Here is a 57,671-nt window from a genome sequence, read left to right on the forward strand (position 1 = left end):
AGCTATTGGTGCGTAAATTCGCCTTGCCTACAGGATGTAGGTACCTTAGCGAGAGCAGGACGCGGAAGCGGTGTTTTCCCTAAAACTCTCTGGCTAGACAAGGAGAAAACTAAGTTGTGCTTTAGCAACAATGAGTTGGAACATTCCTTATCCAAACCTCAGGTTAATTATGCTTTTTATTGGCTAAAAAGTGGTATAGATGACAACAAAAAACAATTAATAAAAACAGATACAACAAGTAGTTATAAGGCCTATTCCGGTTTTGTTCAGGTTAATGTGTTATAATTACAAAGTGTTAATTCAAGGAGGCACCATACCCGAGTGAGCAGAGCCAAACTAAGTCAAGACGAAAGCTTATCTTTTAAAATCAACTATCAACTCCTTCCCAAAGAGACAAACCAACTCGACCTGTATTTTTCAATCCCAACCGATATGGGGATTAATACCAACACGTTGAACGAAGTAGACTACTTTAATGCCAATATAAAAAGCCACAGTGCATATTACTCGGAGCAGCTTCATCTCCCCTTGGTACGTAGCCGCTTTATCAGCCAAAGCAAAGGTCAAAAAACGGATTATCGCGTTAATCTAAACCTATTTTGCTACCAGATCCGCATTGCACTAGATGCCGATGTAAAGCAGACATTGAAGCTAAAAGAGGCCGATGAGTTTTATCCAGCCGCACAATTATTGGTGGAAGAAACCGAACGCCTATTGAAGAAGCTCAGGCGTTACACGCCACCAGATAATAAGCTTAAGCCTTATTATCAAAACGCAGATAACTATCTCAGCTGGCATACTGAGCAAGCGTTTTTGAAACTCCTCTCCAGCGGGCCTAAGTCAAGCGACTTTAGTCATGAGCGAAGCTGTATTGTTAGTTTCTGTCAACGAGAAAGCCAATACCGCGAGGAGCAGAGCTACAACTCACAAGTCACGTTGGATGACCCAAATCGCATTACCAATAAAATGAAATTGCTTGAAAGGCTCATTGAATATGGCGTTGTTTTTAACAAACAAACCATTGACTTAAGTACCAATCTAAAGCGTTTAGTTCGCGGTGTGGTTACTGGTATTATCATGGCCTTCGTGATGTTTATTGTGCTCAACGCCCGCTCTAACTTTCAAGAAGTCACCGTCGCCCTTATCGCTTTGCTTGGGGTAATTTATGGCCTTAGAGAAACATTCAAAGAAGATTTAACCCAGTGGGCGTGGCGTCATATTCAACGCGGCCGACCAAAGTGGCGCAACAAGTTTAAAAACTCAGTGACGGACGCCATCGTTTGTACGCAAACGATATGGCTGGAACATATTCGCAAAAAAGACCTACCAGAAGACGTTGATAAGCTGCTAAAGAAGCGTCGACAGCAAAATAAACAAGCTGCGCATCTACTGCATTTTTGCTGTAAAAACCAAGTGCATATTGATGAGTTTTTACCCGGTTACGAAGAAGTACAACAACGTATCACCTTTAACATGAGTTCGTTTGTACGCTATCTAAAAAAAGGCGCAGGAAAGCTTTATAGCCTTGAAGGGAAAAAGGTCTCTAAAAAGTCAGTTGAACGTCGCTATCAAATCAACTTGGTAATGCGGTTTAAATCTTCTCAGGGAATCCAGTTAGAAAGATATAAGCTCACCATGAACCGCTCTGAAATCGTCGCCATAGAGCTTATGGCAAGCGATTCCGTGTATATTGAAAACAACGCTTAAGCACAGATGCAGTTTCATATAACCACCGACAAAACGGATTGGAAGCAGGTTTATCCTGCACTCCAATTCCAAATCCAGTGATGCGGCTACTCAAAAGATATTAATGTGCTTTCTTTGGTCCGTAACGAACCATGTCTTTGCCGTTTTCATACACGTCTTGAGATACCCAACGACCCAACAACAATTGGTGCTTATCATCCAAAATCGCAATAAATGGTCTGCCATCGCTGTTGTTCGTTGCCAGCGCCACACCAGCCACGTTTTGTAACCCTAAGCCACCGTTATCAATTAGCAACAAAAAAGCTTCCAGCTCGTCCAAGGTTTCAATGATATCTTTATCGTTGATCATCTCTTTACTCTCACTTACTCAGTATGCAGCGTAGAATACCAGTTATGTTGAAGTGATTGAACCTGACGCCACAATTACATCCTATTCAAACTATGGCTTAATGCTTCCCATACACACTGTACGGCTTTACTGCGGCCTTGTTTACCTAAACACACTAAATGAATTGGTTGGCGGTCAGGATGTGCGTATTGAGTTAAAATAGGTACCAACTGACCTTGGTTTAATTCCTGTTGAACGTAGTAAGGGTCTCCCATCACAACCCCCTGCCCCAGCACCGCAAGTTGCACCATTGCACGCGCATCATCACAATACGCTACGGCATGAGGCTTGATGTTGAACACCTGACCGTTTTGATGGACAAATGGCCATTTGTCCATGGTGGTGCCTTTATTTTTAAATACCAAGCAACGATGACTCAATAAAGCATCGGGAGAGTCAGGCGTGCCGGCTACAGCCAAATACTCCGGACTGGCAAACCAAGCAAAAGATTTTTCACCGATTTTCTTAGCAAGTAATGAAGAATCAGGTAAATGCCCTATTCGAATAGCAATATCTATCTGATTATCGATTAAATCGACAATATCGTCCGTCAGGTTCAGCTCGAAGCGTATATCAGGAAACTGTTTAGAAATATCATGTAGTTTAGCCAGCAAATAGCGCTCAGCCATTAAGGTCGAGCAGCTGATCTTTACTTTACCGCTTGGTGTTAAACGTTGCTGCTCGCTTAACTGCTCAGTCTGACTTAATACTTCCTGTAACTTTTCGGTACTTTTGAGTAATTGGCTGCCGCTTTGGGTCAGTGCTAATTTACGCGTACTGCGCTCTAATAAACGCACATTGAGCTGCTGCTCTAGCTGCGATATGCGCTTACTGACCGACGAGCGTGGTAACTGCACTTTATCGGCAGCGCCCTGAAAACTACCTATAGAGGCCACTAGCCTAAATAAATACAAATTTTCTAATTGCTTGTGTAATTCCATTTCATTGTTTCTCTAAGAGAACTTATCAATTCGTTTTTTATCATCTTATCAGCACGAATTGCAATCACTACAATGTCATTTACACCATCGTATAACGCATAAGGATTTACCATGTCACTACCAACCATATTGATCACTGGCGCAACTGCTGGAATTGGACTTGCAGCTGCCAAGCATTACCTCACCCAAGGCTGGAAAGTCATTTTTACGGGAAGAAACGAAGACAAAATTGCAACGGTCGAAAACCAACTGCTAGCATGCGCAAGCCATCCCTCGCAAGTGCTAGGGCTGCTCTGTGATAGCAGCGTTCCAGCCCACTTTGAAAGCTTACCTAAGGCGCTACAAGCACAAGATATTAAGCTTGACGCGGTGATTTTAAATGCGGGTGTATTCTATCCAAAACCTTTTGCTGACAATGAGCTAAGCGATTTAAATACGACCATGCTTATTAACTTCACAGGCCCTGCAATGCTATTACAACACTTGTTACCAGTAATGAATAATCCTTGTAGTGTTGTTTATGTATCAAGTATCGCGGTACAGCGTGCTTTTGCAGGAGCGGCAAGTTATGCCGCTAGCAAAGCCGCATTTGAGGCGCTTGCAGCGACGCTCAATTTAGAATGGAGTGATCGTGGAGTACGTATTAACCACCTGCGTCCTGGGGTGACTCATACTGAAATCCAAAATAAAGCAGGAATGAGCGAGCAACAAATAGCCGAGCTCAATGCAGGGTTGGCGTCGATTCCATTAGGACGCATGTTACAAGCCACAGAAATGCTAGCAAGCTTAGACTTTTTAACTGGCGAAGGGTCAACAGCAATGCACGGCGCGCACATCACTGTTGACGGTGGTTACTGCTTGTAAAAATGTGGGGTCAGTCCGCCGTTGGTGTTACCTCTCTGGGCTGATCCTGCATTTTTTGAAACAGCCAACCAATTCCCACCAGACATAAGCCTAAACCGATAAAAGACAAGGCGCGCAGCAAGCCTTCAAGGTTTGCCATATCGACCACAAAGGCTTTTAAAATAACAATGGCTAGCCCTGCAAAACCGGCGTTAATCAACACCTTATGCTCTATCCGCTTGGCAACAAAAATCAATACGGTTGAAATCAATAGCCAAACAATGGAATAGGTATATAACTCGGATTGCTCCATCGGCATCGACAGCACGAGGAAACCCTCATGAAATAACGCCCGAATTTCACCGTTGATAAACAAGCCCCCTAGTACGGCTATCAGTCCGTATACCAAACGCTTAAATTGCGGTGGTATTAACTTAAACTGGAGCATGACAGCGAATACGCATGCTGGTGCCAACCACTGCAAAAGTAGCCAATTAAACACACCGTCTCCAATATATTGCCTGTCAAAAAACGGATTATTGGCAAACGAAATATCGGCGTGGAGCAACGCGCTTCCAAGTAACAGCAAGCTCGCGGCAAGCGGATAAAGTCTGTTGCCCTTGTCGCTGAGCTGCCCTCGCCACAGATATACAGCGCCAAGCACCAGCCAATTCAAAGCAAGCAACACGGATTCTTGGAAACCGAGATTAGTAAAATCAGGGTAGTCACCAATCAAGAGATAGCTTGTTTCGGTCGTGACCAGAAGCGCCACAATATGCATTGCGACACCCATAAACCAAGTGTTCAGGGTCTTTGAAGGGTTGTATTTGGTAGCAAACCAAATAATGCCCAGCACCAGCGGATAGACAACAAGTGTCCAATGTATGGTTAAAATCGTTTCGTGCTTGTAATCTGCAAGCCAAGGCGCAAAAGTAAGACGGGTAACAACGGCAATAAGTGCAGCCTTATACAGCCAATCAGGTAAACGCACCTTGTACTTCCAGCTCAAATAACTCATAGACGCTACTTGTGCCGCAATCGCTAAAGTCAACGAGCTTGCCGAGAGTAACATCGTAAAACACAAACTCAGCATGGCATTCGCCAAAATAAGGTAAGTGACCTGCTGAATATTAGTATCCGTTTTCATCGCACAATACGAAGCGAAGAGCCCGATGGCCAGCATTTCAATCGCCCATACAGGATATAAAATTGCTTCTGTGACTCTCGGAGAAATAGCGTAGCTTACACCGTAAAGCGCAAGTGGTGCCACGTTCAACAGCATCAAATAAGCGAGTCTTGATGGATATCGCTTAATCATCATCATGCTAAATAACATCGTGATGACCACTGCTACTTGGATAAACAAGTACTTACCGGTGAAAGGAAAAAGGACGTCGTCGTAAGTGCCCACTTTGGGCATCAAGTAGAATGAGAGAAGTACAAACAATAGTAAATAAAATGGCCAACTATCCAATGCACTATGTCTACAAGCCACGCACAAAACCACGCTAGCAAATAAGACATTAGCCCAAATAAGCGTATCGATATGGGTTTTTATTATTAGCGCACATGCGATAAGTAACAGTGGGAGTAAAATTCCCAACTGTTCTTTTCTTGGCATTAATAGAGCTTTGACCGGCAACGGACTTATCATTGAATTCGTCAGGCGCCAGCCCAGTACGTCTACCAACACATATAAGTACATAGAGATAAGCGCAAAAATCAGCAGCACCCAAAAGTCACCGCTTCCACCAACCGCAACCGCGGTGCAAAACCATAAGAAATGCCCAACAAAGCTTTGCCACCACAACCATTTTTGCTTCACATAATCCGCAACCCATATCGCAGAGAGTGAAACAAAGCTGATATACAGCAGTAACGCACCGATATTATTAGAACCCGTCGATACCAAAGCAGGCACGACATACGCACCAACGATGCCAATACCTGCGAGCACAGGGCCAAATCTCAGTGCCAAAGAGGTCGCAACCAAGGAAATAATAGCGAGTAAAACAAAGGCCATATTAGCCGGTATAAAATGATAGAAATCAAAAGCAACCAATGTCATGGCAAAGCAAGTGATCACGCCACCACTGGCAAGCGCTGCAGAAATGTATGGAGTATTAATTTTTAGCTTTTCTTTGTAGCGATTTACGACTTCAGCGGCAGTAACCAAACTGATTCCAAAAAGGGCCCCCAGTATCACTCGCACACTTGGGGGAAGAAGTCCGGCTTCAATAGAGTACTTAGCTAGAAAAACGCCGCCAAGAGCTAGTACTACGGCACCTATCCAAAAAAGTCCATTTCCTTTTAATAAGGAATCTAAAGTAAAGTCAAATTCAAAGGCAGGTTTACTCTTACTAGGCTTAGCTCTTGCGATAGTGACCGTGCTTTCAGGCTGCTGAGGTTGTGTATGATTGGCTGTTGCCGTGGATTCGCCCAATGCAGTCCGTGCTGTTAATGATGTGGTGTCAGCTGTTTCGCCATTCTTTTGTTCACACTCAGAAAGCTTATTCTCTGAATGTGTTTGCTCTGAACGTGCTTGATCTGAGAATTCACGACCTTCAAGCGTCGAGATCCGGCGACTTTGCTGCTCTATCGTATTTTGTAACTGATGTACTTTTTTAACGAGTTGCTTAAGCCTTTGTCTATCTTGTAGGGCAAAAACAGCGCCAATAAATACAAAAAGATAAAATATAAAAGAGATAAACTCCGTTTCCATACGACTCCTTATTTGTTTGCTAGGCCCTAGCTCACCTGTATTAGAAACAGTATGAGATCAACCACACCAATAAATCAATCTCTCATCATGGGAGCCATAACTTTAGCAAGCCGCATAGAAGTATGATGACTTGAAATGTTCTAACATTGGCCAAAAATGCACATGAGCCCCGTTGCCATATTACCTCCTTGTAAATACACTAAAAAATTATATTTTAGGGACGTTGTTCTAAGGCTTTTTCTATGCGTTTTTTATCACTTTTACTCGTTGTTGCGGTTTCTGGCTGTAGCTATACTCAGCCAAACTTAAAGCCAAAACAATGGCGTTTTGCGACCGATCCGCATGGCAGCCAAGCAATTCTGAACGGCCCGCTTGTTAATGAAGAGCAAGTTGCAATTCAGTTTAAACGCGTACCTCGAGTCGACAAACAAAACAACTCTTGGGTAGAACTTATTTACGACTTGCCCACAAAACAGCTCCCCTCTCAATTCAACATCGCACTGACGTATAAAAGTGATAACGCTTTAATCGTTAAGTTATCGCAACAGGAGTATGGCGGTTCAGGTGATAAAAGCTATGCTCACTACCAAACTAAATTACCAGCATCAAACACTTGGCAAACAATCAACGTAGCTCTGAATGATTTTGCCAGACCCAATTGGACACCAGCTTGGTCAAAAGACAAAGGGGTCATACTCAAGCATATTTCAGCACTTTACTTCGTACCAGATTTAACGGATGTGGAAGGTGGTGAAGCAAGCCTTGCAATAAAAAGTCTTCGAATTGAGTAATCCATTGGTTAGAAATGATGTACACGAGATGTGAGATATTGCGGCTTTTCGCTAGGGGATAATTTGGCCAGCGCATATAACGGTTAAATTATTAGCGCTGGCGAATCCGGGGCAATTAAGCTTTTGATAGCTAAATTACGCACCTAATGCCGTTAGCTTTTCTTTTAATTCTTCTTTATTGATTAGACCCATTTCGTGCTGCTTTTTGGTTTTACGAATTTCATCGAAATTGTCTAGTTTCAAACGCGCTTTAGCCAGCTTAGTATCAAACTCGTCTTGTGAGATGACATCAAGCTTTAGCGCTTTTTCTAGCTTCTCTTTTTCACCATCAAACTCTTTTTGGAAAACCGCTTTTTCCTGAATAACAATCTGATCTTTTAGTTGCTTCTCAATAGCGATAACTTCCGCTTCCAGATCGTCTTTACGCTTAATTAACGGGTCGATACGCTCGATAGTGTCTTGCAATACAGCCTCAAGGTTTGCACCATCGTTTTTGATTAGGTTTTCAATGTATTTACGGCCAATATCTTGGTATGCAATATTAAGTTGACCATCGATTGACGCGATATCTGATTTCAAACCAGCAAGCTTTGCATTGTCTTTTGTTGAAGACACAATATCACCGCTTAGTTTACTGGTAGATTCGCCAATACTACTACCAATAGATTGCGCTTGAGTTTTGAATTTATTTAATAGACTCATGGTTATTTTTCCTTAAATAGATTGAGATTTTCAATTTATGTAATATCTAATACGGCAGACAAACCGACAAAATATATTTCAGATTAATTACGTAATAATTATCAAGCCCAGAGTATCTTGACTTAACTTAATACACTCGTTTCTTGCGCTTCGACATTATGCGTTTAGTGCCACTCCACGCCATCCAACAGCCGAATAACACAGCTCCAACGACCAAAGAGTAAATAGCAAAAGAAGCGACTTTAATAATAAAAATGACGAGCAAGGTGATAAATAGAACAACAAACAACAAAAGCTTTGGTGATTTAGCCAGTTGCTTGGCAATAAAAGAAGGTAAAAACGCACTTAATATGCGCTCCAATCTTTGAGCATTCATAACACTATAATCCTTGTGTTTAAGTGAGATTATTTTAAGACGGGCGATAGGTTATCAGCTTTATTTCTACCTGCCAAATTAATTATTGGTTAATTATCAAACTGAACAATCCCTTTTTTTGAACTAGTTACCAAATGAAACCAACCAAGAAAATAAAAACTAGAACATGAAATTTACAACAACTTAAAGCGAACCATCTATAAATTTCGGAGTTTTATTCCTTTCGATTTAATCAACAGTCAATAGAATTAAACCACCTTACCCATAATTCAGGCTCTGATAAAATAAATTGGAACGTTTGATTACTCTTTAATGTAATTTGGATCGCTTGAGCTGTGATAGGAAGCAGTCCTGCACCTTTGCCAAGACACGGTTCAACCTTAATCACATCGGCGATATCGATTTGATATGGACCTAGCCCCAGCAAGGTATTGAAAGGAGTAAAATGCAGTGTACCTGCCGTTGCCCATAATCTCCCATCAGCACGAGCGACGCCACAATGAACAGTGGCCATTGAAGAAATCGTTGCCATATCTGTCATAAATAAGCCTCATATGAATTACCGATACCCATCTCTATCTTAGTAAAATGGTGTCGAGCCACCAGTGATAAATCTCCTATTTTGACTATGACAATTATCACTGTTCTCACTATAGCGATTCTGTAATAATCGAAAATAAAAATTTTGCACAGATAATGATGGACTCACCTATTCGCCATACGACAGACTGGCGTTTTTCAACACTTGCCTCTTGGTTAGGTGTCACACTTGCGTGTATGTACTACCGAGATTCTCAGCTCGCATTAGTCGGCCAGCTAATCATTAGCGGTGCCATTTTGACATTGCTGTTTTTTATCATTAACAACCCAAATAAGCGAGTCCATGCGGCGGCCTGTACCTACCTAGTATTGATCGCTCTACTTATGCAACTTTCAACGACTTCATTAGTTTTTATCCACTTGGTCATGTTTTCCGCAATTTTTAGTCCGCACTTTTCATTCCCTAAAGTTCTGTCTGCCGTGCTACTTGCGATGCTGATATACGGATTTACACACTATGCAAGGTGGGAAGGAGTCGTACCTTGGATCACCTTTGCTGTTTGGTTATTTTTTTGTGCAATGAACTGGTTTGTCAGCAGACGCATAGTTGAGAGCCTTAATATGCACTACCAATCTCGGCAAAATTACAAAGAGCTTAAAGCCACGCAACACATGATGGGAGCCATGTCAGCAGCGCAAGAAAGACTCAATATTTCCCGAGAATTGCATGATTCACTAGGCCATAAACTCACAGCACTGAGTATTAATCTAGATTTCGCAAAAAGAACAGCAAGCGAAGAAATGGAGCCAACCCTAGCAAGTTGCCATCAACTAAGCCAAACTTTGCTTGAGGAAGTAAGAAGTATTGTATCCACTCAGCGCCACAATAAAACACTCTTGAAACAAGCACTCGAAGCTATTTTCACGGCTACCCCCAATTTGCGTTATACCTTAAAGCTAGACCGTGGTTCAGAACAAATTTCACAAGAACATTCACTCTGCGTGATCCGTTTTTGTCAAGAAATGGTAAGCAATACGCTCAAACATACCAAAGCAAATCATATCAATTTTGAGGTCGCAATTGACACGGCAACCCATAATCTAAAAGCTAGCGCCTTTCACAACCAAAGCGAGTCTAGTTTGCCAAAACAAGGCAATGGCTTATCCGGGTTACATGAGCGACTAGCACTGCTTAACGGTTCATTCGCACAAAAAATTGAAAATCAAAAGCTCATCAGCTCGATAACCATACCAGTACCCGAACTTAACCTTTTATCCGAGAATATTACATGATCAATTGCCTACTCGTGGAAGACCAAACCTTGGTGAGATTAGGCCTAGCCAACTTGCTTAATCTTGACGAAAACATTTGTGTAAAAGGGCAAGCTGAAGACGGTATACAGGCACTTGAGTTACTCGCTTCACAACAATTTGACATCATCTTACTGGATATGCGCATGCCTAATTTAGATGGACTAGGTGTACTTAACGCATTGCGCACCAACGCAATACCCACTCCAGTTTTGATTATCACTACCTTTGAAGATTGTGATGTATTGGTAAAGGCTATTAATCTTGGTGCACGGGGCTATGTACTTAAGAATATTGAACTAGAAGCATTAATTGACGCCATACAACAAGTGATTGCAGGGAAAAAAGTGCTACAAAGCGCTTTGACGACTTACCTTTTAGATCAGCAATTAGCGCCACAAGAAAAATTGACTGAAAAAGAACAAGCAGTGTTGCGTTGTTTATCTCTCGGCATGTCAAACAAAATCATCGCCAACACCCTACACAATTCCGAAGGCACCATTCGCAATCACGTCTCTCAAATACTCGCAAAACTTGAAGTTAAAGACAGAACCCAGGCAGTCATAAAGGCGATTAATCAGAGTTTAATTTGAATGAAATTTAACCATTGCGAGGTCCTGAATAAATAATGTTGAAATATGATACAAGCTCAAATTCGTATCACATCGCACCATTGCTGCTCGTCCAACTTTTTTGATAAAGACATCGCCTCCATACATCCTCGGGTATGACTATTCGGTCGTTAATTTTATGTAAGGCGTAAGTGCACCGACTTGATCCAAACAGCGGATTTGGGCAACAGGTTGCTTTGCTCTATCTGCAAAATTAACAACGCCACCGCGCTGACATTTTGCTTTGAAAGCTTGATAAGCCGATCCCCCATTTTTAAGCAGATCCACTCCATCTACAAACTGTATCTCCATGTCATGGTCAAATACTTTGCAGTTCTCTATCGGGTAGGTCTTGATATAGTCATCGTAATAGCTTAGGCTAATCCTGCTGCAATGAGTACGCATTAGTTCTATGATAATCTCTTTACCCCAATGTTGATGGTAAAAACTAGGGTAATCCGTTGACACAGCCCCCTTTAGCACTGTGCCTTCAAACCAAGTCTCTATTTCGCTAAGGTTATCTTCCACTCTTTGATCGCTAAAACGCCCCAGCGCCTTAGCAAGCCTATCATTACCGATTAAGCCATTTAGTACATTAAAGTAATCGCTTTGATTGTATGAGTAGGCCTTACTTTGTGCGAATAGATGTCGCCAGATATCAAAAAGTGACAGCGAGGGGTTTGTAGCTTGAACCTGATAATGACTAGCAAGCGCCATTACCGCGCCACAAGAATAATAGTTTTTGTATCGTTGCAACTTCGCTGATTCGTTAAGCGCCGTTTGCTCTTTGTTCAATAAACATTGATTGGCTGACTCTTCAAATTTTTGTAACCACTGTTTAGCGTCAATAAAACCAAACTCAAGCATCGCAAAGTTAGCAAAAGCATCGGCTCCCCCTTCGTGAAGCCAAGCATGTCCATGGTCTTCAACAGCATACATTTGACCATTCCAAAAATGAGCGGATTCATGGGCAAGAAAGTGGAAGAGCTGATTAAAACGCTCACTGTCTTTGTTTTGCCAACGTTTACCATTCACACTTAACTGCACCAGTCCAGCTAACGTTCCCCCTTCATAATTGGCAAAATCGTCAGCTAAGTGTGCATAATTAAAAAATACCACTGGCTTGAAGTTAAGTGGTTGATCAAGTTTTTTGGCGTAATAGTCAAATAGTTTGGGGAAATACGTTTGTGTGTTTTGCCACACCCACTTAGGTAGCGCAGGATCTACCACCGCTATCATGTTGTCATTCTCAATAGGTGTGATCGTGCCAAAGTAAATATAAGTTCCATCTCCGGCTAAATCCCAGCTTGCCTTATGCTTATATCGCTTGCCCGAGAAAACAATATCGGTCTTAGGGCTATAAAAATAAAACCGGGTCCCATCAAATATAGGCTCAGATTGCGCAGTTAACTTTTCACTAAGGCTAAGATGATTGGTATAAAACAAAACGCTGCCATCACTGTATTGCACATTTTGGCTGTAGTCTTTTAGGATAAAACCATAAAATGAATCAAATGCAAGCGAGAAAGATGTAAACTTTTTACCATTCGCTGCGGTGATTGATAGTACTCCATCTTCTTGCTGCCACTTTAAGTCCGGTTGAGTTATTTGGTAGTGCTGCGTGCGGTCGAAGTTGCTTTGTCTTGCAAAGCTTACCCGCTCAACTGCTTTAGGCAATTTGTACTGTATCAGCCATGAATCCGACGCTTGCTGATAATGGACATGGATCTGCAGCTTATTTTCACTCTCAGATGCCAAAGTCGGCGTTGATAGCATTAGTAGCAACGAGAATAGCAAAGTAATTGTTAATGTTATTGTATTTTTCATGCAACTCGGATTGTATCTTTTTTAGGTGCAATAAAATTAACCTATTTATTGACTAAATACTAGTCGAGTACGGCTTTGCTCTACCCTGAGCTAATTTGCTCATCAAGTTGACTGTTTTTGTCCTAGCTATTGAATTTTCTTCATTCCTATACTGAAGAACATAATAATAACGACGAAAGGGTACTCAGCATGATTGCAGCAACTCAATCACATAGAGTTAGTTCAACCAAAGGTATACCACGGCATACACTATCACTTCTGATAGCGGCAGTATTATCAGGCCATAGTTATGCCGAAGCGGAACCCACGCTTAGCTCTGAGCAAAGCAAAAAAATTGAGCGGATCAGCGTTACCGCAACGCGGCAAACCGAAAATCTACAAGATGTCGCGCTTGCGGTGACCGCCCTCTCCGCCTCAGAGCTTGAGAAGATGAACGTGCAAGATCTCGGTGACTTGGCATCTCACGTTCCGAACCTCAACCTGCACTCAGGTGATGCTTCCAACGCGGTCATTTATATTCGCGGAATTGGCCAAATTGACTCTATCTCGTTTAACGATCCCGGCGTTGGTGTGTATCTCGATGACGTATATCTTGGGCGCGTTCAAGGTGCCTTTTTAGATGTTGTCGACCCTGAGCAAATCGAGGTATTACGCGGTCCACAAGGCACCCTTTACGGTCGCAATACCATAGGTGGCGCGGTGCGTTTCAGTAGTGCCAAACCTTCGCAAGACAACGAAGGGTATGTCAGCGTGGCGCTTGGAAATTATAATGCTCGAACGGTAAAAGCTAGCGTCAACGGTGCATTGATTGAAGACACGCTCTCTGGACGTTTTGCGATTGCCAAAAGTAGCCGAGATGGTTTTAGTGAGAATCACTATAACAATAGTGACGACCACGACAAAGATACCTTAGCATGGCGCGGCAGCTTACTTTATCAACCAAGTGAGAATTTTTCGGCCTATTTAGTCGTCGATGGCTCGAACGCATCCCCCTCAAGCTCACGCACTCCACATCGAGAAACGCCTATCTATTCGGTGATAAAAGAAGGCTACTATGCGCCTGAGGAAGACCCATTTCTCGTCGACGTTAACTACAACGATTTAGAAGAGCTCGATACCTCGGGAGCGAGCTTAACACTTGAATATCTCACGGGGCACTCGGTATTTAAATCCATCACTGCTCGACGCGAAATGGAATACCGCACGCACTTAGACTTAGATGCCACTCCCGATGCATCATTTGGTATTTTTAACTTCGAAGATCAACAGCAGATAAGCCAAGAATTTCAATGGTTATACAAAGACGACAAATTCTCCTTGGTATCTGGGCTCTATTACTTTAATGAGGACGATCTGAGTTTTGGCGGCTCCGTAGCACCGGACTTTTTCGTTATGGTGGCGCCAGAGGTTTACCTACCTTGGCCTGTGATTAACGCAGGAGAACGCGATCAAGAAAATACCAGCTCAGCCCTCTACGCTAACCTCTCTTGGTCTTTGACTGAAAAGCTCGACGTCACGCTTGGCGCACGCTACACCATAGAGAAAAAAGAAGTCACGTCCAAAGGCGAGGAGTTTTTTGGCACCGGTGTAACAACAGCTGAGGAAATGGAGGCGGTATTCGACACGGGGATTGGCTATAGCCCTACAGGCTACAGCGCATCCAAGGAGTGGAAAGAATTTACCCCAAAAGTGGTGTTCGATTACACCATCTCTGACGACAGTATGGTTTACCTAAGCGCTGGAAAAGGGTTTAAAAGTGGCGGTTTTAACGGCCGGATCACCTCATTTGCACAACCTTTTGAGCCTGAAACCTTGTGGAGCTATGAAATTGGCTCTAAGTCTTTATTGAATAATCAGAATATTCGCTTAAATACCGCGGCTTTTTTCAATGACTACAAAAACTTTCAGCTCAGCCGCTTTTCTATCGACCCCGACACCGGTGCGTTTTTATCACTGTTTGAAAATGCAGGTAAAGCCACTATTTACGGCGCAGAAATGGAGCTCGAAGCCGTGGCTTCCGATAACCTCACTCTGAACCTCAATCTGGGCTATTTAGGGGGCGGTTATGATGAGCTCATCGGCGACTTTGGTAAAGAAGTCAGCGATGAAAGGGAGCTGGTTAATTCACCCAAATGGAATGGCCGTGCAGGCTTTGAATACTTCTTTAGCGCCTTTACACAAGGCGAATTTTCACTACGTGCTAGTGCCGCCTATCGCAGTAAAACCTATCTCACCGTGAGCAGTTCAGAGGTACTCGCACAGTCAGGCTACACCCTCTTTGATATGTCACTACACTACCGCTCCGCGGACGACAGTTGGGAAGCAAGTTTATACGGCAAAAACTTAGGCGATAAACGCTATCGCCAACACGGCTTCGATCTTAGCGCAGCACCTGGGGTTCAACTTGGTTATTACGGCGCGCCTAGAACGTACGGTATCAACCTTAAATATAAGTTTTAATTATGAAATTAGACAAACAAACACAAGCATTGTTAGACGACCTCGCGGCTCAAGCTGGCGACATTCATGACATCGAAATCTCCATTGAGACCTCACGAGAAGGCGCAAGAGCGATGTTTTTGGGGCTCGCGGGAGAGATTGAAGCACAAGTAAGTAGCCAAGACCTACACATTGAACACAATGGTATTCACGTGGGCGTTCGCTGTTACCGCCCAGCGCAGTCTTTGGCAAGCCCCAGTCCCGCGGTGATGTTTGTCCACGGCGGCGGCTGGTCTTTAGGAGATGTCGACTGCTATGACGGACTGGTAAAAGACTTATGCCAGCAATCCGGTGTCGTTTTTTTCAGTGTCGAATACAGCCTTGCGCCCGAGCATAAGTTTCCATGCGCCCTGCAACAAGTAATAGCTGTAGTTGATTGGCTGCAAGAAAACCACCAGCGCTTGGAGCTAGACCCCACTAAGATTTCCCTGATGGGCGACAGTGCAGGTGGTAACTTAGCGCTTGTTGCAGCGCATAACTTACATCAACAACAACCAAACACCCTAAGTAACTTGTACCTAGTTTACCCGGTGGTTGATTCCTTTTCTCCCCATGAAACCTATCCGTCACGCATGCAGTATGGCGATGGAAACTTGTTGCTAACCAGAGAGGCAATTAAAGACACCTGCGACTGGTATCTAGCACCCGAGCAAAGCGCGGCGGACGTCAATGTCTCGCCATTATTTATTGAAGACATGACGCACCTTCCTGCCACCAGTGTGTTGCTTGCCGGCTGCGACCCACTTTACGATGAGGGAATACTGCTCGCCAAAAAACTAAAGCAAGCGGGTGTGCTTAATACCCTAACTTGCTTTGAAAATACCATACATGCGTTTTTCTCCTTTGCCGTGCTCGACGTCTGCAAGCTCGCGCGCAGTAATATCGCCAATCAGTTAAAACATGACTTGACCTAGGATAAAAATATGAAAAACACAAACACAGCGTTGCGCACTCACACTTATGGATTGCTCGTTTTTATCTCACTCGCAGCAAGTGGTTTAGCGCACGCTTCAGCGACACTTGAAGCCACCTATACCTCTGGTATTAATAATGGCTGGCAAAAGATTGAAAGATGGCGAGATAACTCAGGGCATATTGGCAATGAAAGCTTTCCCGCCGACGGCCGTGGCGATCAATCTGGTCAGCGCGCTACTTTCTTTGCATCTAGCCAACCAAGCTCTGCGCAGTTTCTGCTTTATCATGCGCCGGGTTGGGATAGTAACAGCCGCCAAACACCAGTGTTGCTGATCCACGGTGCCAATCAAGATGCCGATTTGGCTTGGGCAAATCCAAACGATGCCGGTAGTTACGGCTGTGGCCGACAAAACTGCCCTTCGCAAGGCTTAATGCAAGCGCTTGCCAATGATGATTACAAAGTCTTTGCTTTAAATCTGGCGCATAAAAATGGCGATGGCTTTATCTGGGCGGAGCAGATCGCCAATGCCATCGCTCAGGTTAAAAATAAGACGGGGGCAACGCAAGTCGATTTAGTCACTTGGTCAAAAAGCGCGTTTAATGCCCGCATGTATATTTCTTCTTTGACCAATGCTTGGAGCACTAAATTCAACAGTGATGTACGCAAACTAGTGATGCTCGGTGCCCCCAACAACGGCATTGATTGGTCATTTCGTCACGGCGTTAATCATACCTATGGTGCTTATTCGCAATGTGGCGGCAGCATAAATGGGCCTACTGCGCATGATCAGATATTATGTTTTGGCTTATGGTATTCAAGTTCCGAGTGGGTTTACGACTCGCCTTATTTTCCCGGCTCCGCGCAGATGCTAAAAGCACTAGATGATAAATATGCACTCCCCACCACAGAGCAAGATTGGTACACCACTTACTACGGTGGCTTAGGGTTTGTGAGCAAAGGCCGAGGTATTGCAACGTTTACGGTCGACTCACTGGTAGACCAAGTTCGTAGCGCTGGCACCGACAGCAGCGTTCAAGTTTATAATCTTTGCGGCGATCAGGCCGACATGGCATTTATTCACAATGAACATACCGGCCCTTCCGATGGCGTTGTATTTATCAGTAGCTGCATCGACAGCACAGGAATAAGTAACTTGGCTGGCTCAGCGGTTGTGGCCACCAACCATCTAGAGCTTGGCTGGGAGCCCAGTGCAATCAACCAAATCAAAAATTGGTTAAGTACACCCTAGATGAGTGGTGACAAAATACTGCACTAAAGTTGCAACGCAAAACTATTGCTATCTAGAGTTGATGTTGATTAACTGAATTGTTGAGAGTGACAGGATGAGCTTACGTATTTATGTCAAACACCGCCATTGCACCTTGCTACGTGCAATTGATGCAGCACACACTCACCGCAGCAAAACTGGAATTTGCTGCGGTCGCTCGGTCTTTGGCTATCAATAAAGCCATTGACGCCCTAGATGCCATTGAGTTTATGCGCGTGATGGAACACTGTGCTGTCGAACTCAATGACGAAAGTCTAAATCTCAACCGCAAAAAACTTCTGCCGGGCACCAACGAATTTGTATTCAATAGCCTGCGTCATTGCCGTACCATTACTCAGCTATTACAAGAGCTTGCCCGAGGCTATAACTTTATCCACGCGGGAACATACAATTTCTGCGAGGTATCACACTCTCAAGTGAGTTACATAATTGATGATGCGGCCTTTGACTATGCCACGGCCGCTGACGCGCAATTTTCTCGCTGTATGTTAGATAGCATGCTGATATTGATCCACGGCCTCGTAAAATATGTGTGCGCCGAAACCACCCAAGTTCAACTCACACAAGTGCAGACCAAAAGTGACTCAAACTCGCTGCTAAATTCGGTTATCACCCACATTCCCATTAAACCCTTAAGCAATCGCTACTTACTCACCTATCAATACCAAGAAACGAATCAATCATTAGACTTGGCGAAGTTAGAGCATCTAACGCTCAATACCATTTATCATTCGCTAGCAAGTACGCTCCATCATCAGCAGTCGATTAACGACCATGCCAACTTGCTCGATAAAGTCTATAGTGAGCTTAACGCGGGAACACTGTGCCAAGAACAAATGGCTAACAAGCTCAATATCAGTCCGGCAACATTAAGACGAAGGCTCGCTGAGTATCAAACCAGTTTTAGGCAACTCAAAAATAACGTACAGAACAAGCAGGCCAAACTGCGACTGACTCAAGGCAGTAGTTTGTATGAAGTGGCGCACACGCTGCAGTTTTCAGATGAGCGTAGCTTTATCCGTGCGTTTAAGTCGTGGAACGGCGTAACGCCTATGCAATTTCTGCAGAGTTTGAGTTCTACGGTAAAAGTTGACGTTAAACAAAGCAAAGCACAACAAAAGTGATATTGTGCAACAAGCAAACAGAGTAAAAATGTAATACGTGGAAGGGATATGGAAACACTTCAACTTGCAGGAACGCTACTCGGCGGTTTGGGGATATTTTTAGTTGCGATAAGCATGATGACAGACGGCCTGAAACTAGCAGCCGGGTCGTCGCTGCGCCGAGTGCTTGGTGTGTGGACCAAAACCCCTCAGCGCGGTATTGCATCTGGCTTTTGCATGACAGCCTTAGTGCAGTCGTCCAGCGCGGTTACTGTGGCCTCTTTGGGCTTTGTAAATGCAGGTCTTATAACCATGCATCAGGCGCTTGGTATTGTCTATGGCGCCAATGTTGGCACCACCATCACTGGCTGGTTAGTGGCCGCGGTTGGATTTAAATTTAATATCCAAGCTATCGCACTCCCCTTGATAGGCATTGGTGCCTTGATGAAGTTGCTACTTCCTCGCTCGCGACTAGCGTCGGCAGGCATGGCCTTAGTTGGTTTTGGGCTATTTTTTATCGGTATTGATATTCTCAAAGGCGCATTTGAGCATATTGTCGCTGCTTTTGATTTAAGCCAATTTACCGCAGAGGGAATAAACGGCATGTTGACCTTTTTGCTGGTGGGTATGGTGATGACAACTCTCACTCAATCTTCCAGTGCTTCCATCGCCTTGACCATTACCGCCGCTGCTAGTGGTATGATTGGATTATATGCCGCAGGCGCGATGGTCATCGGCGCAAACGTCGGCACCACGTCAACATCTATCTTGGCATCCATTGGCGCAACTTCTAATGCCAAACGCGTCGCAGCGGCTCAGGTCATATTTAATGTGTTCACTGCGATGGTCGCTTTCGCGGTGTTGCCAGTGCTGTTTTATCTCATCAACCATTTTACCGCGCTTTTCGGCGTCACTGCTGATCCTGCGTTGTCATTGGCACTTTTTCATACTTTGTTTAATATTTTGGGCGTGCTACTCATCTTTCCACTCAATGACAGGCTCGCTGGCTTTTTAATGAAACGATTTTGTAGTGCCGAGGAGACGGCTTCCAGGCCACGCTTTTTAGATAATACCATCGCCCAAACGCCAGAGCTTGCAATCAATGCGTTATTGCTTGAGTCCAAACTCGTTGCAGATAAGGTGTTAGCCCAGTTTGATAAATGCCTACTCCCAACCGATAAACTCGCAGTTGAACAGGCACTCCATGCAATCCAATCTCTGTGTCAGCAAATTAGCCTTTTTATTGTGTCGGTAGAGCAATCAGCATTATCATCACAGACCACCTCACTACTCGCTAAACTCATGCGTATTGAGCAGTATTTGTTTACTTGTAGTCACTGTGTGGAACAATTAACGGAACACGCTCCATATAAGCAACTCGCAGAGCATCATGACTTGCATGCACAATTGAATGAATACCAAGCCCAGCTTAGCCACTTCATGAAAACCAGTTTACATGGGCAAAGCGTCACACCTGCAGAGCTGTCGTTGGCGCAAGAGACATTGCAACGTTTACATGACGATGTGAAAGACGACTTAATTCTAGCAGGTACTCACGCGTCACTGGCGATAGATAAGATGGTAAGTAATATCAATACACTAGCGGAAATGTGGCAACTTTCACAGCAGTGGCATAAAGCAATGTTGCTGATCCACGCCATTGAAGCGCAGCTCTCTCCATCACAAGCAGATTAAGTGTGAGTCGATGTAAGCTGATAACGTTTTTTTAATCAGCACACGTTCCTATTTTAACGATTTGGTGATAAAACGTAATAAACATCTACAAAATAGGGACTAAGTTTTGAGAAAAAAAATTACTAATATTGTCACACTATGTATGCTAACCACCTTTGCTGGTAAATCTATGGCATTAGAAAAGGATCCATACCTATGGCTTGAAGAGATTGAAGGCAAACAAGCGCTAGAGTGGGTAACGGCACAAAACGATAGCTCACTAAAACAACTCAAAAGCCACAGCCAATATAATCATATCTTTCAAAATACATTAGATATTATCAATGATCGGTCTCGTATTCCTTACGCAACTGAACGTGCAGGTTATTACTATAATTTCTGGAGAGATGCGGATCATGTAAGAGGCATATACCACAGAACAACCCTTGAAGAGTATAAAAAAGCGGATCCTAAGTGGGAAACCGTTCTCGACTTAGATGCGCTAGCAAAAGCTGAAGACGAAAACTGGGTTTATGGCGGGATGAACTGTCACTATCCAAAGTATGAACGCTGTTTGGTGTATTTATCGCGCGGTGGTGCTGATGCAAAAGTCGTGAGAGAGTTCGACATTCCAAGCAAATCTTTTGTAAAAAATGGGTTTTATTTACCTGAAGCAAAAACCTCAGTATCTTGGTTCAACGAGAATTCAATATTTGTTGCAACAGATTTTGGAGAAGGCTCATTAACTGACTCAGGTTATGCTGGAACGGTTAAAGTGTGGCAACGCGGTACGCTGCTGAAAGATGCTAAAACGGTCTATCAGGCAAATAAAAGTTCTATCAGTGCCAGAGGTTTTACGATATACGATCAAGGCAATACAAATCACTTTCTATACGATTCTACAAGTTTTTATACTCGCGATGTCTATAAACTCGAAGGTGATAAGCAGATAAAAATTCCAGTGCCTAGCGACGCAAGCCTCCTCGGATTAAACAATGGCATGCTCTTTATCCAGCTAAAATCTGCTTGGAAGCATTTTTCACAAGCAGAAGTAATATATGCCAACATTAACGATATGGATTCTAAAAATATCCAGTTTACGAGTTTAATCAAACCAACAGCAAATCGCTCAATAGAAGATTTGAGTTTTACTAAATCAGCCATACTAGTTACCGTATTAGATGATGTAAAGAATAAGGTTTTCCGCTATATCCCTAAAGCGAATGGGCAGTGGAAAATAGACCAAGTAAGCTTTCCTGATACCGGTTCATTATCCGTTTTTGATACTGATCCCAATAGAGACGACTTTTTTGTCACCTACACCGACTTTTTATCACCGACCAGTCTTTACTTAGTCGACGGTAAATCACTTGGAACAACAAAACTCAAAGGTAATAAATCACATTTCGACGCAGATAAGTTCGTTACCCAGCAACAATTTGCGACATCAAAAGACGGTACAAAAGTGCCTTACTTTATTGTTCATAAGAAAGATATCAAGTTAGATGGTAGCAACCCTACTTTATTATATGCCTATGGTGGCTTTGAAGTTTCTATGCAGCCGTACTACTCGGCATCAACTGGTAAAAACTGGTTAGAACAAGGCGGTGTTTATGTGCTTGCGAATATTCGTGGCGGCGGTGAGTATGGACCAAGCTGGCACCAAGCAGCACTAAAAGAAAATCGCCACAAGGCGTATGAAGACTTTGAAGCCGTAGCAGAGCAGCTGATAGCAGATAAAGTAACCAAGCCTCAACACTTAGGTATTAAAGGTGGTAGTAACGGCGGATTGCTAGTGGGCGCCGCTTTCACTCGCAGGCCTGAACTTTACAACGCCGTTATTTGCCAAGTGCCATTACTCGATATGAAGCGTTTTAATAAGCTACTCGCTGGCGCAAGTTGGATGGGCGAATATGGTAATCCAGATGTTCCTGAAGAGTGGGAATACATTAAAACGTACTCGCCTTACCATAACCTAAGTAAAGACAAACAATATCCAAAAGTATTTTTCACAACCTCAACCCGAGATGACCGCGTGCACCCAGGGCATGCACGTAAAATGGTTGCTAAAATGAAAGATATGGGATTTGAAGTGCTGTATTTTGAGAATACCGAAGGTGGCCATGCAGGCGCTGCAAACAATGAACAGCGAGCGATGGTAAATAGCCTTGAGTTTGTTTACCTCATGGACAGACTCAAATAGCTTTAAATTTTACTGTCTAGTACGTTAAAAGCGCTCAACTTTATATTGAGCGCTTTTCTCATTTCACCTACTCGGCAAAACTCAACTCTTGAGATTCGAGCGAAAATTGCTCGCCGGTATCCAGTGAAATTTCAATATAAAATACATGGTTCTGTTTGTAAGTGGGCTCACTGTTCAGAGCAAACTGGATAAATTCGCTCGCTTTTTTATCTTCCATATCTAAAAATTCGGATATTGAAAAGTAGTCATTTTCACCATTATCCAGCCTACGATAATCAACCTGATTAGAGTAATCGGAACCGATATACACGATGTCGAACACCTCATTTAAGCTTGAACCTGTAGGTAACTCGTCACTAAACGCAGCGCTAGAGGTAATATTTATATCCGTGATTTTTTCATTGGTATACGGTGGAACAGGTGAACAGGCATAAGCGGTGCTAATTAAAGAAAACTTAAAGCTCGGTGCGCTTAACTGCGCTACAGACTGCGTATCAGCTTTAAGCTGAAATACGAGTTTTTGATACGAAATAGGTTCAACGCCATCATATTCAGTGTTAACCCACTCATCTACCTGATCAGCGCTAAATTCACCGAGGTTAAAGCCGGTTATATCAAACCTTGAGTTGCCAGCACCACCACATTGACCATCATCAGGACCACTACTGTCGCTATTACACCCCACTAACCCTACTGCTAATACTGCGCTTGCAAATATCAATTTTGCTTTCATTCTGGCTCCTTTTCCAGCTGAGTAAAGTCTCTATTTTGAGTCCAACCAAGAAGAACATACAGTGTTAAACCTGCTTAGGTTGTTATTAAATGTTCTCGTAAACACCGAGTTTAATTCGACTTAACCAGTGCAGAGATAGAAAACGGTAGTATTAACATCTTATTTAACTTCTCCTTTAGAAGATTTACCAAATGAAGGGCACTGCTATGAATTGATTCGAAATTCGGTGACTGGCATCTTATTAAACGGCAAAAAAATGTAAAAGCAGACATGTTGACGGCGCGATCTTAGGTAGGAGAAGTCGGCGTGCGAAAGTAACTTTTGCAAAAGCCAGAGCAAAGCTCTGGCTTTTAAACCGCCTAACCGTGACTTCGTGCAGCTTGATATGCGGCGCGAGCTTGCACTTTTTCAAGATAAGCTTTGATATTGCCATGCGCTGTGAGCAAACCAACTTTATCTGCAATTTCTAGCATCACCGTCATCATAATATCGGCGGCGGTAAAGTCGTTGCCTGCGAAATAGCTTTGCTTGGCGAGTGTGACATCTATATAAGAAAAGTCGACATTGACTTCTTTAGCAATGTAACCATCCATTGGTTTATCGCCCGCACGCTGCTCCATCTTCATCATCAAAGATGCGATCACCGGCAGTGCCAATGACCCCTCAGCAAAGTGCAACCATTCTTGATATTGATAGTATTCAGGTGTCCCCGCATCTGGTCGCAAACTACTGTCTTCTGCCTTATCGAGCAAATACTCCATAATCGCTCCTGACTCACACAAGACTAGGTTGTCATCGACCAGCACAGGCGCTTTCCCAAGCGGATGCACCTGTTTTAGGCTTTCGGGTGCAAGACGCGTCTCCGGGTTGCGCTGGTGCTCCACAAGGTCATAAGGCATGTCGAGTTCATGTAAAAGCCAAAGTACTCTTGTCGAGCGTGATTCGTTTAAGTGGTGAACAGTTAACATCTAATTTTTCCTGATAAATTTAATTATACGAGTTCGTCTGGACCTAAGCGCACGACAAGTTTGCCGAAGTTTTTACCTTCCAATAAGCCAATAAATGCCTCGACTGCGTTATCCATCCCCTCGACCAAGTGCTCTTTGTACTTAATCTTGCCCGCGTTTAACCATGGCAGCATCGCTTCGCTGAACTCGTTGTATCTATGCCCATAGTCGTCGAATACAATAAAGCCTTGCATTTTCACTCGCTTAATCAGCAGCGTCGCCATCAGCATCGACATACGATCAGGCCCCGATGGCAACTCAGTGGCATTATATTGAGAGATCAACCCACAAAGTGGAACCCGGGCACTTGAGTTAAGCAATGGCATAACTGCGTCAAACACTTTGCCACCCACATTTTCGAAATAGACGTCGATACCAGATGGACATGCCTGCGCTAACTGCTCAGCGAGATCATCCTTGCAGTGATCAAGACAGGCATCAAAGCCAAGTGTCTCGGTAGCGTAACTGCATTTTTCGGCGCCACCAGCAATGCCTATTACTCTACAGCCTTGCAGTTTTGCTATTTGTCCAACAAGACTGCCTACAGCACCGGTTGCTGCGGCAACCACAACAGTTTCTCCAGCTTTTGGCTGACCGATATCCATCAGTCCCATGTAAGCGGTAAGGCCTGGCATCCCTAACACGCCCAAGCTATATGATGGATTAGGTAAATTGCTGTCTAACTTAAGTAAGCCTGTGCCATCTGAAACGCTATAGTCTTGCCAGCCGCTCATCGCGAGTACCCAGTCACCTTTGGCGAATTTAGGGTTATTTGACGCTTCAACTCGGCATACCGTGCCACCTACCATCGCTTCACTAATAGCAACCGGCTCAGCGTAGGATTTCGCATCGCTCATACGGCCACGCATGTATGGATCTAACGACAAAAAAACGGTACGAAGGAGCACCTCGCCCTCTTTTGGCGTTGGGATCTGTGCCTCTTCATAATTGAAGTTTCCTTGCGTTGGCGCACCATGTGGGCGCGACGCCAAGGTAATGCGACGATTCGTTTGTGCGTTTTGAGCTTGGTTTATTGCGTTACTCATGATTTATTCCTTTTAATAAGCAGGTTACAGCTAGTTTAGATACGTCAGCATTTTCTCAGCGACAAGTTCAGAGCTTGCTGGGTTTTGTCCTGTAAACAGTAAGCCATCTCTAACAGCAAACACATTCCAATCATCGACTTTCTGGAAATCAGCGCCTCGTTTAACCAACTCATCTTCTAATAAAAACGGTACAACATCAGTCAGCCCGACGGCCTCCTCTTCGCTATTCGTAAAGCCGGACACCACTTTACCTTTTACCAGATACTCACCCGACGTGGTTTTTACATCCATTAGCACCGCCGGAGCGTGGCACACCGCACCAACTGGTTTATCTGCTGCTAAAAAGGCGCTTATCAATTGGATTGAGTTGGTATCTGTTGCTAAATCCCATAGAGGTCCGTGACCGCCAGGATAGAACACAGCGTCAAAATCTGCCGCGCTCACCTCAGCTAGTGGCGCCGTATTTGCCACCAGTTCCTGCGTTTTTTGATCATCAAAATAGCGTTTCGTACTGTCGGTTTGGAAATCAGGCTGTTCGCTTTTTGGGTCAATTGGCGGCTGACCACCTTTTGGTGAAGCAAGCGTTACTTCTACACCAGCATCCACAAAGGCATAATAGGGAGCGGCAAACTCTTCAATCCAAAACCCTGTTTTCTCACCTGTGTTGCCTAATTCTGCATGTGACGTTAGCACCATTAAAATTTTCTTTGCTGTCATCAAAATTACCTCTCATTCTTTCTTCAAACTTCAGGCTATTTAGCCTGCGGATAAATATAAAAGTATGAGCTTAAGACTAGTTAAACAATGCAGACAAAAGCTAACTCTTTGTTCAAACAATTGATACAATCAATTTATCAAAGTCGATGGAGTAGTGCGTGGACATTTCGTTTGAGCAACTCAAAAGCATGGTTGTCTTTGCCCAAGTTATCGAGCAAGGCACTTTAAGTGGCGCCGCTAGGCATTTAAATTTGTCTCGCGCAGTGGTGAGCTACCATGTTAAAAAACTGGAGTCACAGTTAGGCATAAAATTGCTCAATCGCTCGACTCGCACTATTTCACTTACAGAGGCAGGTCGCGAATACTACCAGCGCTGCCGTGTGATTGCAGAGCAAGCCTTTGCCGCAAACCAGCAAATTGAGAATTTAAAGAAAGAGCCTATCGGTCTAATAAAGCTTACCTGCCCTGTTAATGTTGGCTTGCAAACCATAGTGCCTGCACTCAATGAGTTTAGAGCTATGTATCCAAAGATTCAGCTCGATATCATGCTCACAGATGAAGTCGTCAATATCATCAAAGAAGGGATTGATCTGGCCATTCGAGGCGCACCACTTCCCGATTCAGGTTTGCAAACCAGTAAACTTTCAGTGCTAAAAACCTGCCTGTGCGCATCGCCCGACTATTTGCAAAAGTACGGCGTCCCCAAACACCCCACTGATCTCTACCAGCATCAATGGGTGATTTACAAGCTGACATCGGGCGCACTCACATTGAGTAAAGGGGCTCGGGCTTATAGCATCACGATGAAAGGCGATATAAGCACCAACAATGCCGCCGCTCGCACCGCTTTTGTTGAGGGAGGTCATGGTCTTGGACGAATTCCAACTTACGATGCGTTACCAAAAATACAGGCCGGTACCCTAGTTCCCGTATTAGAAGATTACACACTGCCAGACATACATGTTTATGGCGTTTTCCCAGAAGGCAATGCCAACTCTAAAAAAGTGCGACTACTGCTCGATTTTCTAAAAGGGTATTTTCAGCGCCAATTGGTTGAAGCGTAAAACATCACAACTATCGAAATAAACAAGGCACCTAAAATAGCAGCTCCAACACCTGCGCCGTATTGCTCAGTTACCCCAATATAAATGAGTAATCCACCAGCAACATAAAACGGAATACCAACGGAGATAAAATCCAAATGCTTGCCAATTGCAGCAAGCAAAAACTTCAGCTTGGTAAAGAGTGAAAACGCTCCTTCCTTGGTCATAACAAACAATGCCCATTGCATGAAATTTATACTGCCATGATAATAAAGTGTTTAACCACTTTGGTCGAGTAGGTATCTCAGCTGGTGGATGAGATACTAATGTTGAGTGATCAATGAAATCACAAAGGTCAGAAGCTACTTTCTGACTTCATTGACTTTTGACACTTAAATGTTCTTAGCTATTAAATCGGCTTTCAACAAGCCACCTTTAGTAAACAATTTTGCTGAAAACTTAGGTTTTCTCCGTGCTCTATAGGCATCCAGAATTCGCTTAAGTCCATCAGCCTCCAGCAAAGAGATATTTACTTCAGTATCCATTTCCGCACTCTCAACAAAGTCATCAGAAAACGAGGGAGCGACGATTAAAACTTGAGCAACTCTTTTACCAGCACCTTCACATCTTCCTACATATGACTTTACTTGTCTTGAGGTCGTCGAGTACTTTGCAAAATCTCCGTTTTTACATGTCTTCGCTTCGCCTACAATTACATCATCCTCACTCAATGAAATGAGAATATCAGCCTTATCTTTCGAGGTGTTGATCGAACGTCTCAAATCTTCATCTACTTCAAGACCTAATTGTTCAAATATTGCCTTAGTTACTTCTTCGAATTTAACTCCTAATTCGGCTTCAGCTACTTCTATATTTTCACTTTTCAATTTAGTCAAATCTCGTCTCGCTAGAGCACCATAATTATCAATCAGTTTGTCTGTTGCATCAGCAAAGCTGCTAAGGATATTTAGCCTTAAGTTTCCTCGCTTTTTAATCCCCATACTTTCAACAACACTTTTCACTTCATCATTGGTCAACATATATAAAATATCATATGGTGTAATACTCAGCGCCCGCAATTTCTCGACATCTAGCTCCTCTTGTTCTTCAAGCTCGAATTCTTGTTTCAATATTGTAGCTAATGAAGGGAAGTGGTTTTGCAGCGTCGAAAATAGCTCTTTAAATCCTGTAGCACTTAAAGCATTAAACTCTCGCTCCGAGCTTTGATTTAAAGCATTTAAGATTAGATCTATACGTTCTTCTATCGTTGAACCAAATTTATCCAATTCTAGATCTAGATCTTGTATCAATGTTTTTAAGCGATCTTTACAATCGTTGACTGGCGTACCCTCGCTAAACATGTCCACTTTTAGGATTTGAGTGACCGACAGCCCCAACTTGATTATATTTACGATCTTATCTTTTCTCTCAACACCACGAATTTTCTTTCTGTGGTTTTTAAGTACGTTTGAGAGCTCCGCATCAGTAAAGGTTCTAAGAATTCTTAGCAGATGCTTGTCGGCAAGTTCCTTTCCTTGTAGCCGGTGAAACAAGCTTACAATTTCATCAGGAACGTATACGGTTTGCCTTTTTCTACTTACAAAAACCAGTCCAATTTCTCGTAAATCATTAATTGCATCTTGCACACCATTCTTGGGGATTTGATCAATCAAATGCTCGATTCCAGCTTGATTATCTGAGGTAACATCAAGGTGCTTAGCTAATACATTAAGAATACCACGTTCATCATCCGTGATTTTCGCTTCTCTATTATTTCTTTCATCATTCGAATATGCTTCTTTTAGGCAAGCATGATAGATTCCTAACCGTTTTCCCTCGGAGAATATGTCATCATCACTGATACTTGCAATTTCAGAACGCAATTCGTTAGCTTTGGAGTCAATGAGTTCCCATTCTTTTGTATATAAAGACTCAATCCAGTTAACCCTAGCAATGCAGTTTCCATCTCGACTTAGAATATTTGTCAAAAGAGTAGCTTGAGCTCCCAACATCGCTAATTGTTCTTTTACCGACTTTTCAAAGTGAGGTAATACAATTTTAAATAGCTGAGTAATATCATTACTTGTTGCATTTTTAATTTGACCATCAAGTTTATTTAACTGAGTTGCTATTTTGTTGTCGTGCTTTACAGCTTCTAGACAAATCCTATCTATAGCATTTATAAATTTTGACTTCTCCACTTGATTGACCAGTGAAAGTACACTCGATAATTTCATGCGTTTCCTTAGTTTTTGTTTTCCTTGGTTCTTCATTACACAACGAAACTTTAGCATCTTAGCTAGTAAGGCTGCGCTTATTTACTAAATACACTACTAAAGCTGCGATACAAATTCACTATTTTTTTACATTTATATAAATAAAATTAGATTTAGATCTAACCAGTCAACTTTAGAGGCACAAAGATATATTTGTGAACAGAAAATGTCATATGAGAAACTTAAATCAAAAACTGTAATGTCCTTTGTGATACGTGGTCTAATTACAATATTCAAGGTTTAACTGAAGTTATTAGATGCTTTAAGCGTCGCCCTAACCGACGGGACAAGCCGACGACTGACGGGAACACTTGCTCCATTGGTTAATTTCAAGTTGCTTTGATTATTATCACTTTCTAATGACACCACTTCATTTAGATTAGTTAAATAAGAACGATGTGTTTTTACAAAAATAGAGGGCAAAGTAAGTTCGAGTTGTTGATAGCCCATAAGCTTGATTATAATTAGGCTTTTGGCCTCTTACATCCATAGCATTATGAAAAAGCTCTCAAAAGTACAAGAAAAACAACAAGCCTTGGTACTGACCATTGCAGACAAACTCGAAGAACAAGCTCGTGCAGAAATTCCCGGCATGGTGCAATGTTGGTTTGATGTGGAATATCACTTGTTCCCCGGCTCATTAATACTCTTTTTCCAATTTGAGAACGAACAGGCACTGGAAGCCGCAAAGCCAGAACTCCTTAAATGGCAAAAGCGTTTAAGCGCCGCCATGCTGAAAAAAGGGGTGATCTTAAAGGATATGCGTAAACATTTAACCTTTACTTTGCTTGGTCCTGAAGACTGAAGCAATGTAGATTTATTCGGGTTTGTGAAAAACTGTCACTCTTCTAATTTCAACCATACTATTTGGTTATTATTAAAAAAAGCGTATATGTTACCCTTGTAATACCAAATAGTCTGGGTATCGTATAGCGGAAATTTTGGTCTTCTCAGTGTTGGAGTTTGAATGCGTATATTGTTGTTATTGCTGTTTTGTTTAGCAGCTCCGGCTTTGGCTTACCAAGTACAACCTATGATTGTCGACCTCTCGTCACATGGTAAAAAGTCACTCGTGACCTACCGCCTCCAAAACCCCAGTGACAATCCTTTACCCATCGAGATAGAGGTACTTAAACGTACTTTTGACGAGCACCAAAAAGAAGTGCTGATCAGCGCCGAAGAAGACTTTATTGTGCTCCCTCCGCAAGTAGAAGTGCCGGCAAAAAGTTATCAAGTATTCAGAGCAAAATACCTAGGTTCGCCCGAACTCAAACAAACACAGTCTTATCGCATTGTCTTCAAACAGCTGCCACTTCCCGGAGAAGATGAAGCATCTGGCGTTAAAATGGTCTTTAACTTTGCCACTTTAGTGTTTGTTAGTCCGGATGGTGTTCAATCGCAAATAAACAGCACGCTGCAATGTGAAGAGCTAACCGAATGTACACTCACCCTAAGTAACCAAGGTGACCGAGTACTGGACTTATCGCAGTTTGAATACCGTTTCCACGATGGCGCAACTGTCATAGATTGGGTGAAGTTTCAGTCAGTTACTGCGGGCCGTTTTATAATGCCAAATCACACTATGGTGATAAATTTACAGCCATTGCTCAATGACAAGCCGAGTAAAACAGTAGAGCTTATCAATCTACTGGCTTCTAAGTAAAAAATAGCTAGATGTTAACTGTGCGCTCAAGCCTGCGCTTGCCTCGTTTAAAACAATTTTGGTTTACTCCACTTTATCTGATGTGGACAGCCCCCGCATGGGCGGCGGTTTATTCAATGGATTTTCCCGTTCGGCTGAATAATGCCGAGGTGGGGCAAGTTTCTGCCTCTGTAGATGGATACGATTTAAAATCGGTTTCAGCCATGCAGCTGAAGGAAAACCTACAATCCGTATTAAGTAAAGACGTACTCGATTGGCTCTCAAGTCTTGAGGAGCACGAGGTCACCCTAGATATGTTACAAGCAAAGGGAATTACGCTTGATCTCAAGGCACAAGATCTCACTATAGACATGTCGCTAGCAGAAGCGGCCATGGCTACAGACACGCTTTCTTATGGCAGAAAGAAATACTTTGAACAACCAACACAAGAAGCGCGTTGGGCTTTACTGAATAATCTCAACCTAAACCATGAGCGTAGTGACAATAATCAAAACTACCACTCACAATTCGAATGGCTTATAAATGCCAATGTTGGCGGTAGCAACGGCATAAATATGCACAGTTCGGTTTTTTGGGAAAGCGGCAGCACCGAGCAAAGTCACGTCTACCGTGGTGATACGGCTGTATTTTACGATCAGCCCGAAAAACCGAGACGATTCACATTAGGCGATACCCAAAGCAGTAACAATGGCCATTTATCGGGTGCTCCACTTGCAGGCTTCAAAGTCGCAAGCGCCTATTCAAAGCTGCAACCCCAACGTAAGATCACCCCAGGTAACAGCCAACAGTTTATGTTACCCCGCCCTGCAACACTTGAGATATTTATTAATGAGTTTTTGATTTCTAGAGTACGCCTCAAAGCGGGGCGCTATGACCTCAATGACTTACCGCTGACTTCAGGCATAAATAATATTCACGTTGTTGCGACATATGCCAACGGTGAAACCCAGCACTTCCATTTTACTAGCCACTATAACTCTCGGCTATTAGCTCAAGGTGTGAGTGACTACTCGCTAGCAGTTGGTTTTTTATCGGTAGTAGATGATGGTCGTTATCATTATGACGACGACGCGCTGCTCTCTGGCAGTTACGAATATGGCGTTACCGACAAACTCTCACTTGGAGTTAATGGCGCGGCTCATCCACAAGGGCAAGTATTTGGCTCAATCACCACATTCAGTAGCCCTTTGGGCAATGTATCGCTGCGTTACTCGCAAAGTAAAACGTCTGATATTTCCGGCAATGCTTTCTCGATAGAAACAGAGTATAGTATTTTTGGTCATGGTAATTATGGCTCGCCCAACTTACGTTTGGGTTATGAAATCATGGAAGACTTTAGCAACTCGCCTTGGCTTGAAGAAGTCACGCTCAGCAATAACAAGAGGGCTTTTGCTGACTACAGCTATATTATCAACGACCACATAGACTTTACGCTCAACGCAACGCGGCAAGTAAATAATGAAGATTTGGTCACTAAAAACCTTTCTGCTGAGCTTAATTTTCGCTACGAAGGGGCCAGGGTAAGAGTTGGATATAACCATAATGTCAGTGACGATCCTCGTGTCGTCTCCGAAAATCAATTCGTGCTTAACTTTACGTGGAACCATTACAACCGCCAAGACAACGTCCGCACGAGAGCTCAATATAACAACCGTAGTAAAGTCGCCAGCGTAAGCTATGCCAAAACAAACAATAACTACGTCAATGACTATGGCTATGAATTGCGGGCAGAAAAAGGCAGTGGGTATAGGCAAGAACAGCTAAAAGCCAGCCATACTAACGCATTTTTTAGAGCTGATATGACCGCAAGTAATTACACTCGCTCGCAATTTACGAGTGACAGCTCCGCCAGTGTTAACTTATCGTCAAGTATAGGTTTTGCTGATGGTCACTTTGGTATGGGCGCCACCACTACCACTCCTTTTGCTGTAGTTACTAAGCATAAAACATTAAAAAATAACGACGTATTAGTTAACGTCGACCGCTTTGGCCGTGCACAAAACCAACCAACGCAACACATTGGCGCATTAATTGACTTGGGCACTGGCTACACCAACTATCAATTTAATATTGATGTACCCAACGCCCCTCTGGGTTATGATTGGGGTCCCGGCACTTATAAATTAGTCGGTGGCGCCAATACAGGGCACCATATTCAAGTAGGTTCGGACCTGTCTTATACCGTGATAGGTACAGTCGTCGACGAACAAGGCACACCTATTGCACTGGGAAGAGGACAAGTAATAAGGCAATCTAATGCCGGCGACAGTGACAACGCTCCAATCAATCGCACCTTTTTTACCAACCGAGTGGGTCGATTTGTTGTAGAAGGTATCAGTACAGGTAGCTACCTAATCGAAATTAATGACATCGTCGGACAATTTACCGTGAATGATGGCGAAAAACGATTTATCAAAATTGGCACCATCACGCTTGAGCAAGCACAATTACAGGGAGATCCAAACAAATGAAGTTCGCACTATTTTTGCTGCTTGCACTCAGCTATTTGATCTCGCCTGTTGCATTGGCCAAGCGCAACAAATGTGATGGCAATTTTTTGGCGACCTCTAACTCAGCCGAGATAAAAGAAGAGTATGGCAATCAAGTAACTGTATATTTACCGCTAAAAATACAAGTTTCGGATTCGCTACTAGATTGTGCCGATGAAATCTGGGTTGAAGATACATATTATTATTCGTTTGTCTTCTCGGGCCCGACTGAAGATAAATACGCTAGACTGTTGGACTCTCAATACAAACGTATTAACGTTAAAAACGGTATCGCCAAAGCAACCTTAACTAGCCGCTCTACACAAATGTGGATGCGCTTAAGGCACTATAGTTTGTTCCCTGCAGGTTATTACTATGGTGCGGTAAAAGTGTCTATTGTAAGGCGCAACAAGGTCATCGCAGAGCAATATCTGGAGATGACCTATTACGCCGAGCCACAAATCGCCATCTCACTCGATAACTCAAGCAAAGGTAAAGTGTCGGGCGATGATGGTCACTACCTCATAGACTTAGGCGAACTAAAAACGAATATGCGCTTTTACTGGGGTATAAAAATATTGAGTAATAGCTCATACGATATCGTCCTAGACTCTGAATATAACGGCTTGCGTCATGAAACCAACAAACGCGCCCTTATTGATTACGCAATTAGTTTCGATAACGTCAAAATATCGTCATCTGAGCGCCTATCACGAAGCTATAATTTCTATCCCGGCGTCAGAGATTCGTGGTTTGGCTTTGAATTTCAGCTAGGTAATACCGAGCTTATGCCCGCAGGCTACTATCGCGACAATTTATCACTCACTGTCTACCCAAGATAACAATTTGAATTATAAGAACAAAAAAACAAAACAATAAAAAATTAAATAAACTTCAAAAACATTGGCACACCAATTGCTTTTAATTTGAAATAACCAGGTATTCAACCTAACACAAATTATAAAGCCGTACTTTATTCAAGGGGATGCGCCATGAACACATTACTTAAATCACTATTTGTTGCCTCAGCAATCACGTCAATGACTGCGGCTGCTGCTGTAGTAGAAACAACAGGAAATGAAGCAAGCTTCACCTTTGAAGGTACTATTGAAGCCATGTGTAAAACTGATAGTGGCTCAAACAGCGTAACTAACTTAAATCTAGATTCTACTCAAGAAACTCAAGAAATTGGTACGCTAGACGTATGGTGTAACACAGGTGAAAATGCAACAACTGAATATAGCTCTGCTAACGGCGGCTTCTTAGTTGCTGATAACGGCAAAAACAGCAAAATTGCTTACACGCTAGATATTGGCAGCACTTCAGGTGTTGACTTACAAAGCGGTACTTATAAGCACCTAGCTACACTGGCAGGCACAGGCAGCGCAGGTGAAACGCAAGCAACTACGTTAAAGATCACACCACAGTCAAATGGCTTAAACGATGCGGGTACATACTCTGATACCATCACTGTAACGGTTAGCCCTAACTAACAATATAATGGGGCAGTGAGCGTTTGACAAAAGCACTCGTTGCCTTCCCCCAAATAAAGTAAATGGCCGGGCAAGTAATTATACATCCCGGCGATTACTTTATAGCGCTAAGATAATGTTCTACTCTCCCCAAACCTACAGATAAAATATCCCGTAGCCCGTGGCATTTCACTTGCAAATTGAGACATAACTGCTGTACTTTATTTGAGGGGGGAAGAAGCCATGAACACCATACAAAAATCACTCTTTGCAGTTTTAGTAAGCGCACCTATGTTTGTGCATGCTGCAGTTATTGATACAACGGCTTCTGAAGGTAAATTCTCCTTTGAAGGCACTATAGACCCCACTTGCAAAACAATTAGTACTGAAAACAACACTACGGGACTAAACCTAGACGCATCCCAAACAACCCAGCAGATTGGCGTATTAGAGGTTTGGTGCAATACTGGCGAAAACGCAACCACTTCTTATAGCTCTGCCAATGGCGGATTTTTAGTTTCCGATAATGGTCAAGGCAGCAAACTGGCTTACACCCTAAATATTGGTGATAGCGAAGGGATAGATCTGCAAAATGGTGTATATCAGCACACCAATGCAACAGCTGCAGGTACCGGTAGTAGTGGTGAAACCAAAGCAACGCCGTTGAATATCACCCCGCTTTCCAACGGCCTAAATGCCGCGGGTACTTACTCAGATGTCATCACAGTAACGGTAAGTTCAAATTAACTACGAAACCAGAAAGCACCTTTGGCTTTTATAATCGACAAAGCTCTCCCCTTTCTCCATCGACTCACTTAACCCAGCCGATTCCATATTGCGTTATTTTCAAGTAAGCTGCTAAGGCTCCTTATAAATCTCAAAAAAGAGGAAAGTACGTTGGATAAGAGAATTGAACCTGAGCTTCCCAGTATTACGCCAGATTTAGATCAGGTTGAAGCCTATAAAAACTCCACCACTCAAGCGAGCCGTAAAACCTCAGCACCAAAAGAAAGTACCAAACAAACAAGCCAGCCCACCAAAGGGATGGGGATGACGAATTGGTTAGGTGCAATCTCGATTATTGCGTTGGCCGCTGCGGCATTTGCGCTATACCAACAAAACTTAACAACCCGGGCACAATTACTCGAATCAACAAATCGCATTGCCGAGCTTGAACATACCCTCACCGCCACAGATGAAGAGATGGACTTGTCCGCGGGTGCAATGCAAGCAAAATTGAACACACTAACCGAGCGCACAGACGAGCTTTGGTCGCAGATGGATAAACTATGGGCGTCAGCGTGGCGAAGAAACCAATCAGACATCAAAAAGCTCGAAGAGCAAGCAAGTAATAACGCTAAAAACCAGACCAGTACGACTACCAAAGTAGAAACGCTATCGCAGAGTCAAACGGAGCTTGCTTTAAAACTATCGCTATTAGAAGAACAACAGCAAGCCGCTAGTGTGCTAAAAAATCAAATTGCAGCCATTAATGGCGATGTTGATCAGTTAAAGTTTCAAGCGCAAAGCAGAGACTCTAAACAGATAGAGATCGGCGCAAGCCTTACCCAAATAGAGATGACACAAACCGCACTGGCAGAAAAACTAGAGCGTTTGGAGCGTAAATTGGCCGCAGCCCCCACAACTCAAACGCAACCAAAAGCGAATTAATCCGCCATTATCAATGGTTACGTTAGTAATATGAGTTGGCTGCGAACTCGCGCAACCAACTCAGCTTTTATTCTTTTGGACACTCATAAAGTCCCTCGCCAGTTCACAAAATATAACGTAAAATATCCTATTACATTCCTGTATTTATTCGCGCGTAAGCTTTACGCTTAAATCAATACACATTATCTACTCAGGCATACTGTTTTGCCGATTGAGTATTTCTTGCTTGAAGGCAACTATGAAAAAGACATTTGAACTAATTCACCCTAAAATCAAACTTGAAAGACGCGTTGACGCGGTTAAGCATGAGCTTAAAAAATACCTAAAGCGCGAGCGCAACAAAACTTTGCCAGCAGGAGCTGATTATTGGGATTTTGATTGTAAGTTTGGTAACACAGAAGCTGAAGCCGAGCCGGTGCACCTATCACAACTAAACAAGTTGATTGATAAAACGCAAACTGAAAACCTCACTTCCTTTTATGTTGAGATTTTAGCAAAGCCAGGCTATAGAAAATCAAACGATTTATCTGACGATGAGTTAGAAGACTACTAAGCCCAACGCCTGTAGGTCGAGCTTTAGCTCGACAACATCTGCCCTACCCAAAAACGCAGATCGCTCGACCCCAGTAAAAACGTAGGTCGAGCTTTAGCTCGACAACATCGGCTCTACCCAAGAACGCAGATTACCCAATCCCAGGCAAAAGCGTAGGTCGAGCTTTAGCTCGACAACATCACCAGCTCTCCCCCAACAATACCAACTGGCACAAAATCACGCGCATGATACAATCGCTCGTCGAATTTTTGGTGGTACTACTGCCGGTATAGTGAGAATTAAAAAGTATGAGTGAGTCATTTGTAGCAATCGGATTGGTAAACCCTAAATCACCAACCAACGTGGGTGGCGTATTACGGGCCGCAGGTTGTTATGATGCGCAAGCCATCTACTTTAGTGGCAATCGTTATGCAAGGGCTGCAAAGTATCATACGGATACAAAAAACGTTGCCGACAACATTCCCATCAAACAAGTTGATGATTTTATCAGTTTAAAAGTAGCTGGCCGTGCGCTTGTCTGTGTGGAGCTGGTTGAGGGCGCAACTCCACTGCCACAGTTTGCTCACCCCGACAATGCGTTATACATTTTTGGTCCTGAAGATGGCAGCCTGCCACAAGAAATCGTGGATGCCGCCGATGCCGTGGTGTATGTACCAACCACAGGCTGCATGAACTTAGCCGCGACAGTCAACGTGTTGTTATACGACCGTATGGCAAAACGCTCAACTGGATTTGATGCTAGTCAGATACTCACCAGCCGTGATATCAATAACCGCCTCACGGTTTGATAAGTTTTTGCTGTAAGCATCTTTTTATTTTTAACTAACCCGCTCTTCGACCGGGTAGTGATTTGCATTTTTTAGGCTTTGTAAGTCATCAAAACGTACTCCGTGCTGAGCCATAACTGGGCGTACTTTTTTACTTATCAATTGCCGAATATAAAACGGTTGATTAGGTACAAAGTGATGGATCGTGTGCGTACGGCCAAAATCAAAACAAAATAACTGAAACGGTAAAAACCAGCGACTGGTGATCACATGGGTCTGCTCTAATACGTTACTCACGCCACCATAATAATGCATTGAAGATGTGACGAGGTTTAAAGATGCTGAGCGGATCATATTAGGCACAATCAGCACCACCATTAAAAACTCAGCAACCGCTAGTAACTCAGCTCCCCATTTGGGTAGTTCAAATGGCTGAACAAATTGCAGCATGTAGTAAGCAATCACACCATATAGAGTCGCAAAATAAGCCGTGGCAAGCGGAAAGCCAGCATTAAAGACCTGCAAAAACGTAAAACCCTTGATTTCTCGACTAAACCGCTTGGCATTCAATAATAAACCTAACAACCCGTCTGTAACCACCACAGCTCGCAACCAAGGAGATTGGATACCATTACCCACCAAGCGCTCTTCTAAGTCTTGTTCAGTGCCAGACACTTTATGGTGATGTAAATGAATTTGCCTGCGATACCAAGGATTCACCGTATTGGGCCGCATCAGCCACACCGTCAACATCATAAAGTGATGTACAAATGGGCGGTCACTAAAATACTGCTTGTGGATCAAATCGTGCTCAAGTTCATGAGAAATAGAGGTAATAAAAGCCGCTAAGATAATACACAGCCATACAGGAATAACGGCAAAATAGTAAAGCGAGGCAACACCAATTAGCGCACTTAACGACAACAGCAAAATAACCATAGCAATACCGTTTTGCTGATTTAAAATAGGATAACGCGTTCGAAGCAACTGCTCTTCAGCTTGGATAGCAGTCACTATCGCTTTGATATTCTGCCTCGCAGTTAATATTGGCATTGGTCGCTTTACTCACTTTTTGATATCAAAATCATAACGCAATCTCGTATTACCGTAGCAGCGGCTTTACGCCACGACTGCTTTAAAACAGCAACGCAACGAAGCACCCAAACTCCGTGCTTCTATTGATTATCGCCCATCTTATATTCCCGTAGCAGCGGCTTTATGCAGCGATAGCTTTAAAACAACAACGCAACGCGACACCTAAACTCCGAGTTTCTACTGATTATCATCCATCTTATATTCCCGTAGCAGCGGCTTTATGCCGCGACAGTTTTTCAAACATCGATACAAAGCAATACCTAAACTCTACACTTCTATTGATTATCGTCCATCTCATATTGCTTCAAAATGGCTAGCATATTCTCTGGAATTGGCGATTTTTTACCTGTTTTCATATTAAACATCACCACATTCGCATACCCGGTTGTGCATACTGCTTGTTGTGATTCACTAAACGCCTCATAGCGCATGGTAAAGCGGTCTTCTTTGATATCGGTAATATATGAACCAATATACAAGGTATCTGGAAAAGTAACGGGTCTTTTATATTGCGCGTACGTATCACGCAAAACCGGACTATGGGTAGGCTCTGATAATACCGAAAGTAAGCCCGTTTGAGTCAAAAAATCGATTCGCGCGGTTTCAAAATAACGAAAATACGACACGTTATTCACATGCCCCAACGCATCCATTTCGCCCCATACCACATTCACTTTGGTGGTGATTGCAAACTTTTCTAAAAATTCCTGCATGATGTTACCTTTAATTTTATTTATTGAACTTGAGAGTAACAACTCATCGTACCAGCAACAAGATTAATGAGATGATTTAAAGACAACTTGCTAGGATAAGGAATGCAAAGCCAGCATTTTACAGTGCAACCATACGCCCAGTAGGTCGCCATTTATGGCGACAAATAATGCTTCAGCTCCTTTTGATCTCGACAAAGCGGCAGATATAAGCACACGGAAAAAGCTGGGTTTTATAGCTTTGCTCTTGCATTGTGCCCTACGTAGGTCGCCATTTATGGCGACAAGTAATGCTTCAGCTCCCTTTGTTTTCAGCGTAGCTTTAGATAGAAACACAATTCAAGCGAAATCCCTATCACTCTATCTCACAAAAAATTGACGCCTTTTCTGGGTTCAATAATCAAGATAAATACACAATGAATTTTCTCAATACTTTCAATACATAAGCAAACAGCGGAGCAATATTTACAAGCTTGGTTTAAAAAATGCATCTGAAATCAAAATCAGAATTAAACTCAAGCATGTCACCAATATGAACAAAAGCACAAATACAGTTTATGTGTTGAGTGGTTACGCCAAATGCGCCATCACTCAGCAAGGGAAGTACAAACTCGGCAACAAACACTCCATCGGCCTGCTAACCACAGACGAAAACTACGAAGATAACATCAATAAACTTGAAGCCTTTATTAAAGATTTAGGTTGGGAGTCCATTACGTTTTGCATGGTCGAAACCGTTAACGACATCAGCACCCTATCCAACGACGTTTTGGTATCCAGTTTTCTTAGAGCTCAGCAAAATGGCCAATCGTTAGTAGTAAACGATCTCCCTATTACCGTCCATTAAGGCGGTAAATGCACACAACAAGGCCTGACTGTAAGCAATGGCGGCAAAAGCACTACGCAGCTCTATACCGAGCTGAAGTTGATCGGGTGGGAGCGGCTTCACGCCGCGATCTTTTGATGGTTGCCATTTAAGGCTACGAACAATTCGTAGCAGCGACTTTATGTCGCGACTTGTTTTTGAATCCAGCCTTCAACTGTACCTTTTGTCGCTTCGCCGGCGAGGCAAAACCAGAGAGGTATATTATTTGTCGCCATAAATGGCGACCTACGTAGAGATTTGGTGTGAAGTCTCAGCTATGCGTTGCTATAAGGGATCGCGGCGTGAAGCCGCTCCCACAAACCAAGAAAAGAGTCAAACACGAGCCACTACCATATCTACATCCACAAAAAAGCCGCCCTTTTTTACAAAGGGCGGCTTTTCAATATTTGCTAAGTCGCGCTCAAGCGCGATTTACAAACCCTTACGCATCGCGGTAAGTATCAACCGCGGGGCAAGAACAAATTAGGTTACGGTCGCCGTATACGTCGTCGATACGGGTTACCGTTGGCCAGAATTTGTCTTTTGCTACGCTTGGTACTGGGAATGCCGCTGCGAGGCGATCATATGCACGGTTCCAGTCGTTGCTTAGTACGTCTGCTTGCGTGTGTGGCGCAAATACTAATGGGTTGTCTTCGATAGACCACTCGCCAGATGCAATCTTGTCGATTTCACCTTTGATAGAAACCATGGCTTCGATAAAGCGGTCGATTTCTACCTTAGACTCAGATTCCGTTGGCTCAACCATAAGTGTGCCCGCTACTGGGAACGACATCGTTGGTGAGTGGAAGCCGTAATCTTGTAGACGCTTAGCAACGTCCATTTCGGTAATGCCTGTGGCTTCTTTCAGTGGGCGAAGATCAACAATACACTCGTGGGCAACGCGGTCGTTACGGCCACGGTATAGAATTGGGTAATGCTCGCTCAACTTAGCCGTTAGGTAGTTAGCGTTCACGATTGCCATTTCTGTTGCTTGTTTTAGGCCTTCGCTGCCCATCATCGCGATGTATGCCCACGAGATAGGTAGAATAGCAGCGGAGCCGTAAGGTGCCGCAGAAACCGCGCCGTTGCCTACGTTTGTACCTTCCACGTTGATCACGCTGTGGTTAGGCATAAATGGCGCTAGGTGCGATTTAACACCGATAGGACCAACACCTGGGCCACCGCCACCGTGTGGAATACAGAATGTTTTGTGTAGGTTTAAGTGTGATACGTCAGAGCCGATTGAACCTGGGCTAGTTACCCCAACCTGCGCGTTCATGTTTGCGCCGTCCATGTATACTTGGCCGCCGTGCTGGTGCACGATGTCGCATACTTCACGGATAGATTCTTCGTACACACCGTGTGTAGACGGGTAAGTGACCATGATGCACGATAGGTTTTCAGCTACGTCTGCGGCTTTCGCGCGCAGGTCTTCCATATCGATGTTACCGTTTTTATCACAGTCAACCACAACCACTTTCATGCTTGCCATTTGTGCAGACGCTGGGTTTGTGCCGTGCGCTGAACTTGGGATCAAACAGATGTTACGGTGGCCTTCACCGCGAGACTCATGGTACTTACGGATCGCGATAAGACCTGCGTATTCACCTTGTGCACCTGAGTTTGGCTGTAGTGATACTGCGTCGTAACCTGTGATGTTCACAAGCCAGTCATGCAGCTCAGTCATCATGATCTTGTAACCTTGTGCTTGATCGATTGGGCAGAACGGGTGTAGCTCTGCAAACTCAGGCCAAGTTACTGGGATCATTTCAGCGGTTGCGTTTAGCTTCATAGTACACGAGCCCAATGAGATCATTGAGTGGTTTAGTGCTAAATCTTTGTTTTCAAGACGCTTGATATAACGCAGCATCTCGGTTTCGCTGTGATAGCTGTTGAAGTTTGCGTGCGTTAAAATTTCGTCGTCGCGCACTAGGCTTGCAGGAATACCTGTGATGTTCTCGCCTGATACTTGTGCGTCTAGCGCATCTACATTTAGGCCGTGGTCGTCACCTAAAATGATGTCAAATAGCTCAGCTACGTCTGCACGCGTAGTAGTTTCGTTTACGGCAATTGAGTATTCGCCGTTGTGGTTAAGGGCAAAGTTTACGCCTTTTGCTACTGCACGCGCCACAACCGCTTGCTTGTCAGCGTCGTCTGCTTTAACGGTAATGGTATCAAACCACGTATCGTGCTTAAGTGCCACGCCTTTTGCTTTAAGACCCGTAGCAAGAATGCTTGCAAGGCGATTAATACGCTCAGCGATGATCTTAAGACCTTGAGGACCATGGTAAACCGCGTAAAACGCAGCCATGTTCGCAAGTAACACCTGTGCAGTACAAATGTTTGAGTTGGCTTTTTCACGGCGGATGTGCTGTTCACGAGTTTGCATCGCCATACGCAGCGCGTCGTTACCTAAACGGTCTTTAGACACACCAATAATACGGCCTGGTAGTGAACGTTTGTAAGCATCACGCGTGGCAAAGAATGCCGCGTGTGGACCGCCGTAACCCATAGGTACACCAAAACGCTGTGCAGAACCAAGCACTACGTCTGCACCTAGTTTACCAGGTGCTTTAAGTAGCATTAAGCTCATGATGTCTGCGGCAACACAGGCAATCGCTTTTTTGTCTTGTACTTGTGCGATTAGGTCAGTAACGTCGACCACTTCACCTGATGTTGAAGGATACTGGAATAACGCACCAAAAATCTCGTGGTTAGCAGCGTCGCTAGCAGGACCTACTACTACTTCAAAACCAAACTGCTCAGCACGCGTAGATACTACGTCGATAGTTTGTACGTGTACGTCGTCGGCAATAAAGAAGATGTTTGCTTTTTTCGCTTTAGATACACGTTTTGCAAGCGCCATTGCTTCTGCCGCTGCAGTGGATTCGTCAAGCAGTGATGCACTGGCTAAGTCTAGGCCGGTAATGTCCATAGTCAGCGTTTGGAAGTTAAGTAGTGATTCCAAGCGACCTTGCGCAATCTCTGGCTGATAAGGGGTGTAAGCAGTGTACCAACCCGGATTCTCAAGTACGTTACGTAGGATAACGTGAGGTACGTGCGTTGGGTGGTAGCCTTGACCGATATAAGATTTGAAAACCTTGTTTTTGCTTGCTACTGATTTCAGGTAACTTAGGGTTTCCACTTCTGTGCGGCTTTCACCGATCTGTAAGCCCTCTTCTAAACGAATTGAAGCAGGTACAGTTTGACCGATCAGCTCTTCAACACTAGATACTCCAAGAGCGCTTAGCATCTCGCTCACCTGTGCTGGGCTTGGCCCAATATGGCGGCGGATAAAATCTTGCTTTTGCTCTAACTGTTCAAGAGATTTGGCGTTTGACATTAGTCCAGGTTCCTATGATCCAAATGAAAAAGGTGAATACTGTTTTTATCTAAATGAGATACCTTGGTAACGGCAGTATTCTAAAAACGTTGGCATGATCTCGTCATACCTTGAGCAAGCACCCTTGCTCAAAAAGCAACAATAAAAGCCCCTAAAAAGGGGCTTTTATTGCTATCAACAAATTAGTCTTCGTCGATTGAATTTGCGTAGCCTTCAGCGTCTAGTAGGTTATCTAGCTCAGACTCATCAGACGCTTTAATTTTGAACAACCAACCGTCACCGTATGCATCGTTGTTTACAGTTTCAGGCGCATCTTCTAGGTCTTCGTTGATTTCAACGATAGTGCCGCCGATTGGTGCGTAGATGTCTGATGCTGCTTTTACAGACTCAGCTACCGCGCAGTCTTCACCTGCGTCAACTTCATCATCTACGTCTGGTAATTCAACGAATACCATGTCGCCTAGAAGTTCTTGTGCGTGCTCAGTGATACCAACAGTGTATATGCCGTCACCTTCAGCGCGAACCCACTCGTGTGAAGTAGCGTACTTTAACTCGCTAGGAATGTTGCTCATTTTTTTGTTCCTTTGGTCGGTTGCGATGTCACCCCGTGAGCGACATCAATGTTATTCTATTTATTATCTATAAAAACTAGATAATTGACTTGCCGTTACGAACGAAGCTTGGCTTAACTACTTTAACATCAACTAGCTTCTTACGCATTTCAACTTGTGCAGTCTCGCCAATTGAACGAGGTACACGCGCAAGCGCTACACTGAAGCCTAAAGTTGGTGAGAATGTACCAGAAGTGATAACACCTTCGCCACCTTCTACGATAACTTTAGAACCACCACGTAATACGCCTTTGCTTTCTAGGACTAAACCTACCAGCTTATCAGTGCTTTGCTCTGCACGCTGTTTAGTGATAGCTGCACGACCGATAAAGTCACGCTCCTCTGGCTCCCATGCAATTGTCCATGCCATGTTCGCTGCAAGTGGAGACACCGTCTCGTCCATGTCTGAGCCGTAAAGGTTCATGCCCGCTTCTAAACGTAGCGTATCACGTGCACCTAGGCCAGCTGGACGCACACCTGCGTCTAATAATTTTTGCCATAAGTCCGCCGCACCATCGTTGTGCACTACGATCTCATAACCCTCTTCACCAGTGTAGCCTGTTGTTGCGATAAATAGGTCGCCAGCTTGCACACCAAAGAATGGCTTCATGCCTTCAACAGCCGCTTGTTGTTGTTCGTCCAGGATAGTTGCTGTTTTTGCTTTTGCGTTTGGACCTTGTACCGCAATCATCGCGTACTCAGGACGCTCAGTAACTGTCACTTCAAAATCTGCTGCTACCGCACCGATATGTGCAAGGTCTTTTTCGCGTGTTGCAGAGTTAACTACTAGGCGATATTGCGTTTCAGTGAAGAAGTAAATGATAAGGTCATCAATCACGCCGCCCTGCTCGTTTAGCATGCCTGTGTATAGCGCCTTACCAGCCACAGTAAGCTTAGCTACATCGTTTGCAACTAGCTTTTGTAAAAATGCCTTTGCGTCTACACCTTCGATATCAACAATCGTCATGTGTGAAACATCAAACATGCCCGCGTCTTGACGCACCGCGTGGTGCTCTTCAATTTGTGAGCCATAATTGATTGGCATTTCCCAACCGTGGAAGTCTACCATTTTCGCGCCAGCTTCTAGGTGCTTCGCGTGTAGTACTGTTTTAGAAGTCATACTTATCCTTCACTTTTTTACTCAGCCACCATCGGTTGGCGCTGAGGGGGTTATTGTTATCGCGCTTACGATAACTGCACGGAATTTATGAAACGAGTTTAAAACCAGCGTCAGTGAGCGTCGTTTGCCACTTATCTAACACAGCAGCTTGCGCAATCAACTGATACTGTTGCTGTTCGTCCACCAGCAAGGTCGTAATAAATACTTCACCGCTTTGCTTGCCATAGCAGGCATTTTTATCTGAGATCCTAAGGCCTGGCGTTAACGTAAAGTCACTGACTAAACGCTCAAACGCAAGCTCACCGCTTATGGTGGCAGCAACTAAATCATGACGGCGTACCAGTTCAATATCAAACTCGTCAGCATGGCTATCAATCAGTGTTGCCAGCTCAGCGGCTGCGCTTTCACTTACAACAAAACGGTAAGCCGTTTCACTAAAATAGTACACGGCGAAATTTTCGCCACTGTCTAGTTTGCCTTGAAAACCTAAGCCCGGTGCCATTAACTTATTCAAGTTAAGTGCAAGAATTTGGCTTAAGAAAGGCGTGGTCTCAAAGCCGCTGAAATCGAGTACAACAACAGCATCAGTTGGCATGTAATGGTTTTGCGCCGGAACACTGCCCTGACGGTGCTTTGCAAAGATAATTGGCGTGACGCTCATGGCACTACCTTAGTGAAATTTCGATGAGCAAAAGTATAAGGATGCGCAAACTCAACAACAAATTGTATTTACTTATCAATTGATAAATAATATTAATGTACTTGGGTTTTATAAATTGCATTTCCTTATATGAAAAACTTATCAATTGATGGATTAAGAACACTGGTCACTGTGGTTGATGTCGGTGGTTTTGCCAAGGCCGGTGAGTTGCTTGGCTTATCTCAGCCTGCTGTTAGCTTGCAAATCAAACGTTTAGAAGACATGCTAGGTTGCAAGCTGTTTAAAAAGCAGGGCCAAAGGCAGGTGTTGAATCAATATGGTGAGCTACTTTTGCCCCTAGCCAAACAAATGCTGCAGCAGAACGATGCAATTATTCAGCAATTTACCTCTGAGAGTGTGACGGGCCGAGTGCGTTTAGGCATTCCAAGTGAGTTTGCAGCACGGATCTTACCTTCTATTATTGGCGATTTCGTTTCTTTATATCCTGATGTGGCGCTGGAAGTTAAATCAAGATTGAGTAAACACTTACTTTCTGTGGTAAGGCAAGACCAGTTTGATTTGGTGCTAGCGCTTAACGAAGAACTCTCATCCTCTAAATATCCAGTCTTTATGCAGGATCAATTAGTTTGGGTTGGCGATTTATCGCTTGCTCAGCATTCGGTGGTCACTTTAGTCACCGCACCAGAGGGCTGTATTTATCGCCGCCGCGCTATCGAGGCGTTGCAGCAAGCTGGATTACAATACCGTATCGTATATAGCAACGCCGACTTAACTGGCCTTACCGCTGCTTTAAAAGAGGGACTTGGGATCACCGTACTGGCCAAAAGCACCGTGCCAGCAGAGCTGCCTTATCAGACCCAAACCCAAATATTACCCGAACTCGGCCAAATCGGTATCAGCCTTGTCAAAAACACCCAAGAATCCGCCCACGCGGTTGATAAACTTGCTGAGTTTATCGCATTGAGGTTAGGTTAAAAGATCGCGGGGTAAACCCGCTCCTACCAGCAATATAAAATCTCTGTGGGAGACGCTTTATACGGCGAGATTGTTGAAACGATCGCGGGGTGAACCCGCTCCTACCAGCAATATAAAGCTTATGTGAGAGACGCTTTACGCGGGGATCTTTTTATTTACCGCCTATCGCTTCTTTGGCGAACAAATGCTTGATTGGGCCGAGGTTGTCGACCAAGCTCAGGCCCACACCACGCACTAGCTTTTTCAATGGGTGATTGCCTGTAAACAGCTCTTTAAGCCCTTGCATCATGGCAATATGCTTTTGGGCATCTGCTTTTCTGCTGCGCTCATATTGGCGCAGTATCCGTGTGCTGGCAAATTGCTCTTGCGGTGCTGATAACAAGGTGATCAGATACGCAGCGTCTTTTAACCCCAAATTCATGCCAAGACCTGCAAGCGGGTGAATGGTATGTGCCGCATCGCCCATTAAAACGATCCGCCCTTGCACCCATTGTTTTGCATAACGCATGGTCAAAGGAAAAACATGTCTTTCGCTAATCAATTCACACACACCGCACTGCATATCAATTGCAGCACTTAATGCTTTATTAAACGCCTCGACCGGCATGGCTTGTAGCTGCTTTGCTTTATCCGGTGCGGTAGACCATACAATTGAATGAGTATATGGGTCATCAAGCGGTAAAAAGGCCAGCGGTCCATCAGGAAGGAACACTTGTCTTGCTGTTGCATCATGAGGCGCTGCGGTTTTTATCGTTGCAACCAGCGCATGGTGGTCATAATCCCAATACGTGATTGGCATATTAAACTGCTGGCGAATAGCCGAACGTGCGCCATCAGCCGCCACCACTAGTTTAGCCATCACAGGTTCACCAGTAGCTAAGGTTAGCAACACATCTGTGTCTGTTTGATGCAAGCTTTGGTATTTTGTGTTCCACATCAGTTTGGCCGATTGCTGTGCTTCGAGTGCTGTTAACAACGCATAGCGAATGGCGTCGTTTTCAATGATGTGACCAAGCTCAGGTAAGTCTAACGAGACATTATCAAAGGCGATTTTACCAAAGCTGTCTTTATCGCGTACATCCATACGAGTATATGCTGCGGCGCGCTGCGCTTTAATATCAGGCCACACGCCCAAGCGCTCAAATAAAGCCTGACTTGCAGCGCTTATCGCACTCACGCGTGCGCTGTATTCTTGTGCCAATGGTGTTGGTTTTTCACCACTGTCTAGCACTAATACCGAGATATTTTGCTGCGCAAGCCCCAGCGCCAACGTTAAACCAACACATCCACCACCAACAATACAAACTTGAACTTGTTGCATGCCAACTCCTTTATCCTTTATATCCCATCAATTGCTTGGCCAGCGGCGCTCTTGCTGTTTTGGACAGCGCCATGGTAAGTAGACCTAAACTACGGCCAAAGGCTAAGGTTCTTGATGAGTTTGAAAATAGTCGAACGAGCGCATCGGTTAATGTCATCACCGTATTAATATCTTGCGCTCGCGCCAGTTGATAAGCACGCGTAAATTGAAAACTACCCCACTCATCGGGCGTATTTGCCTGACATTGTGAGGTTAGGACTTGAATATCTCGTAGACCTAAATTAAAGCCCTGTCCTGCAATGGGATGTATGGCATGCGCCGCATTGCCAATCACCACCACGCGATGATGAGTGAGTTGCTCTACTCGCCCAAGCACTAGAGGGTAGCTTGCTCTCATACCCACTTGCACAAAGCGCCCAGCGCGATATCCAAAGGCTTGCTGCAATGCAGCTAAAAACTCGTGTGCTGTCATCGCTTCAAACTCGCTAAGATGCTCATTTGGCATACACCACACCAGCGAATAACGATTATCACTCATTGGCAGAAGTGCCATCGGGCCATGTTCAGTAAAACGCTCAAACGCCTGACCACGATGTGCCGTGTCGATTTGCACATTGGCAATCAATGCACCTTGCTCGTAGCCTATGCTATCAAAGCCAATATTGAGCTTAGCCCGCGTGGGAGATTGCGCGCCATCCGCAACAACCAGTAATCGACTTTGTAATTGCTCGCCATTATCGAGCGTCAGTTCAACCTGCTCTGGTTGTTGATGTATATGCGCCACTTGGTTTGGGCAAAACAGTGCAATATCAAGATTGCTCAACTGCTCGTGTAAAAAGCTGCCATAGGGATTGACTTCAACCACATAGCCTAACGCTTTTTGGTTGTAGTCTTCAGGATTGATCCACGCTTTACCAAAGTGACCTCTGTCAGAAACATTCACTTGTGTAATTGGCTCAACGTACTGCCACTCGGGATTAAATAGATTTAGCTCGCCCAAAAATGCGACCGATTGCGCAGCAAGCGCAATACTACGGTCGTCAAAACTTGGATGCTGTTTACCTTTTGGCGCAAAGGCTTCAATAACCGCAATCTTTGCCTGCGGAGAGACTTTTTTTATGGCGATGGCGGCGCTGGCTCCTGCCATACCACCACCAACCACGACGACATCAAACTGTTGCACGCAAAGTGTCCACTAGTTATTCATTAATGCTTCTATTTCTGCGATGGTTTTTGGCACCAGTGCGGTTAAGTTTTCATAACCTGACTCGGTGACCAACAGATCATCTTCGATACGAATGCCAATTCCTTTATACTCATCAGGAACTTGCGCATCTTCGTCAAAATACAGACCCGGCTCAATGGTAAGTACCATGCCAGGTTCAAATGGACGATCCGCTTCATCTAACTTGTATTCACCGACATCGTGAACATCAAGACCTAGCCAATGACCTAAACCATGCATGTAGAATGCTTTGCATGCCTGCGCTTCTAGGAGTTCGTTAACGTCGCCCGCAAGAATGCCTAAATCTACTAGTCCTTGAGTCAATACAGTCATCGCCACTTGATTGGCTTTAACTAATGTACCACCCGGTTTTACTTCACCAAAGGCCGCATTTTGCGCCGCCAATACCAACTCATAAATCTTACGCTGCGCATCAGTAAATTGGCCGTTTACAGGGAAAGTGCGAGTTATATCAGCCGCATAGCCTTCAAGTTCACAACCCGAATCAATCAGTACTAAGTCGCCGTCCAGTAGCGCATCACAATTGTCGGTGTAGTGTAAAATCGTCGCATTGATGCCGCTGCCAACAATGGTGCCATAGGCTGGGTGACGCGCACCATTCATTGCGTAATGATGATGAATTTCGGCTTCAAGCTGGTATTCCGTTGCGCCCGGCTTTGCAAACTGCATCGCGCGTTTGTGCGCCTCAGCACTAATTCTGCCCGCTTCGCGCATGATGGCGATTTCAGCATCCGATTTAAATAAGCGCATTTCATGGACGAGTGGGCGAATATCTTTGATGATCTCAGGGGCACGATAGCCCTTTTTCGGTGCGCCACGCAATGTACTTAGTAACTGCCAAACCTTATCATCAAAGGCGTTATATGTGCCTTGTCCGTAGAATAATACCTTGCGACCATTCACGAGATTTAATAGCTCGTCGTCTAAGTCACTCAGCGCAAAGGTTTGGTCAAGTTCTAGTTGCGATTTAGCTTGCTCATAGCCCATCCGGCGACCATGCCAAATCTCAGCAACCTTATCCTTATTACGACAAAACAGCGTAGACTGCGCATTGCCGTCTCTGTCTTTCGTAAGCACCAAAACCGCATCCGGCTCTTTAAATCCCGTCAGGTAAAAAAAGTCACTATCTTGGCGAAACGGAAATTCAGTGTCGCGGCTACGGGTTAACTCTACGGCCGCAGGAATAATCGCTACGGCATTGTTATCTAGTGCCGCAATAATACGCGCACGGCGTGCTACAAACTCGCTGTTTTTTATCATAATTAATGTATCGTCTTTGATGTGCTAACGGACTGGGGCTCTTTACCCATTTCGGCAAAGCATAACAGTGTAGAAACACGCACATATTCTACCACTTCGAGCAGTGCTTCTTTATCATCGTTGCTGTCTTCAAAACCAGTATCAAGCTTAGTTATTTCGCTAAAGTCGTTAATCACTTCTTTAACATCTGCAGATAACTTACCGTAATCTTTTTGCTTTAAACCAAAGCCCAGTAAAAAGCCTGATACCCAAGCAATCAGTGCATTAGCTTGGTCATGTAATGACTCATCTTCTGGCGGTAAATATAGTTCAAACTGGAACTCGCCGTCGTTAAAGTGCTCGGCAACTTGTTTATATAAATCGATGCAAAATTCTCTAATTGGTGCTGAAAATTTTTGACCATCGTTAAATACATCACTCAATAGCCCTAAATACTCTGAATCTTCGATATTCAGACCACAGGCCAATAGCCCAGAAATGGTGCCGTGAACTTCGGCAGGGGCAATAAATAGTTCGTGTTTTTCTAATAGCAATTGAGCTTGCTGGTAGTCTTTGAATTCGCTCATAAATACATTCCCAAGCAATTGATACTCCAATGCTACCACCGCAGCCTTTGCAACTCCAACGAATTGTATGATCAACCTCAAGGCTGCTTTAGATTTCATCAATTTAGTGAAATAGATATGGCGAATGAATGGGTGTGTAAGAGGTGGAGGGATTGCAGAGCAAGTCCACAATCCCGTTAAACTAGCTGGATTGGCTTTACTTACCGCTTGCGTTGATCTTGATAAGTTCAGACAGTGTTTCTGGATTTTGTGCCATAGCCAAAGATAGCTGTTGCCCAAGCGCCATCATATTTTGGCTTTGTGGTACGGTCACAGAAATTGACAAAGACTCCATTCCAGATACAAAACCCGTGATTGCATCTTTTAATTCTTGCGGCATCGGTGAATACATTAACTGCTGTGCTGTCACCGCTTCAAAGTCATCTTTTGTCATTCCTTGCTGTGCAAGTTCAGCTTCTATGAATTGAGGCAAGGTGCCTGCATTGTCAATATTCACAGCCAGCGATTTTAATTCGAGCGATTGCATAGCTGTCATCATTTGCGACTGCACTTGAAGCTCTTGTTCAAGGTTTGGTGTATCACTTTGAATTTTTGATGCCGCTAATGAAGCATCCATAAAGGCCTTACTATTTCCAAACGCAGCATTAAAAGAGGTTTTTACAATACCTTCTGCCGACGTTGCGAATTTCACCTCGCTGGCACCAGATGCATCATCATAGGCAAGACTTGTTTTTAAATGATAAGTTGCATTGACCAGCTCCGGCGACATCCCTTGGGTAAACTCTGCTGCTTCTTTTGCTAATTTTAAACCAACTAGGTCAAGTTCAGTATAGGGGCTGATTTTGTCTTGCTCGTAACCGACAATATTGAGCTTATCAATGGTAAATAGTGCTATTTTTTCATCAGGTTGTGAGATCGTTAAATCGGTAATTTCTACACCGCGAGAAAATAAATCAACCGAGCTATTTGCAAAACTCACCGTAAGGCCACTTTGCTGTTCAAAACTTGAGATTTGCTTGGTGATCTCTTGTTTCACTTGCTCATTTACATAATAGTTTGCGCCAACATACCCTGCGCCTGCTAACACCACAACGGCAACTGCTAATGTGGACTTATTCATATTTCACTCCATTATTTAAAAAAGTGCCTCAAGCGCTTCGCTAAGGCTAGAGACGGCAACAATTTCCATCCCTTCAATATTTTCTTTTGGTTTATTAGCTTTTGGTACAATCGCTCTTGTAAAGCCATGCTTAGATGCTTCACGCAACCGCTCTTGCCCACTAGGCACCGGTCGGATCTCACCTCCTAACCCCACCTCACCAAATACCACCAGCTGCCTGTCTAACGTTTGGTTTTTAAAGCTTGAAACCAGTGCGGCTATTAAGGCTAAATCAGCGCTGGTTTCGGTCACTTTGACACCGCCTACAACGTTTACAAACACATCTTGATCCGACACCTGTAAACCGCCGTGACGATGCAATACAGCAAGTAACATGGCTAAACGATTTTGTTCCAAACCAACAGTGACGCGACGAGGGTTGGCGAGCTGTGAATAGTCGACTAGTGCTTGGACTTCCACGAGTAATGGTCGCGTGCCTTCCCAAATAACCATGACTAATGAGCCTGGTGTTTGCGCTTCACCACGATTTAAGAAAATAGCCGAAGGATTGTTTACTTCCTTTAAGCCCTGGCTTGTCATAGCAAACACACCCAACTCGTTTACAGCACCAAAACGGTTTTTATTGCCACGTAATGTTCTAAAGCGGCTGTCGGCACTGCCTTCCAGTAAAATGGAGCAGTCAATACAATGCTCCAGCACCTTAGGGCCGGCCAGTGTACCATCTTTAGTTACATGCCCCACCATGATAATGGCAACCTGATTAGTTTTGGCAAAACGCGTCAAATAAGCAGCGCTTTCACGTACTTGAGAAACCGACCCGGGAGCCGATTGGATATCACTCATATGCATTACTTGAATTGAGTCGATAACCATAATACTTGGCTTTTCACGAAGCGCGAGCTGACAAATCGTCTCAACATTGGTTTCTGCGAGTGTTTTAAGCTTATTTGTAGGCAGCCCCAACCGTGTCGCACGCATGGCAACTTGTTGCAGCGACTCTTCACCAGTGACATACAAAGTGTTCATGGTTTCGGCAAGGCGACACATAGTTTGCAGCAACACCGTACTTTTACCAGCGCCGGGGCTACCACCAATTAATATTGCACTTCCCGGTACAACACCACCACCAAGTACACGGTCAAACTCTTTAAAGCCTGTTGAAAATCGCGGTAATTGCTCTAGGTTAACTTCATCTAAGGTTTGTACTTTAGCTTCAACAAGACCAGCATAACCTGACGTTGAACCGCCTTGAGGGACTGATTTTGCTGATGGAACGCGAAATTCTGTTACGGTATTCCATGCCTTACACTCTGAGCACTGGCCCTGCCAACGCGCGAATTCGGCACCACAATCGCTACATACAAATGCTGTTTTCTTTTTTGCCATAAATTACAGGTATATATCTTGCTTAAACACAATAATAGGTTAAGAATAAACTAATAAAGCGCCAATGTTGACATAATATTGGCGGTGACCCAACTGGTCACATAAAATGAGCGCGTGTAAAACTGTTTATGCCTGAAGATAGATTACAAAAATATCAAAGCTTAATTGAAGATTTAAAGCTGGATCTTGGCGATCCGGCTTTTGATCGCATATTTAAGCAACGTACTGCGGACCTATCCAAGCCGGACCAATTTCTATTAAAAATGGAAATGTCGCGGCTATCTCAGCCCGTGGCACGATTTATTGACCTCAGAGGACAAGTCGCAGGTCAAGTTAAGCCTTATGAATATGAAGGCAAACAGCACTTTATGGATGACTTAGCAATCGAAGTATTCGAGCGGGAAGTCGCTAAACATGGGGGTTATACCCTTGCAGTTTACGAATCCGTAATGAGTACCGACAATAATTATAAGGTCATGCAAAAGCAGGCCAAAGCACGCGAAGAAGAAGTAGAAAAGGATGCGGTCAATCATAATTACACTAAACTAGTCCGTTTCGCGTCGTACGAAAGCCGCTCCGAAGAGCGCATGAATTACTCCATTAAGATCACTGTGGAACTGGCAAAAAACCGCCCTAAGGTTTCCGCAACTACCTCCGATATTTCCCTCAGCGGCGCTAAAATAAAATTACCGACCAATCAACAGGTAGATCCCGGACAAATTATTTCGATCCGCTTAGTGGGTCTCGAGCAAGACTTTGAACTTGGCTTGAAAGAAGGTATTCAGTATGAAGTCGTCGCTGTAGAACCCGGCACAATTGAATACAACCAAGTTCGCTTAAAACGCACCTTTATCGAGAAAAACCAAGGGTTTGATGACTTTTTAAATAGTTTTATACACGGTAACAAACGCCGCTATAAGATAAATCTCGACAACACTTTGGATGCCGTCGTTTGTAAAGGCTACGAACAGTATTATTTTCCACGCGTCTGCTCTTTGTTTGTTTTCATCAGTGAGAAACAAAAACAGCTTTATCCAAGCATGGTGCTTACCAACGAAAATAACGCCCATATTAATTACTACTTTGAAGACGAAAGAAAACAATCAGGCCTTTATTCCGTCTTCAACCAAAAACGAATGCAGCGACTACTTGCGCTTTCTGGCGCGGTAAAAGAAGCGGTATGCCATGTGTTTACTCACTCAAGTCAAGGCAAAATGTACTTTTACTCAGCCTTTGACTTTGAGCTGGAAGAAATGCAGCAACTAAACGATCTGTTCTTTGCCTTTGGCAGCCAAAAAGACAGCTGGCGCACGTTTAAAGTACAACTCATGCCAAGCCATCATGAGGATGCGTTTATCCCGCTTTCGCTTCCCGCAAGTGCAGGCAAAAATGTCGAAAAGCTAAATAAACGCCCCACCCCAAGGGTGCAAGGCTTTATCCAAGACGTAAAATATCTTATGTTACTGACAGATATTGGAAACCCGTCTATCACTGAGCGATTCCAACGCCTGAGTTACGAACAAAGTTTAGTTAATCAATTAAAGAAGTTCGGTCACGGCAAGTCAGCCACTCCCCCTCCGCTTGAGGTGGTTGCGTTAGAATACGTTAACTTGCGTGCGCACAGACGCTACCTATATAAAACCAATGTCGTCGTTCATATTGATGGTCAAGGCACGTTCAAGTGTGTTACCCGTGATTTTTCTGTCATGGGTTTACAAATAGAATGCGGCCAAGAAATGCCGCTGAATAAAGGTGACTCGATACACTTAGACTTAGTCGATTTGCAGAGACTGACGAAACAGCACAATTTAACGAATTTGCGCTATGAAGTAATGATGGTCAATAAAACTAAAACTATCATTAACTTGAAAGTGCAGAAAATAGGTCAACTCGACCATTCTGCCATGGGGTTCTTTAAAGCCCTTATTGAGAGCAATAAAGACAAGCTGGTTGCTTGTGATGAAGCGCCGAAAGTACCGGGGCTATCACTTGCGCTGCGTAACATGGTGACTAAATCCGTTTGCCAGTTTCCACTTTATTTACACAAAGAAACTTCACATAATGCGGTGGGAGCAATTGGACAGGGGCTGTACCCGACATCCCTTCACCACTTACTGCATTCGTTTAGCGATAATGACGATAACACCTTGGACGCCAAAGCCGTTTTCCCCGACCGTTTCGTCGAAGAAAAGCTCACCGAAATTCTAAAAACAAAATCGCGACAGGATAAACCACTCAAATACTTGGTGTTTATTAAGTTTGATCCAAACCAAAGCAGTCAACACGAAGCGGTAGGTGCGCAAGTTATTGCCCATGAAGAGGCCATTGATAGCCTGTATTTGTATGCTAAAAAAGCGCTACGCAATGACCTACTCTTTGTCTATCAGCTTTATGTATCAAAAACTGGCCGCCCAGATATGGATTATCTTGCGAATGAGCTGCGCTATGTAAGCCACTATGCAATCCACAAAGCAAAAGACCTAGAAGAAGCGCTTTGGTCAGTAACTGGGGTGTGTGATTTGATAGATGTTACGGAATATGTGGTTCGAAACATGGGCTTTGATGCGCCGCTTGTTACCAAAATGGAAGAGCAGAAAAAGCGCTGGTTAGAGGCCAATTTTAAACACTGATTTCAACTGCTCCATATGCCCTTACAGTATATGGAGCATTTGTTATAAAGGTGTGTAATTTGCAGCTAGGGCTACTCCACCCAACCAAATAGGGTTAATACTGCGATAATCACGAGATAAAACAAAATATTACGTTTCACGAGGCGCATCATACAGCTTGCTTCAAAGGTACAACCTAAAAACTGTTGCTCAATTTGCTCAGCCGCAAGTGCAGTGCTTGTGACGATTTGACGATTTGTGGTTTTAAAATCTAGCACATACTTCAACCAACTTGACGTGCCTTTACTGAAGTTACCGATGATCAAAAAACCAAAGCTTGCGATCCGAGCAGGAAGCCAATTTAGCCAATAAAATAACCGGCAAAACTGCTCAAACACATGCTGTAGCGGCGGATTTTCTTGCTCATGATGCCAATGCACAATTTGTCTTACCATCGCATATAGCACAGCGCCCGGCGCGCCCAACGCCACAAACCAAAAAATAACTCCGCAGTAATGTTGAAAGTTGATCCACGAAAGCGTCTGACCAAACGTCTCGCCGCCCGGCTCATCTTCTAATTTGTCTTGCCCCATTTGCAACGCGTAGAGTGTAGCCGCTTCGTTATCACCTCTAGTCAGCGCATTCAAATAGCCTTTATAAAGCTTGCGATATTTTGCACAGCCAAAACAGACTAAGAGTACACAGATATTGATTGCAAACTGCCAAAACACAAAGTCACTTAGGCTGTAAATAAAAGCAACGATCAATGCAGGAATAACTAACCAAAGCATCACACCGAAATGCGAACCCAACATGGCATTTGGCTGAGTCCAAGATTTGGTTTTTGCGTAGTAACTTTGCAGGTAATGGTCGGCTTGCCAGTAGTTCGCCCGCGCGCCAAGTC

General features: G+C 43.9%; 52 protein-coding genes (1 of these 52 running past the window's edge). 25 read left to right on the forward strand and 27 right to left on the reverse strand.

The annotated features are described in order from the left end of the window. Both BB427_RS24640 and BB427_RS14455 read left to right on the forward strand, forming a co-directional pair. Positions 1–285 (forward strand): hypothetical protein (locus BB427_RS24640; protein WP_217492911.1); only part of this gene is annotated, 285 nt, incomplete at its 5' end. A 36-nt stretch (positions 286–321) separates the two neighbouring features. Further along, positions 322–1,707, forward strand: coding sequence for a hypothetical protein (locus BB427_RS14455; protein WP_010370648.1), 1,386 nt, complete (start codon positions 322–324; stop codon positions 1,705–1,707). A 100-nt stretch (positions 1,708–1,807) separates the two neighbouring features. Here the strand turns inward: BB427_RS14455 and BB427_RS14460 are convergent, their stop codons facing one another. Beyond that, a complete protein-coding gene (locus BB427_RS14460; protein WP_010370646.1) occupies positions 1,808–2,056 on the reverse strand; it encodes a hypothetical protein in 249 nt (82 codons plus the stop codon). Between the two features lie 74 nt (positions 2,057–2,130). Beyond that, positions 2,131–3,036, reverse strand: a complete 906-nt coding sequence (locus BB427_RS14465) for a LysR family transcriptional regulator (protein ID WP_069021429.1) — start codon at positions 3,034–3,036, stop codon at positions 2,131–2,133. 111 nt (positions 3,037–3,147) lie between these two features. Between BB427_RS14465 and BB427_RS14470 the strand changes: the two genes are divergently transcribed. Continuing rightward, on the forward strand, positions 3,148–3,900 hold the full coding sequence (locus tag BB427_RS14470) for an SDR family oxidoreductase (protein ID WP_069021431.1): 753 nt from the start codon (positions 3,148–3,150) through the stop codon (positions 3,898–3,900). A 10-nt stretch (positions 3,901–3,910) separates the two neighbouring features. On the opposite strand, the gene BB427_RS14475 is transcribed toward BB427_RS14470, so the two are convergent. After that, positions 3,911–6,601 carry a DUF2339 domain-containing protein gene (locus BB427_RS14475; RefSeq protein ID WP_069021433.1) on the reverse strand — a complete coding sequence of 897 codons (2,691 nt, stop codon included), beginning with the start codon at positions 6,599–6,601 and terminating at the stop codon, positions 3,911–3,913. A 242-nt stretch (positions 6,602–6,843) separates the two neighbouring features. On the opposite strand from BB427_RS14475, the gene BB427_RS14480 reads away from it, so the two are divergent. Continuing rightward, a complete protein-coding gene (locus BB427_RS14480; protein ID WP_069021435.1) occupies positions 6,844–7,392 on the forward strand; it encodes a carbohydrate binding domain-containing protein in 549 nt (182 codons plus the stop codon). A 135-nt stretch (positions 7,393–7,527) separates the two neighbouring features. Here BB427_RS14480 and BB427_RS14485 read toward each other — a convergent pair whose 3' ends face one another. From BB427_RS14485 to BB427_RS14495, 3 genes are all read right to left on the reverse strand, one after another. Next, entirely contained in the window at positions 7,528–8,094 is a 567-nt protein-coding gene (locus tag BB427_RS14485; RefSeq protein ID WP_017217868.1) for a hypothetical protein, read from the reverse strand. Positions 8,095–8,221: 127 nt separating this feature from the next. Then, entirely contained in the window at positions 8,222–8,470 is a 249-nt protein-coding gene (locus BB427_RS14490; protein WP_069021440.1) for a hypothetical protein, read from the reverse strand. A 232-nt stretch (positions 8,471–8,702) separates the two neighbouring features. Then, positions 8,703–9,011 (reverse strand): hypothetical protein, encoded by a 309-nt coding sequence (locus BB427_RS14495; protein WP_069021442.1) that lies wholly within the window; start codon positions 9,009–9,011, stop codon positions 8,703–8,705. A gap of 155 nt (positions 9,012–9,166) precedes the next feature. On the opposite strand from BB427_RS14495, the gene BB427_RS14500 reads away from it, so the two are divergent. Both BB427_RS14500 and BB427_RS14505 read left to right on the forward strand, forming a co-directional pair. After that, positions 9,167–10,303: a sensor histidine kinase gene (locus BB427_RS14500; RefSeq protein WP_254663643.1), complete on the forward strand. Its 1,137-nt coding sequence runs from the start codon at positions 9,167–9,169 to the stop codon at positions 10,301–10,303. After that, positions 10,300–10,914, forward strand: a complete 615-nt coding sequence (locus BB427_RS14505) for a response regulator (RefSeq protein ID WP_069021444.1) — start codon at positions 10,300–10,302, stop codon at positions 10,912–10,914. The genes BB427_RS14500 and BB427_RS14505 overlap by 4 nt, the downstream gene beginning before the upstream one ends. Before the next feature lie 138 nt (positions 10,915–11,052). Here the strand turns inward: BB427_RS14505 and BB427_RS14510 are convergent, their stop codons facing one another. Further along, a complete protein-coding gene (locus BB427_RS14510) occupies positions 11,053–12,759 on the reverse strand; it encodes a hypothetical protein (protein WP_069021446.1) in 1,707 nt (568 codons plus the stop codon). Positions 12,760–12,948: 189 nt separating this feature from the next. On the opposite strand from BB427_RS14510, the gene BB427_RS14515 reads away from it, so the two are divergent. The 6 genes from BB427_RS14515 to BB427_RS14540 all read left to right on the forward strand — a co-directional run bounded on the left by BB427_RS14515 (position 12,949) and on the right by BB427_RS14540 (position 22,442). Further along, a complete protein-coding gene (locus BB427_RS14515; RefSeq protein WP_069021448.1) occupies positions 12,949–15,219 on the forward strand; it encodes a TonB-dependent receptor in 2,271 nt (756 codons plus the stop codon). A 2-nt stretch (positions 15,220–15,221) separates the two neighbouring features. Next, positions 15,222–16,172: an alpha/beta hydrolase gene (locus tag BB427_RS14520; RefSeq protein ID WP_069021450.1), complete on the forward strand. Its 951-nt coding sequence runs from the start codon at positions 15,222–15,224 to the stop codon at positions 16,170–16,172. 9 nt (positions 16,173–16,181) lie between these two features. Then, positions 16,182–17,423 carry an esterase/lipase family protein gene (locus BB427_RS14525; RefSeq protein ID WP_069021452.1) on the forward strand — a complete coding sequence of 414 codons (1,242 nt, stop codon included), beginning with the start codon at positions 16,182–16,184 and terminating at the stop codon, positions 17,421–17,423. 110 nt (positions 17,424–17,533) lie between these two features. Continuing rightward, positions 17,534–18,586: a helix-turn-helix domain-containing protein gene (locus tag BB427_RS14530; RefSeq protein WP_069021454.1), complete on the forward strand. Its 1,053-nt coding sequence runs from the start codon at positions 17,534–17,536 to the stop codon at positions 18,584–18,586. Positions 18,587–18,634: 48 nt separating this feature from the next. Further along, positions 18,635–20,260, forward strand: coding sequence for a Na/Pi cotransporter family protein (locus BB427_RS14535; protein ID WP_069021456.1), 1,626 nt, complete (start codon positions 18,635–18,637; stop codon positions 20,258–20,260). A 142-nt stretch (positions 20,261–20,402) separates the two neighbouring features. Further along, the gene (locus BB427_RS14540; protein WP_254663645.1) at positions 20,403–22,442 is read left to right on the forward strand and encodes a prolyl oligopeptidase family serine peptidase; all 2,040 of its coding nucleotides are present in this window, start codon (positions 20,403–20,405) and stop codon (positions 22,440–22,442) included. 67 nt (positions 22,443–22,509) lie between these two features. On the opposite strand, the gene BB427_RS14545 is transcribed toward BB427_RS14540, so the two are convergent. From BB427_RS14545 to BB427_RS14560, 4 genes are all read right to left on the reverse strand, one after another. Further along, positions 22,510–23,175, reverse strand: a complete 666-nt coding sequence (locus BB427_RS14545; RefSeq protein ID WP_069021460.1) for a hypothetical protein — start codon at positions 23,173–23,175, stop codon at positions 22,510–22,512. A gap of 359 nt (positions 23,176–23,534) precedes the next feature. Beyond that, a complete protein-coding gene (locus BB427_RS14550) occupies positions 23,535–24,143 on the reverse strand; it encodes a glutathione S-transferase family protein (protein ID WP_069021462.1) in 609 nt (202 codons plus the stop codon). 23 nt (positions 24,144–24,166) lie between these two features. Continuing rightward, positions 24,167–25,228, reverse strand: a complete 1,062-nt coding sequence (locus BB427_RS14555; RefSeq protein ID WP_069021464.1) for an NADP-dependent oxidoreductase — start codon at positions 25,226–25,228, stop codon at positions 24,167–24,169. Positions 25,229–25,258: 30 nt separating this feature from the next. Beyond that, positions 25,259–25,945 carry a type 1 glutamine amidotransferase domain-containing protein gene (locus tag BB427_RS14560; RefSeq protein ID WP_045989617.1) on the reverse strand — a complete coding sequence of 229 codons (687 nt, stop codon included), beginning with the start codon at positions 25,943–25,945 and terminating at the stop codon, positions 25,259–25,261. A 158-nt stretch (positions 25,946–26,103) separates the two neighbouring features. On the opposite strand from BB427_RS14560, the gene BB427_RS14565 reads away from it, so the two are divergent. Beyond that, complete coding sequence (locus BB427_RS14565; protein WP_069021466.1) at positions 26,104–27,009, forward strand: LysR family transcriptional regulator; 906 nt, start codon at positions 26,104–26,106, stop codon at positions 27,007–27,009. Here BB427_RS14565 and BB427_RS14570 read toward each other — a convergent pair. From BB427_RS14570 to BB427_RS14580, 3 genes are all read right to left on the reverse strand, one after another. After that, a complete protein-coding gene (locus tag BB427_RS14570) occupies positions 26,985–27,215 on the reverse strand; it encodes a hypothetical protein (protein WP_254663644.1) in 231 nt (76 codons plus the stop codon). The two genes, BB427_RS14565 and BB427_RS14570, sit on opposite strands and share 25 nt — an antisense overlap. Positions 27,216–27,380: 165 nt before the next feature. Further along, positions 27,381–29,225 (reverse strand): hypothetical protein, encoded by a 1,845-nt coding sequence (locus BB427_RS14575; RefSeq protein ID WP_069021468.1) that lies wholly within the window; start codon positions 29,223–29,225, stop codon positions 27,381–27,383. A gap of 279 nt (positions 29,226–29,504) precedes the next feature. Further along, complete coding sequence (locus BB427_RS14580; protein WP_069021470.1) at positions 29,505–29,714, reverse strand: LytTR family DNA-binding domain-containing protein; 210 nt, start codon at positions 29,712–29,714, stop codon at positions 29,505–29,507. A 46-nt stretch (positions 29,715–29,760) separates the two neighbouring features. On the opposite strand from BB427_RS14580, the gene BB427_RS14585 reads away from it, so the two are divergent. The 9 genes from BB427_RS14585 (at position 29,761) to BB427_RS14625 (ending at position 37,900) form a co-directional block, all read left to right on the forward strand. Beyond that, entirely contained in the window at positions 29,761–30,069 is a 309-nt protein-coding gene (locus BB427_RS14585; RefSeq protein WP_010370578.1) for a hypothetical protein, read from the forward strand. Positions 30,070–30,231: 162 nt separating this feature from the next. After that, entirely contained in the window at positions 30,232–30,927 is a 696-nt protein-coding gene (locus BB427_RS14590; protein ID WP_045989622.1) for a fimbria/pilus periplasmic chaperone, read from the forward strand. Between the two features lie 11 nt (positions 30,928–30,938). Continuing rightward, entirely contained in the window at positions 30,939–33,398 is a 2,460-nt protein-coding gene (locus tag BB427_RS14595; RefSeq protein ID WP_069021472.1) for a fimbria/pilus outer membrane usher protein, read from the forward strand. Then, positions 33,395–34,258 (forward strand): hypothetical protein, encoded by an 864-nt coding sequence (locus tag BB427_RS14600; RefSeq protein WP_069021474.1) that lies wholly within the window; start codon positions 33,395–33,397, stop codon positions 34,256–34,258. The genes BB427_RS14595 and BB427_RS14600 overlap by 4 nt, the downstream gene beginning before the upstream one ends. Before the next feature lie 150 nt (positions 34,259–34,408). Continuing rightward, positions 34,409–34,909 (forward strand): hypothetical protein, encoded by a 501-nt coding sequence (locus tag BB427_RS14605; RefSeq protein ID WP_069021476.1) that lies wholly within the window; start codon positions 34,409–34,411, stop codon positions 34,907–34,909. A 222-nt stretch (positions 34,910–35,131) separates the two neighbouring features. Further along, a complete protein-coding gene (locus BB427_RS14610) occupies positions 35,132–35,635 on the forward strand; it encodes a hypothetical protein (protein WP_069021478.1) in 504 nt (167 codons plus the stop codon). Positions 35,636–35,785: 150 nt separating this feature from the next. After that, complete coding sequence (locus tag BB427_RS14615) at positions 35,786–36,559, forward strand: hypothetical protein (RefSeq protein WP_069021480.1); 774 nt, start codon at positions 35,786–35,788, stop codon at positions 36,557–36,559. A 238-nt stretch (positions 36,560–36,797) separates the two neighbouring features. Continuing rightward, complete coding sequence (locus tag BB427_RS14620) at positions 36,798–37,112, forward strand: DUF6172 family protein (protein ID WP_010370561.1); 315 nt, start codon at positions 36,798–36,800, stop codon at positions 37,110–37,112. A gap of 287 nt (positions 37,113–37,399) precedes the next feature. After that, complete coding sequence (locus BB427_RS14625) at positions 37,400–37,900, forward strand: RNA methyltransferase (protein ID WP_069021482.1); 501 nt, start codon at positions 37,400–37,402, stop codon at positions 37,898–37,900. Positions 37,901–37,930: 30 nt separating this feature from the next. On the opposite strand, the gene BB427_RS14630 is transcribed toward BB427_RS14625, so the two are convergent. Next, positions 37,931–38,932, reverse strand: a complete 1,002-nt coding sequence (locus tag BB427_RS14630; RefSeq protein WP_069021484.1) for a fatty acid desaturase — start codon at positions 38,930–38,932, stop codon at positions 37,931–37,933. 317 nt (positions 38,933–39,249) lie between these two features. After that, positions 39,250–39,687 (reverse strand): acyl-CoA thioesterase, encoded by a 438-nt coding sequence (locus BB427_RS14635; RefSeq protein ID WP_039492017.1) that lies wholly within the window; start codon positions 39,685–39,687, stop codon positions 39,250–39,252. Between the two features lie 529 nt (positions 39,688–40,216). Between BB427_RS14635 and BB427_RS14645 the strand changes: the two genes are divergently transcribed. Next, positions 40,217–40,531 carry a hypothetical protein gene (locus BB427_RS14645; RefSeq protein ID WP_069021488.1) on the forward strand — a complete coding sequence of 105 codons (315 nt, stop codon included), beginning with the start codon at positions 40,217–40,219 and terminating at the stop codon, positions 40,529–40,531. Between the two features lie 460 nt (positions 40,532–40,991). Here the strand turns inward: BB427_RS14645 and gcvP are convergent, their stop codons facing one another. The 4 genes from gcvP to BB427_RS14665 all read right to left on the reverse strand — a co-directional run bounded on the left by gcvP (position 40,992) and on the right by BB427_RS14665 (position 46,284). Then, positions 40,992–43,892: an aminomethyl-transferring glycine dehydrogenase gene (gene gcvP, locus BB427_RS14650; protein ID WP_069021490.1), complete on the reverse strand. Its 2,901-nt coding sequence runs from the start codon at positions 43,890–43,892 to the stop codon at positions 40,992–40,994. Positions 43,893–44,074: 182 nt separating this feature from the next. Beyond that, the gene (gcvH, locus tag BB427_RS14655; RefSeq protein ID WP_039491974.1) at positions 44,075–44,464 is read right to left on the reverse strand and encodes a glycine cleavage system protein GcvH; all 390 of its coding nucleotides are present in this window, start codon (positions 44,462–44,464) and stop codon (positions 44,075–44,077) included. Positions 44,465–44,540: 76 nt separating this feature from the next. After that, positions 44,541–45,623 carry a glycine cleavage system aminomethyltransferase GcvT gene (gene gcvT, locus BB427_RS14660; protein WP_010370538.1) on the reverse strand — a complete coding sequence of 361 codons (1,083 nt, stop codon included), beginning with the start codon at positions 45,621–45,623 and terminating at the stop codon, positions 44,541–44,543. A gap of 85 nt (positions 45,624–45,708) precedes the next feature. Further along, positions 45,709–46,284 carry a hypothetical protein gene (locus BB427_RS14665; RefSeq protein WP_010370535.1) on the reverse strand — a complete coding sequence of 192 codons (576 nt, stop codon included), beginning with the start codon at positions 46,282–46,284 and terminating at the stop codon, positions 45,709–45,711. Between the two features lie 129 nt (positions 46,285–46,413). On the opposite strand from BB427_RS14665, the gene BB427_RS14670 reads away from it, so the two are divergent. Next, positions 46,414–47,259, forward strand: coding sequence for a LysR family transcriptional regulator (locus tag BB427_RS14670; RefSeq protein ID WP_010370532.1), 846 nt, complete (start codon positions 46,414–46,416; stop codon positions 47,257–47,259). Positions 47,260–47,410: 151 nt separating this feature from the next. On the opposite strand, the gene BB427_RS14675 is transcribed toward BB427_RS14670, so the two are convergent. The 6 genes from BB427_RS14675 to radA form a co-directional block, all read right to left on the reverse strand. Further along, entirely contained in the window at positions 47,411–48,580 is a 1,170-nt protein-coding gene (locus BB427_RS14675; RefSeq protein WP_069021492.1) for an FAD-dependent monooxygenase, read from the reverse strand. Positions 48,581–48,590: 10 nt separating this feature from the next. Beyond that, positions 48,591–49,763, reverse strand: a complete 1,173-nt coding sequence (ubiH, locus tag BB427_RS14680; protein ID WP_069021494.1) for a 2-octaprenyl-6-methoxyphenyl hydroxylase — start codon at positions 49,761–49,763, stop codon at positions 48,591–48,593. A 12-nt stretch (positions 49,764–49,775) separates the two neighbouring features. Next, positions 49,776–51,086, reverse strand: coding sequence for a Xaa-Pro aminopeptidase (gene pepP / locus BB427_RS14685; RefSeq protein WP_069021496.1), 1,311 nt, complete (start codon positions 51,084–51,086; stop codon positions 49,776–49,778). Between the two features lie 2 nt (positions 51,087–51,088). Next, positions 51,089–51,652, reverse strand: coding sequence for a UPF0149 family protein (locus BB427_RS14690; RefSeq protein ID WP_026000986.1), 564 nt, complete (start codon positions 51,650–51,652; stop codon positions 51,089–51,091). Positions 51,653–51,848: 196 nt separating this feature from the next. Continuing rightward, positions 51,849–52,772 (reverse strand): DUF945 family protein, encoded by a 924-nt coding sequence (locus BB427_RS14695; RefSeq protein WP_069021498.1) that lies wholly within the window; start codon positions 52,770–52,772, stop codon positions 51,849–51,851. A 15-nt stretch (positions 52,773–52,787) separates the two neighbouring features. Further along, on the reverse strand, positions 52,788–54,158 hold the full coding sequence (gene radA, locus BB427_RS14700) for a DNA repair protein RadA (protein ID WP_010370516.1): 1,371 nt from the start codon (positions 54,156–54,158) through the stop codon (positions 52,788–52,790). A gap of 128 nt (positions 54,159–54,286) precedes the next feature. On the opposite strand from radA, the gene BB427_RS14705 reads away from it, so the two are divergent. After that, positions 54,287–56,788, forward strand: coding sequence for a PilZ domain-containing protein (locus BB427_RS14705; protein WP_069021500.1), 2,502 nt, complete (start codon positions 54,287–54,289; stop codon positions 56,786–56,788). A 71-nt stretch (positions 56,789–56,859) separates the two neighbouring features. On the opposite strand, the gene ampE is transcribed toward BB427_RS14705, so the two are convergent. Then, a protein-coding gene (gene ampE / locus BB427_RS14710; RefSeq protein ID WP_069021502.1) for a beta-lactamase regulator AmpE crosses the window boundary here: on the reverse strand, positions 56,860–57,671 show its 3' portion. 40 nt of this gene lie beyond the right edge of the window; 812 of the gene's 852 nt are visible here — the last part of the coding sequence; its start codon lies off the right edge, out of view; the stop codon is at positions 56,860–56,862.

The organism is Pseudoalteromonas sp. BMB (assembly GCF_001709235.1).
Classification (GTDB): Bacteria; Pseudomonadota; Gammaproteobacteria; order Enterobacterales; family Alteromonadaceae; genus Pseudoalteromonas; species Pseudoalteromonas maricaloris.

Excerpts from the sequence above, each read along its gene's own strand:
- BB427_RS14460 (WP_010370646.1), bottom strand. The coding sequence starts at position 2,056 with ATGATCAACGATAAAGATATCATTGAAACCTTGGACGAGCTGGAAGCT.
- BB427_RS14465 (WP_069021429.1), bottom strand. The coding sequence starts at position 3,036 with ATGGAATTACACAAGCAATTAGAAAATTTGTATTTATTTAGGCTAGTG.
- BB427_RS14470 (WP_069021431.1), top strand. The coding sequence starts at position 3,148 with ATGTCACTACCAACCATATTGATCACTGGCGCAACTGCTGGAATTGGA.
- BB427_RS14475 (WP_069021433.1), bottom strand. The coding sequence starts at position 6,601 with ATGGAAACGGAGTTTATCTCTTTTATATTTTATCTTTTTGTATTTATT.
- BB427_RS14480 (WP_069021435.1), top strand. The coding sequence starts at position 6,844 with ATGCGTTTTTTATCACTTTTACTCGTTGTTGCGGTTTCTGGCTGTAGC.
- BB427_RS14485 (WP_017217868.1), bottom strand. The coding sequence starts at position 8,094 with ATGAGTCTATTAAATAAATTCAAAACTCAAGCGCAATCTATTGGTAGT.
- BB427_RS14490 (WP_069021440.1), bottom strand. The coding sequence starts at position 8,470 with ATGAATGCTCAAAGATTGGAGCGCATATTAAGTGCGTTTTTACCTTCT.
- BB427_RS14495 (WP_069021442.1), bottom strand. The coding sequence starts at position 9,011 with ATGACAGATATGGCAACGATTTCTTCAATGGCCACTGTTCATTGTGGC.
- BB427_RS14500 (WP_254663643.1), top strand. The coding sequence starts at position 9,167 with ATGATGGACTCACCTATTCGCCATACGACAGACTGGCGTTTTTCAACA.
- BB427_RS14505 (WP_069021444.1), top strand. The coding sequence starts at position 10,300 with ATGATCAATTGCCTACTCGTGGAAGACCAAACCTTGGTGAGATTAGGC.
- BB427_RS14510 (WP_069021446.1), bottom strand. The coding sequence starts at position 12,759 with ATGAAAAATACAATAACATTAACAATTACTTTGCTATTCTCGTTGCTA.
- BB427_RS14515 (WP_069021448.1), top strand. The coding sequence starts at position 12,949 with ATGATTGCAGCAACTCAATCACATAGAGTTAGTTCAACCAAAGGTATA.
- BB427_RS14520 (WP_069021450.1), top strand. The coding sequence starts at position 15,222 with ATGAAATTAGACAAACAAACACAAGCATTGTTAGACGACCTCGCGGCT.
- BB427_RS14525 (WP_069021452.1), top strand. The coding sequence starts at position 16,182 with ATGAAAAACACAAACACAGCGTTGCGCACTCACACTTATGGATTGCTC.
- BB427_RS14530 (WP_069021454.1), top strand. The coding sequence starts at position 17,534 with ATGTCAAACACCGCCATTGCACCTTGCTACGTGCAATTGATGCAGCAC.
- BB427_RS14535 (WP_069021456.1), top strand. The coding sequence starts at position 18,635 with ATGGAAACACTTCAACTTGCAGGAACGCTACTCGGCGGTTTGGGGATA.
- BB427_RS14540 (WP_254663645.1), top strand. The coding sequence starts at position 20,403 with ATGCTAACCACCTTTGCTGGTAAATCTATGGCATTAGAAAAGGATCCA.
- BB427_RS14545 (WP_069021460.1), bottom strand. The coding sequence starts at position 23,175 with ATGAAAGCAAAATTGATATTTGCAAGCGCAGTATTAGCAGTAGGGTTA.
- BB427_RS14550 (WP_069021462.1), bottom strand. The coding sequence starts at position 24,143 with ATGTTAACTGTTCACCACTTAAACGAATCACGCTCGACAAGAGTACTT.
- BB427_RS14555 (WP_069021464.1), bottom strand. The coding sequence starts at position 25,228 with ATGAGTAACGCAATAAACCAAGCTCAAAACGCACAAACGAATCGTCGC.
- BB427_RS14560 (WP_045989617.1), bottom strand. The coding sequence starts at position 25,945 with ATGACAGCAAAGAAAATTTTAATGGTGCTAACGTCACATGCAGAATTA.
- BB427_RS14570 (WP_254663644.1), bottom strand. The coding sequence starts at position 27,215 with ATGACCAAGGAAGGAGCGTTTTCACTCTTTACCAAGCTGAAGTTTTTG.
- BB427_RS14575 (WP_069021468.1), bottom strand. The coding sequence starts at position 29,225 with ATGAAATTATCGAGTGTACTTTCACTGGTCAATCAAGTGGAGAAGTCA.
- BB427_RS14580 (WP_069021470.1), bottom strand. The coding sequence starts at position 29,714 with ATGGGCTATCAACAACTCGAACTTACTTTGCCCTCTATTTTTGTAAAA.
- BB427_RS14585 (WP_010370578.1), top strand. The coding sequence starts at position 29,761 with ATGAAAAAGCTCTCAAAAGTACAAGAAAAACAACAAGCCTTGGTACTG.
- BB427_RS14590 (WP_045989622.1), top strand. The coding sequence starts at position 30,232 with ATGCGTATATTGTTGTTATTGCTGTTTTGTTTAGCAGCTCCGGCTTTG.
- BB427_RS14595 (WP_069021472.1), top strand. The coding sequence starts at position 30,939 with ATGTTAACTGTGCGCTCAAGCCTGCGCTTGCCTCGTTTAAAACAATTT.
- BB427_RS14600 (WP_069021474.1), top strand. The coding sequence starts at position 33,395 with ATGAAGTTCGCACTATTTTTGCTGCTTGCACTCAGCTATTTGATCTCG.
- BB427_RS14605 (WP_069021476.1), top strand. The coding sequence starts at position 34,409 with ATGAACACATTACTTAAATCACTATTTGTTGCCTCAGCAATCACGTCA.
- BB427_RS14610 (WP_069021478.1), top strand. The coding sequence starts at position 35,132 with ATGAACACCATACAAAAATCACTCTTTGCAGTTTTAGTAAGCGCACCT.
- BB427_RS14620 (WP_010370561.1), top strand. The coding sequence starts at position 36,798 with ATGAAAAAGACATTTGAACTAATTCACCCTAAAATCAAACTTGAAAGA.
- BB427_RS14625 (WP_069021482.1), top strand. The coding sequence starts at position 37,400 with ATGAGTGAGTCATTTGTAGCAATCGGATTGGTAAACCCTAAATCACCA.
- BB427_RS14630 (WP_069021484.1), bottom strand. The coding sequence starts at position 38,932 with ATGCCAATATTAACTGCGAGGCAGAATATCAAAGCGATAGTGACTGCT.
- BB427_RS14635 (WP_039492017.1), bottom strand. The coding sequence starts at position 39,687 with ATGCAGGAATTTTTAGAAAAGTTTGCAATCACCACCAAAGTGAATGTG.
- BB427_RS14645 (WP_069021488.1), top strand. The coding sequence starts at position 40,217 with ATGAACAAAAGCACAAATACAGTTTATGTGTTGAGTGGTTACGCCAAA.
- gcvP (WP_069021490.1), bottom strand. The coding sequence starts at position 43,892 with ATGTCAAACGCCAAATCTCTTGAACAGTTAGAGCAAAAGCAAGATTTT.
- gcvH (WP_039491974.1), bottom strand. The coding sequence starts at position 44,464 with ATGAGCAACATTCCTAGCGAGTTAAAGTACGCTACTTCACACGAGTGG.
- gcvT (WP_010370538.1), bottom strand. The coding sequence starts at position 45,623 with ATGACTTCTAAAACAGTACTACACGCGAAGCACCTAGAAGCTGGCGCG.
- BB427_RS14665 (WP_010370535.1), bottom strand. The coding sequence starts at position 46,284 with ATGAGCGTCACGCCAATTATCTTTGCAAAGCACCGTCAGGGCAGTGTT.
- BB427_RS14670 (WP_010370532.1), top strand. The coding sequence starts at position 46,414 with ATGAAAAACTTATCAATTGATGGATTAAGAACACTGGTCACTGTGGTT.
- BB427_RS14675 (WP_069021492.1), bottom strand. The coding sequence starts at position 48,580 with ATGCAACAAGTTCAAGTTTGTATTGTTGGTGGTGGATGTGTTGGTTTA.
- pepP (WP_069021496.1), bottom strand. The coding sequence starts at position 51,086 with ATGATAAAAAACAGCGAGTTTGTAGCACGCCGTGCGCGTATTATTGCG.
- BB427_RS14690 (WP_026000986.1), bottom strand. The coding sequence starts at position 51,652 with ATGAGCGAATTCAAAGACTACCAGCAAGCTCAATTGCTATTAGAAAAA.
- BB427_RS14695 (WP_069021498.1), bottom strand. The coding sequence starts at position 52,772 with ATGAATAAGTCCACATTAGCAGTTGCCGTTGTGGTGTTAGCAGGCGCA.
- radA (WP_010370516.1), bottom strand. The coding sequence starts at position 54,158 with ATGGCAAAAAAGAAAACAGCATTTGTATGTAGCGATTGTGGTGCCGAA.
- BB427_RS14705 (WP_069021500.1), top strand. The coding sequence starts at position 54,287 with ATGCCTGAAGATAGATTACAAAAATATCAAAGCTTAATTGAAGATTTA.